This is a genomic window from Streptomyces sp. NPDC002032 (genome assembly GCF_042890765.1).
Taxonomy (GTDB): Bacteria; Actinomycetota; Actinomycetes; order Streptomycetales; family Streptomycetaceae; genus Streptomyces.
This window is the reverse complement of record NZ_JBIASM010000008.1, coordinates 1-55266: the sequence shown is the minus strand read 5'-3', so window position 1 is coordinate 55266 and position 55266 is coordinate 1. Positions and strand designations below refer to the sequence as shown.

The 55266-nt window shown below is 72.2% G+C and carries 58 protein-coding genes (1 of these 58 only partly in view); 23 read left to right on the top strand and 35 right to left on the bottom strand.

Annotated features, from left to right (window positions below):
* The 3 genes from ACFYYT_RS19920 to ACFYYT_RS19910 all read right to left on the bottom strand — a co-directional run.
* On the bottom strand, nt 1-226 hold the 5' end (the start) of the coding sequence (locus ACFYYT_RS19920) for a GNAT family N-acetyltransferase (RefSeq protein WP_351818010.1). It extends 299 nt beyond the left edge of the window; the window shows 226 of its 525 coding nt (coding positions 1-226); the start codon lies at nt 224-226; its stop codon lies beyond the left edge, outside the window.
* Between the two features lie 106 nt (nt 227-332).
* On the bottom strand, nt 333-1496 hold the full coding sequence (mqnE, locus tag ACFYYT_RS19915; protein ID WP_351818013.1) for an aminofutalosine synthase MqnE: 1164 nt from the start codon (nt 1494-1496) through the stop codon (nt 333-335).
* A gap of 55 nt (nt 1497-1551) precedes the next feature.
* Nucleotides 1552-2007: an Lrp/AsnC family transcriptional regulator gene (locus ACFYYT_RS19910; RefSeq protein ID WP_351818016.1), complete on the bottom strand. Its 456-nt coding sequence runs from the start codon at nt 2005-2007 to the stop codon at nt 1552-1554.
* 121 nt (nt 2008-2128) lie between these two features.
* On the opposite strand from ACFYYT_RS19910, the gene ACFYYT_RS19905 reads away from it, so the two are divergent.
* A complete protein-coding gene (locus tag ACFYYT_RS19905) occupies nt 2129-2263 on the top strand; it encodes a hypothetical protein (RefSeq protein WP_351818019.1) in 135 nt (44 codons plus the stop codon).
* Here the strand turns inward: ACFYYT_RS19905 and ACFYYT_RS19900 are convergent.
* The 4 genes from ACFYYT_RS19900 to ACFYYT_RS19885 form a co-directional block, all read right to left on the bottom strand.
* Nucleotides 2260-2943 (bottom strand): UbiX family flavin prenyltransferase, encoded by a 684-nt coding sequence (locus ACFYYT_RS19900; protein ID WP_351818022.1) that lies wholly within the window; start codon nt 2941-2943, stop codon nt 2260-2262. The genes ACFYYT_RS19905 and ACFYYT_RS19900 overlap by 4 nt on opposite strands.
* 79 nt (nt 2944-3022) lie before the next feature.
* On the bottom strand, nt 3023-3946 hold the full coding sequence (gene mqnP / locus ACFYYT_RS19895; RefSeq protein WP_351818025.1) for a menaquinone biosynthesis prenyltransferase MqnP: 924 nt from the start codon (nt 3944-3946) through the stop codon (nt 3023-3025).
* On the bottom strand, nt 3943-4428 hold the full coding sequence (locus ACFYYT_RS19890; RefSeq protein ID WP_351818028.1) for a hypothetical protein: 486 nt from the start codon (nt 4426-4428) through the stop codon (nt 3943-3945). The genes mqnP and ACFYYT_RS19890 overlap by 4 nt, the downstream gene beginning before the upstream one ends.
* Nucleotides 4425-5882, bottom strand: a complete 1458-nt coding sequence (locus ACFYYT_RS19885; RefSeq protein ID WP_351818031.1) for a menaquinone biosynthesis decarboxylase — start codon at nt 5880-5882, stop codon at nt 4425-4427. Before ACFYYT_RS19885 ends, ACFYYT_RS19890 begins: the two co-directional genes overlap by 4 nt.
* A gap of 90 nt (nt 5883-5972) precedes the next feature.
* On the opposite strand from ACFYYT_RS19885, the gene ACFYYT_RS19880 reads away from it, so the two are divergent.
* The gene (locus ACFYYT_RS19880; RefSeq protein ID WP_351818034.1) at nt 5973-6299 is read left to right on the top strand and encodes a PLD nuclease N-terminal domain-containing protein; all 327 of its coding nucleotides are present in this window, start codon (nt 5973-5975) and stop codon (nt 6297-6299) included.
* 79 nt (nt 6300-6378) lie between these two features.
* Nucleotides 6379-6936 (top strand): hypothetical protein, encoded by a 558-nt coding sequence (locus ACFYYT_RS19875; protein ID WP_351818037.1) that lies wholly within the window; start codon nt 6379-6381, stop codon nt 6934-6936.
* Nucleotides 6937-7015: 79 nt separating this feature from the next.
* Here the strand turns inward: ACFYYT_RS19875 and ccsB are convergent, their stop codons facing one another.
* The 7 genes from ccsB to hemL form a co-directional block, all read right to left on the bottom strand.
* Complete coding sequence (gene ccsB / locus ACFYYT_RS19870) at nt 7016-8098, bottom strand: c-type cytochrome biogenesis protein CcsB (protein WP_351818040.1); 1083 nt, start codon at nt 8096-8098, stop codon at nt 7016-7018.
* Complete coding sequence (locus ACFYYT_RS19865; protein WP_351818043.1) at nt 8095-9810, bottom strand: cytochrome c biogenesis protein ResB; 1716 nt, start codon at nt 9808-9810, stop codon at nt 8095-8097. The genes ccsB and ACFYYT_RS19865 overlap by 4 nt, the downstream gene beginning before the upstream one ends.
* A gap of 14 nt (nt 9811-9824) precedes the next feature.
* Nucleotides 9825-10523, bottom strand: a complete 699-nt coding sequence (locus ACFYYT_RS19860; RefSeq protein ID WP_351818175.1) for a cytochrome c biogenesis protein CcdA — start codon at nt 10521-10523, stop codon at nt 9825-9827.
* Between the two features lie 82 nt (nt 10524-10605).
* Nucleotides 10606-11238 carry a TlpA disulfide reductase family protein gene (locus ACFYYT_RS19855; protein ID WP_351818046.1) on the bottom strand — a complete coding sequence of 211 codons (633 nt, stop codon included), beginning with the start codon at nt 11236-11238 and terminating at the stop codon, nt 10606-10608.
* Between the two features lie 86 nt (nt 11239-11324).
* Nucleotides 11325-12545 (bottom strand): hypothetical protein, encoded by a 1221-nt coding sequence (locus tag ACFYYT_RS19850; RefSeq protein ID WP_351818178.1) that lies wholly within the window; start codon nt 12543-12545, stop codon nt 11325-11327.
* Between the two features lie 189 nt (nt 12546-12734).
* The gene (locus ACFYYT_RS19845; protein ID WP_351818049.1) at nt 12735-13409 is read right to left on the bottom strand and encodes a histidine phosphatase family protein; all 675 of its coding nucleotides are present in this window, start codon (nt 13407-13409) and stop codon (nt 12735-12737) included.
* Nucleotides 13406-14728: a glutamate-1-semialdehyde 2,1-aminomutase gene (hemL, locus tag ACFYYT_RS19840; protein ID WP_351818052.1), complete on the bottom strand. Its 1323-nt coding sequence runs from the start codon at nt 14726-14728 to the stop codon at nt 13406-13408. Before hemL ends, ACFYYT_RS19845 begins: the two co-directional genes overlap by 4 nt.
* A gap of 316 nt (nt 14729-15044) precedes the next feature.
* Between hemL and ACFYYT_RS19835 the strand changes: the two genes are divergently transcribed.
* From ACFYYT_RS19835 to ACFYYT_RS19820, 4 genes are all read left to right on the top strand, one after another.
* The gene (locus tag ACFYYT_RS19835; protein WP_030232110.1) at nt 15045-15482 is read left to right on the top strand and encodes a hypothetical protein; all 438 of its coding nucleotides are present in this window, start codon (nt 15045-15047) and stop codon (nt 15480-15482) included.
* The gene (locus ACFYYT_RS19830; RefSeq protein WP_351818058.1) at nt 15479-15982 is read left to right on the top strand and encodes a GNAT family N-acetyltransferase; all 504 of its coding nucleotides are present in this window, start codon (nt 15479-15481) and stop codon (nt 15980-15982) included. The genes ACFYYT_RS19835 and ACFYYT_RS19830 overlap by 4 nt, the downstream gene beginning before the upstream one ends.
* 109 nt (nt 15983-16091) lie before the next feature.
* A complete protein-coding gene (locus ACFYYT_RS19825) occupies nt 16092-16829 on the top strand; it encodes a Mut7-C RNAse domain-containing protein (protein WP_351818061.1) in 738 nt (245 codons plus the stop codon).
* A 39-nt stretch (nt 16830-16868) separates the two neighbouring features.
* The gene (locus ACFYYT_RS19820; protein WP_351818064.1) at nt 16869-18467 is read left to right on the top strand and encodes an FAD-dependent monooxygenase; all 1599 of its coding nucleotides are present in this window, start codon (nt 16869-16871) and stop codon (nt 18465-18467) included.
* Here the strand turns inward: ACFYYT_RS19820 and ACFYYT_RS19815 are convergent.
* Nucleotides 18455-18928 carry a hypothetical protein gene (locus ACFYYT_RS19815; RefSeq protein ID WP_351818067.1) on the bottom strand — a complete coding sequence of 158 codons (474 nt, stop codon included), beginning with the start codon at nt 18926-18928 and terminating at the stop codon, nt 18455-18457. The two genes, ACFYYT_RS19820 and ACFYYT_RS19815, sit on opposite strands and share 13 nt — an antisense overlap.
* A 108-nt stretch (nt 18929-19036) precedes the next feature.
* On the opposite strand from ACFYYT_RS19815, the gene ACFYYT_RS19810 reads away from it, so the two are divergent.
* Both ACFYYT_RS19810 and ACFYYT_RS19805 read left to right on the top strand, forming a co-directional pair.
* On the top strand, nt 19037-19369 hold the full coding sequence (locus ACFYYT_RS19810) for a YnfA family protein (protein WP_351818070.1): 333 nt from the start codon (nt 19037-19039) through the stop codon (nt 19367-19369).
* Between the two features lie 71 nt (nt 19370-19440).
* Nucleotides 19441-20208: an SDR family oxidoreductase gene (locus tag ACFYYT_RS19805; protein ID WP_351818073.1), complete on the top strand. Its 768-nt coding sequence runs from the start codon at nt 19441-19443 to the stop codon at nt 20206-20208.
* Between the two features lie 57 nt (nt 20209-20265).
* On the opposite strand, the gene ACFYYT_RS19800 is transcribed toward ACFYYT_RS19805, so the two are convergent.
* Both ACFYYT_RS19800 and ACFYYT_RS19795 read right to left on the bottom strand, forming a co-directional pair.
* Entirely contained in the window at nt 20266-20925 is a 660-nt protein-coding gene (locus tag ACFYYT_RS19800; RefSeq protein ID WP_351818076.1) for a polysaccharide deacetylase family protein, read from the bottom strand.
* A 121-nt stretch (nt 20926-21046) separates the two neighbouring features.
* Nucleotides 21047-21685, bottom strand: a complete 639-nt coding sequence (locus tag ACFYYT_RS19795; RefSeq protein WP_388608665.1) for a TetR/AcrR family transcriptional regulator — start codon at nt 21683-21685, stop codon at nt 21047-21049.
* Between the two features lie 112 nt (nt 21686-21797).
* Here ACFYYT_RS19795 and ACFYYT_RS19790 point away from each other — a divergent pair, with 112 nt between their 5' ends.
* Complete coding sequence (locus ACFYYT_RS19790; RefSeq protein ID WP_351818082.1) at nt 21798-22742, top strand: chlorophyllase; 945 nt, start codon at nt 21798-21800, stop codon at nt 22740-22742.
* A 75-nt stretch (nt 22743-22817) separates the two neighbouring features.
* Here the strand turns inward: ACFYYT_RS19790 and ACFYYT_RS19785 are convergent, their stop codons facing one another.
* The gene (locus ACFYYT_RS19785; protein ID WP_351818085.1) at nt 22818-24011 is read right to left on the bottom strand and encodes an RtcB family protein; all 1194 of its coding nucleotides are present in this window, start codon (nt 24009-24011) and stop codon (nt 22818-22820) included.
* Nucleotides 24012-24197: 186 nt separating this feature from the next.
* Between ACFYYT_RS19785 and ACFYYT_RS19780 the strand changes: the two genes are divergently transcribed.
* The 3 genes from ACFYYT_RS19780 (at nt 24198) to ACFYYT_RS19770 (ending at nt 27538) form a co-directional block, all read left to right on the top strand.
* On the top strand, nt 24198-25121 hold the full coding sequence (locus ACFYYT_RS19780; RefSeq protein WP_351818088.1) for a DUF3558 domain-containing protein: 924 nt from the start codon (nt 24198-24200) through the stop codon (nt 25119-25121).
* A 123-nt stretch (nt 25122-25244) separates the two neighbouring features.
* Nucleotides 25245-26060, top strand: a complete 816-nt coding sequence (locus ACFYYT_RS19775; protein WP_351818091.1) for a DUF3558 family protein — start codon at nt 25245-25247, stop codon at nt 26058-26060.
* A 92-nt stretch (nt 26061-26152) separates the two neighbouring features.
* Nucleotides 26153-27538 carry a DUF2637 domain-containing protein gene (locus ACFYYT_RS19770; RefSeq protein ID WP_351818094.1) on the top strand — a complete coding sequence of 462 codons (1386 nt, stop codon included), beginning with the start codon at nt 26153-26155 and terminating at the stop codon, nt 27536-27538.
* 103 nt (nt 27539-27641) lie between these two features.
* Here ACFYYT_RS19770 and lysS read toward each other — a convergent pair whose 3' ends face one another.
* Nucleotides 27642-29378: a lysine--tRNA ligase gene (lysS, locus tag ACFYYT_RS19765; protein WP_351818097.1), complete on the bottom strand. Its 1737-nt coding sequence runs from the start codon at nt 29376-29378 to the stop codon at nt 27642-27644.
* Nucleotides 29379-29465: 87 nt separating this feature from the next.
* Entirely contained in the window at nt 29466-30320 is an 855-nt protein-coding gene (locus ACFYYT_RS19760) for a hypothetical protein (protein WP_351818100.1), read from the bottom strand.
* Between the two features lie 199 nt (nt 30321-30519).
* On the opposite strand from ACFYYT_RS19760, the gene argS reads away from it, so the two are divergent.
* From argS to ACFYYT_RS19725, 7 genes are all read left to right on the top strand, one after another.
* Entirely contained in the window at nt 30520-32277 is a 1758-nt protein-coding gene (gene argS / locus ACFYYT_RS19755) for an arginine--tRNA ligase (RefSeq protein WP_351818103.1), read from the top strand.
* 150 nt (nt 32278-32427) lie between these two features.
* On the top strand, nt 32428-33975 hold the full coding sequence (locus ACFYYT_RS19750; protein ID WP_351818106.1) for an alkaline phosphatase: 1548 nt from the start codon (nt 32428-32430) through the stop codon (nt 33973-33975).
* Nucleotides 33976-34066: 91 nt separating this feature from the next.
* Nucleotides 34067-34609 (top strand): hypothetical protein, encoded by a 543-nt coding sequence (locus ACFYYT_RS19745; protein ID WP_351818109.1) that lies wholly within the window; start codon nt 34067-34069, stop codon nt 34607-34609.
* 198 nt (nt 34610-34807) lie between these two features.
* Complete coding sequence (locus ACFYYT_RS19740; protein WP_351818181.1) at nt 34808-35602, top strand: VOC family protein; 795 nt, start codon at nt 34808-34810, stop codon at nt 35600-35602.
* Nucleotides 35603-35712: 110 nt separating this feature from the next.
* Nucleotides 35713-36171, top strand: a complete 459-nt coding sequence (locus ACFYYT_RS19735) for a DUF3995 domain-containing protein (protein ID WP_351818112.1) — start codon at nt 35713-35715, stop codon at nt 36169-36171.
* The gene (locus ACFYYT_RS19730) at nt 36168-36680 is read left to right on the top strand and encodes an RNA polymerase sigma factor (protein ID WP_351818115.1); all 513 of its coding nucleotides are present in this window, start codon (nt 36168-36170) and stop codon (nt 36678-36680) included. The genes ACFYYT_RS19735 and ACFYYT_RS19730 overlap by 4 nt, the downstream gene beginning before the upstream one ends.
* Nucleotides 36677-37171: a hypothetical protein gene (locus tag ACFYYT_RS19725; protein WP_351818118.1), complete on the top strand. Its 495-nt coding sequence runs from the start codon at nt 36677-36679 to the stop codon at nt 37169-37171. Before ACFYYT_RS19730 ends, ACFYYT_RS19725 begins: the two co-directional genes overlap by 4 nt.
* 125 nt (nt 37172-37296) lie before the next feature.
* On the opposite strand, the gene ACFYYT_RS19720 is transcribed toward ACFYYT_RS19725, so the two are convergent.
* The 7 genes from ACFYYT_RS19720 to ACFYYT_RS19690 all read right to left on the bottom strand — a co-directional run bounded on the left by ACFYYT_RS19720 (nt 37297) and on the right by ACFYYT_RS19690 (nt 44569).
* The gene (locus tag ACFYYT_RS19720) at nt 37297-37569 is read right to left on the bottom strand and encodes a DUF1876 domain-containing protein (RefSeq protein WP_351818120.1); all 273 of its coding nucleotides are present in this window, start codon (nt 37567-37569) and stop codon (nt 37297-37299) included.
* Nucleotides 37570-37638: 69 nt separating this feature from the next.
* Nucleotides 37639-38640 carry a porphobilinogen synthase gene (hemB, locus tag ACFYYT_RS19715; RefSeq protein WP_351818123.1) on the bottom strand — a complete coding sequence of 334 codons (1002 nt, stop codon included), beginning with the start codon at nt 38638-38640 and terminating at the stop codon, nt 37639-37641.
* A 133-nt stretch (nt 38641-38773) separates the two neighbouring features.
* Nucleotides 38774-40441, bottom strand: a complete 1668-nt coding sequence (locus ACFYYT_RS19710) for a uroporphyrinogen-III synthase (RefSeq protein ID WP_351818126.1) — start codon at nt 40439-40441, stop codon at nt 38774-38776.
* The gene (gene hemC, locus ACFYYT_RS19705; RefSeq protein WP_351818129.1) at nt 40438-41406 is read right to left on the bottom strand and encodes a hydroxymethylbilane synthase; all 969 of its coding nucleotides are present in this window, start codon (nt 41404-41406) and stop codon (nt 40438-40440) included. The genes ACFYYT_RS19710 and hemC overlap by 4 nt, the downstream gene beginning before the upstream one ends.
* Nucleotides 41403-43172, bottom strand: coding sequence for a glutamyl-tRNA reductase (locus ACFYYT_RS19700; protein WP_351818132.1), 1770 nt, complete (start codon nt 43170-43172; stop codon nt 41403-41405). The genes hemC and ACFYYT_RS19700 overlap by 4 nt, the downstream gene beginning before the upstream one ends.
* A complete protein-coding gene (locus tag ACFYYT_RS19695) occupies nt 43169-44017 on the bottom strand; it encodes a redox-sensing transcriptional repressor Rex (RefSeq protein WP_351818134.1) in 849 nt (282 codons plus the stop codon). Before ACFYYT_RS19695 ends, ACFYYT_RS19700 begins: the two co-directional genes overlap by 4 nt.
* Before the next feature lie 273 nt (nt 44018-44290).
* Nucleotides 44291-44569: a glutaredoxin family protein gene (locus ACFYYT_RS19690; protein ID WP_351818137.1), complete on the bottom strand. Its 279-nt coding sequence runs from the start codon at nt 44567-44569 to the stop codon at nt 44291-44293.
* A gap of 99 nt (nt 44570-44668) precedes the next feature.
* On the opposite strand from ACFYYT_RS19690, the gene ACFYYT_RS19685 reads away from it, so the two are divergent.
* The 3 genes from ACFYYT_RS19685 (at nt 44669) to ACFYYT_RS19675 (ending at nt 48316) form a co-directional block, all read left to right on the top strand.
* Complete coding sequence (locus tag ACFYYT_RS19685) at nt 44669-45688, top strand: HAD-IB family hydrolase (RefSeq protein ID WP_351818140.1); 1020 nt, start codon at nt 44669-44671, stop codon at nt 45686-45688.
* 340 nt (nt 45689-46028) lie between these two features.
* The gene (locus ACFYYT_RS19680; RefSeq protein ID WP_351818143.1) at nt 46029-46841 is read left to right on the top strand and encodes an ECF subfamily RNA polymerase sigma factor, BldN family; all 813 of its coding nucleotides are present in this window, start codon (nt 46029-46031) and stop codon (nt 46839-46841) included.
* Between the two features lie 257 nt (nt 46842-47098).
* Nucleotides 47099-48316, top strand: a complete 1218-nt coding sequence (locus ACFYYT_RS19675) for a DUF5667 domain-containing protein (RefSeq protein ID WP_351818146.1) — start codon at nt 47099-47101, stop codon at nt 48314-48316.
* A gap of 50 nt (nt 48317-48366) precedes the next feature.
* Here the strand turns inward: ACFYYT_RS19675 and ACFYYT_RS19670 are convergent, their stop codons facing one another.
* The 8 genes from ACFYYT_RS19670 to ACFYYT_RS19635 form a co-directional block, all read right to left on the bottom strand.
* On the bottom strand, nt 48367-49362 hold the full coding sequence (locus tag ACFYYT_RS19670) for a lysophospholipid acyltransferase family protein (protein ID WP_351818149.1): 996 nt from the start codon (nt 49360-49362) through the stop codon (nt 48367-48369).
* Entirely contained in the window at nt 49362-50459 is a 1098-nt protein-coding gene (locus ACFYYT_RS19665) for an NAD-dependent epimerase/dehydratase family protein (RefSeq protein WP_351818152.1), read from the bottom strand. The genes ACFYYT_RS19670 and ACFYYT_RS19665 overlap by 1 nt, the downstream gene beginning before the upstream one ends.
* 95 nt (nt 50460-50554) lie before the next feature.
* Nucleotides 50555-50653 carry a 30S ribosomal protein bS22 gene (locus ACFYYT_RS19660; RefSeq protein ID WP_003948845.1) on the bottom strand — a complete coding sequence of 33 codons (99 nt, stop codon included), beginning with the start codon at nt 50651-50653 and terminating at the stop codon, nt 50555-50557.
* A 120-nt stretch (nt 50654-50773) separates the two neighbouring features.
* Nucleotides 50774-50983 (bottom strand): helix-turn-helix domain-containing protein, encoded by a 210-nt coding sequence (locus tag ACFYYT_RS19655; RefSeq protein ID WP_008738568.1) that lies wholly within the window; start codon nt 50981-50983, stop codon nt 50774-50776.
* 115 nt (nt 50984-51098) lie between these two features.
* On the bottom strand, nt 51099-51929 hold the full coding sequence (locus ACFYYT_RS19650) for a phosphatase (RefSeq protein WP_351818155.1): 831 nt from the start codon (nt 51927-51929) through the stop codon (nt 51099-51101).
* 78 nt (nt 51930-52007) lie between these two features.
* On the bottom strand, nt 52008-53156 hold the full coding sequence (locus tag ACFYYT_RS19645; protein ID WP_351818184.1) for an acetoin utilization protein AcuC: 1149 nt from the start codon (nt 53154-53156) through the stop codon (nt 52008-52010).
* The gene (locus tag ACFYYT_RS19640; protein ID WP_351818158.1) at nt 53128-54354 is read right to left on the bottom strand and encodes an MFS transporter; all 1227 of its coding nucleotides are present in this window, start codon (nt 54352-54354) and stop codon (nt 53128-53130) included. Before ACFYYT_RS19640 ends, ACFYYT_RS19645 begins: the two co-directional genes overlap by 29 nt.
* 43 nt (nt 54355-54397) lie before the next feature.
* Nucleotides 54398-55051, bottom strand: coding sequence for an HAD family hydrolase (locus ACFYYT_RS19635; protein WP_351818161.1), 654 nt, complete (start codon nt 55049-55051; stop codon nt 54398-54400).
* Nucleotides 55052-55266: the final 215 nt, after the last annotated feature.

Here is a 55266-nt window from a genome sequence, read left to right as displayed (position 1 = left end):
CGACGGCGGCGACCCGGCCGCGCCCGTCGTGGCCGACCAGCAGCCGGTTGCGCCCCTCGGCCAGGGCGGCCAGGTGCTTGACCAGCTCGGGCCGGATGTCGTCGCGGGTGACGGGCGGCACGAAGCCGACCGCGCCACCCGCGTTGGAGACCTCGGTCCACAGGTCCGCGATGCCGTCGCGCAGGGCGGGGCCGATCACCGGATCGAAGGTAAACGTAAGGGTCATTACGGCAGCTTATCTATTACAACTGGCCGATGACAACCGCCGGGCAACGAAAAACCCCGGTCCGCGAGGGACCGGGGTTCCGTCACGCCCGCCGCACGGGCCGGCGTCAGACGCGCATCGCCTGCGGCGACTCGCGCAGGCCCGCCTCGGGGCCGGGGTACTCGCGGATGATCTCGTAGCGCGTGTTCCGCTCGACCGGGCGGAAGCCCGCCTCGCGGATCAGCTCCAGCAGGTCGTCACGGCCCAGCTTGTTCGGCGTGCCGTAGTTGTCCGCGTCGTGCGTGATCTTGTACTCGACGACCGAGCCGTCCATGTCGTCCGCGCCATGCTGGAGCGCGAGCTGGGCGGTCTGCACGCCGTGCATCACCCAGAAGACCTTGACGTGCGGGACGTTGTCGAAGAGCAGGCGCGAGACCGCGAAGGTCTTCAGGGCCTCCGCGCCGGTCGCCATCGTCGTGCGCGCCTGGAGCTTGTTGCGGACCTTGCCGTCCTGCATGTCCACGAAGTCGTGCTGGTAGCGCAGCGGGATGAAGACCTGGAAGCCGCCGGTCTCGTCCTGGAGCTCGCGCAGCCGCAGGACGTGGTCCACGCGGTGGCGCGGCTCCTCGATGTGCCCGTAGAGCATCGTCGAGGGGGTCTTGAGGCCCTTCTCGTGCGCCAGGCGGTGGATGCGCGACCAGTCCTCCCAGTGCGTGCGGTGGTCCACGATGTGCTGGCGGACCTCCCAGTCGAAGATCTCCGCGCCGCCGCCGGTGAGGGACTCCAGGCCGGCGTCGATCAGCTCGTCGAGGATCTCGGAGGCCGAGAGGCCGGAGATCGTCTCGAAGTGGTGGATCTCGGTGGCCGTGAACGCCTTCAGCGAGACGTTCGGCAGCGCCTCCTTGAGGGCGGACAGGGAGCGCGGGTAGTACCGCCACGGCAGGGTGGGGTGCAGGCCGTTGACGATGTGCAGCTCGGTGAGGTTCTCGTTCTCCATGGCCTTGGCCAGGCGGACGGCTTCCTCGATGCGCATCGTGTACGCGTCCTTCTCGCCCGGCTTGCGCTGGAACGAGCAGTACGCACAGGAGGCGGTGCACACGTTCGTCATGTTGAGGTGGCGGTTGACGTTGAAGTGGACGACGTCGCCGTTCTTGCGCGTGCGCACCTCGTGGGCGAGTCCGCCCAGCCAGGCCAGGTCGTCCGACTCGTAGAGGGCGATGCCGTCCTCACGCGTCAGCCGCTCGCCGGAGCGGACCTTCTCCTCCAGCTCGCGCTTGAGCCCAGCGTCCATGCCGGTGTCTCCTCTATGTGTCCCGTCCTGCGTGCAACCGCCACCCACCGTACTCTCAGCCCTCCTCGGGCAGCTCCCCGACCCGGTTCTCCCACTTCGTGGAGAGCACGATCGTGGTGCGGGTGCGCGAGACGCCCTTGGTGCCGGACAGCCTGCGGATGATCTTCTCCAGGCCGTCGACGTCGCTGGCGCGGACCTTCAGCATGAAGGAGTCGTCACCGGCGATGAACCAGCAGTCCTCGATCTCGGCCAGGTCGCGCAGCCGGCGCGCCACGTCCTCGTGGTCCGCGGCGTCGGAGAGGGAGATGCCGATCAGCGCGGTGACGCCGAGGCCGAGCGAGGCCGAGTCCACGGTCGCGCGGTAGCCGGTGATCACGCCCGCCGTCTCCAGGCGGTTGATCCGGTCGGTGACGCTGGGGCCGGAGAGGCCCACGAGACGGCCCAGCTCCGCGTACGAGGCACGACCGTTCTCGCGAAGTGCCTGGATGAGCTGCCTGTCCACCGTGTCCATTACGTGGAGCCTTCCATTATTCGGCGATCCTGCAAGTCTAGGTATAGAATCTAAGGCACACAGGGTCAACACCCTGTGAATCTTTCAACAGATCAATGACGATCTTCAGGAGTGGTTCACCGTGTACACGATCGAGATGGCCTACGCGCACATGCGACAGCTCCAGGAGCTGGCCAACCGATCCCGCACCGACCAGCCGTCCGCCGCGCACCGGGTCGACAAGACCCGCAAGCCGAGCGGCGCCAAGAAGCGCTAGTCACCGGACTGGCCACGGGGGCGGGCGCTGCCAAGCTCCCCCTCCCACCGGCGGTACAGCCGATGCGGCACCCCTGCCGCGTCGAGCACCCGCCCCGCGACGAAATCAACCAGGTCCTGGATGTGCGTCGCACCCGCGTAGAACGCCGGGGAGGCGGGCAGCACGATCGCGCCCGCCTCGTCCAGCGCCACCAGATGCCTGAGCGTCTGCCCGTTCAGCGGGGTCTCCCGCACCGCGACCACCAGCCGGCGCCGCTCCTTGAGCGTCACGCTCGCGACGCGCTGGAGCAGGTCCTTCGACAGCCCCAGCGCCACGCCGGCCACGCACGCCGTCGAAGCCGGGACGATCAGCATCCCCTTCACGGGGTACGAGCCCGAGCTCGGACCGGCCGCCAGGTCCCCCGCTCCCCAGTACCGGACGTCGTCCAGAACCGGTGCCCCGAAGGTGCCCGGCTTCCCGTCGGCCCCCCGGCCCAGCCACTCGGCGAGGTCCTCCCGCCAGTGCGCGTCCCGGAAGGCGATCCCCGTCTCGTCCAGCAGGGTCAGCCGCGAGGCGCGGCTGACCACCAGGTCCACGTCCTCGCCCGCCGCCAGCAGCCCGCGGATCACCGCCGCCGCGTACGGCGTCCCGGAGGCCCCGGAAACCCCGACCACCCACGGGGTGCGCTTGCGCTCAGTCATACCTCCGAGACTATCCGGCCACACAGCGTCGGCACTCGGTTAGGTGACCGCCCGTCCCAGGGGGTGGGACGGAGCGGTGTCAGCCCCTGAGGCCCCGCGTCACCAGGTCCGCCAGCGCGCACACGAACAGCGCGATGCCGATGAAGCCGTTCACCGTGAAGAAGGCCCGGTTCAGCCGGGACAGGTCGTGCGGCTTGACGATGGTGTGCTCGTAGAGGAACGCCCCCACGACGACCAGCAGTCCGCACCAGAACAGCGGACCCGCGTCCGTGGCGACGGCGTACCAGGCCAGGAGCGCGGTGGTCACCACGTGCGCCCCGCGCGCGCCCCACAGGGCGGCCGGGATCCCGAAGCGCGCGGGGACCGAGCGCACGCCCTCCGCGCGGTCCGCCGCCACGTCCTGGCAGCCGAAGATCAGGTCGAAGCCGCCGATCCACACGCCGACGGCCAGGCCCAGGATGACCGCGTCCCAGGACCACTCACCGGTGACGGCCAGCCAGGCGCCGATCGGGCCCATCGCCTGGGCCAGGCCCAGGATGGCGTGCGGGAAGTCCGTGAACCGCTTGCCGTACGGGTACACGACCATCGGCACGACGGCGATCGGCGCCAGCATCAGGCAGAGCGGGTTCAGCAGCGCCGCCGAGCCGAGGAACACCACGAGCGCGACCCCGGCCCCCGTCCACGCCGTCCGCACGGACACCGCGCCGGTGACCAGTTCGCGCCCGGCGGTGCGGGGGTTGCGGGAGTCGATCTCCCGGTCGATGATCCGGTTCGCGGCCATGGCGAAGGTCCGCAGGCCCACCATGCACACCGTGACGAGCAGCAGCGTGCCCCAGTGGACCGTCCCGTCCAGCCGGAACATGGCGGTGAGCGCAGCGATGTAGGCGAAGGGCAGCGCGAAGACCGAGTGCTCGATCATCACGAGCCGCAGGAACGCCTTCACCTTGCCGCCGGCCTGCGGGGCCGGTCCGGATCCGAGGACTCCCTCGGCGGCCGACGTCATCCGAGGGACCTCCGGAACTGTTCGAGTTCGGCGCGCAGGTCGGCGACGGACTGCGGGCCGATCTCCACCTCCAGCGGGGGCGTTCCCTCGGAGGGCGGCGGGACGACGCCGGCCAGGAAGGCGAAGCCCTCGCCGGCCGGGCGGCCGTCCAGCCGCAGCACGTCGTGCGCGGCCACGGTCAGCACGAGGGAGAACTCGGCCTCCGGGTCGGCGATCGCGGCGAGCATCCGGTCGGCGAAATCGGCGGCGTCGGCGGTGGAGAGGTCGTTCAGGGCGATCTCGCGGCCCTCTCCGTCGGTGCGGTCGGCGATCAGCTGCCACAGGTCCGACGGTCCGGCGAACTCCTCGGGGGTGACTCCGGCGCGCTCGGCTGCCTCGCGGACCGCCGGCTGGGCCGGGTCGATCTCGGGGCGCACCAGCGCGACGCACGGGGTGTCGCTGCCGATGAAGAGGGCGGGACCGCCCACGGCGATGGGGCTCACAGGCCGTACTCCTTCCAGCGGCGGTCCACGAGGGCCGCCGTCGCGGGATCGGACTCCACCATGTCGGGCCAGCCGCCGTCGCGCGTGTAACCCTCCTCCGGCAGTTTCTTCGTGGCGTCGATGCCCGCCTTGCCGCCCCAGAACTGCTGGTACGAGGCGTGGTCGAGGTGGTCCACCGGCCCCTCGACGACCGTCAGGTCGCGGGAGTAGTCGGTGTTGCCCAGGGCCCGCCAGGACACCTCGTGCAGGTCGTGGACGTCGCAGTCCTTGTCCACCACGATGATCAGCTTGGTCAGCGACATCATGTGGGCGCCCCAGATGGCGTGCATGACCTTCTGCGCGTGCTTGGGGTACTTCTTGTCGATCGAGACGATCGCGCAGTTGTGGAAGCCGCCCGACTCGGGCAGGTGGTAGTCCACGATGTCCGGCACGATGATCTTGAGCAGGGGCAGGAAGAAGCGTTCCGTCGCGCGGCCCAGCGGCCCGTCCTCGGTCGGCGGACGGCCGACGACGATGGACTGGAGCAGCGGGCGCTTGCGCATCGTCACGCAGTCGATCTTCAGCGCGGGGAAGGGTTCCTGCGGGGTGTAGAAGCCGGTGTGGTCGCCGAAGGGTCCCTCGGGGAGCATCTCGCCGGGCTCCAGCCAGCCCTCGATGACGACCTCGGCGTTGGCCGGCACCTGGAGCGGGACCGTCTTGCAGTCGACCATCTCGATGCGCTTGCCCGCGACGAACCCGGCGAAGAGGTACTCGTCGATGTCGCCCGGCAGCGGCGCCGTGGAGGCGTAGGTCACGGCGGGCGGGCAGCCGAAGGCGATCGCGACCGGCAGCCGCTCGCCGCGCGCGGCGGCGACGGCGTAGTGGTTGCGGCTGTCCTTGTGGATCTGCCAGTGCATGCCGATGGTGCGCTTGTCGTGGCGCTGGAGGCGGTAGAGGCCGAGGTTGCGCACGCCCGTCTCGGGGTGCTTGGTGTGCGTGAGGCCCAGGTTGAAGAAGTCGCCGCCGTCCTTGGGCCAGGTGAAGAGGGCCGGCAGCTGGTCCAGGTCCACGTCGTCGCCGGTGAGGACGACCTCCTGGACGGGCGCGGACTCGCCCTTCACCTTCTTCGGCGGTACGTGCACCATCGAGCCGAGCTTGCCGAAGGCCTCGCGGACGCCGATGAAGCCCTGGGGCAGCTCCGGCTTCAGCAGGCCGCCGATCTTCTCGCTGATCTCGGCGTAGGACTTCAGGCCGAGGGCCTTCAGGAGGCGGCGGTCGGTCCCGAAGACGTTCATGGCCAGCGGCATCGCCGCGCCCCTGACGTTCTCGAAGAGCAGGGCCGGACCGCCGGCCTTGTTCACTCTGTCGACGATCTCCCCGATCTCCAGGTACGGGTCGACTTCGGCCTTGATGCGCTTGAGGTCGCCCTCCCGCTCCAGAGCCCGGAGCAGCGAGCGGAGATCGTCGTAAGCCATGGGGCCCAGTATCCGTCACCAACTACCCTGGGGACGTCACCGGGGCCCCGCGCGGGCCCGCCGCCACTGCCTGGGAGTCGGTCCCACACCGTGCTGCGCTATCTGCCGTTCCTGCTGATCCTCGCGCTGACCATCTACACCTTCATCGACTGTCTGAACACCCCCGAGGAGGAGGTCAAGCACCTCCCGAAGGTGGTGTGGGTGATCATCATCCTGCTGTTCTCGATCGTCGGGCCGGTGGTGTGGCTGTTCGCGGGCAAGAAGCGCACCGGCGTGGGCGGCGGTCGCGCCGGGCGCACCCAGTGGGTGGCCCCGGACGACAACCCGGAGTTCTTGAACTCGCTGCGCGAGGAGCGCGAGAGGAACGACGAGAAGAAGGGCGAGAAGAAGGACGAGAGGGACAAGGACAAGGACTGAGGGCGCCGCGCCCGCGGCGCGGCAAAATGTGACGCAAAAGCTGATTGAACGCGTTCAAGTCGGCTGCCAGAATGAGCCCATGCGACTGTCACGGGCACCGTCACGGACCCCCGCGCGGAGCGGGCCGCGGATCGTCGACACGATCCTGCGCAACCTCCTCGCCTACGGAGTGCTCGCCTGCGCCCTGCTCGCCATGACCGGGGGCAGCCCGCGGCACTACGCCGCTCCCCCCGTGCCCGCCGTCTACGACGCCGACCTCAACGAGATCGTCGGCACCTGGCACTGCGTCGACGGCACCGCGATCGTCTTCCGCGCCGACGGCAGCGCCTCCGTCACCCTCCTCGACGGCCAGGAGGGCGACTACGCCGCCGGCTGGCGGCTCAGCGGCCCCGCCCGCTGGCGGCTGACCGACGCCCGCGACGCGGGCCGCAACTTCGGCCAGCACCTGCGCCTGGTCCTGCCCGCCGCGACCGGCACCGCCACCCGCGCCGGGACCGTCACCAAGGCGCCCGGCCGCTACTCCTGGACCTTCGAACTGCGCCGCGACGCCCGCAAGTCGCTGGAGCTGTACTTCTTCCTCGACAACGGGACCGGCCCCGGCCGGCGCGCCGCCTACGTCCTGGAGAAGGACGCGTAGGCCGCGCGCCGGCCGGGGCCGGTCCGGGGTCGTCCGCCGCTCGGGCCGGTCCCCCGCCGGGGCCGGTCCGCCGCCGGGACTAGACGCCCGCGTACGAGTGCTTGCCGCTGAGCAGGATGTTCACGCCGTAGTAGTTCCAGATCCAGCAGGCGAACGCGAACAGCGCCAGGTACGCCGCCTTGCGCCCCTTCCAGCCCGCCGTGGCCCGTGCGTGCAGGTAGCAGGCGTACGCCACCCACGTCACGAACGACCAGACCTCCTTGGGGTCCCAGCCCCAGTAGCGGCCCCAGGCGTCGCCCGCCCAGATCGCGCCCGCGACGATGGTGAACGTCCACAGCGGGAACACCGCCGCGTTGATGCGGTACGAGAACTTGTCGAGCGAGGCCGCCGAGGGCAGCCGCTCCATCACCGAGGAACGGAAGCGGCCCACGGTGCGGCCGGCCTCCAGGTGGCTCTCGTAGCTGTCGCGGAAGAGGTAGAGCACCGCGCCCGCCGCGCCGATGTAGAAGACCGCGCCACAGAAGATGGCGGTCGAGACGTGGATCCACAGCCAGTACGAGTGCAGGGCCGGGACCAGCTGGTCACTGGCGGTGTAGAGCCAGGTCGTGGCGATGCCGAGGTCCAGCAGGACCGTCGTGATCAGGATCAGGCCGAGCCAGCGGACGTTCTTCTTCAGCGCCAGCAGGGCCAGGTACGCGCCGACGGCCACCGTGGAGAAGGTCACCGAGAACTCGTACATGTTGCCCCAGGGGGCCCGCTGCACCGACATGGCGCGGGAGACCACGCCCGCCGCCTCGATGAGGAAGCCGAGCACCGTCAGCGAGACCGCGATGCGCCCGTACAGGTCGCCCTTCTCGGTGCCGCCCGCGGCCCCCGGACCGTCCGGGACGTCCCGGGTGCCCGCGGCGGAGCGGGTGACGACCTGCGGCTTGTCCAGGACGGCCGTGCCGCCGCCCTTGGTCCGCACCTGCACGGCGGGCGCCGCGCCGGCCCGGCCGGCCGTCAGCGCGGCGGCCGTACGGCCCACCTTGCTGCGGCTGCCGAAGACCCATTCGGTGATGTGGGCGAAGAAGGCGAGCGTGTAGACCGCCATCGACGCGTACACCAGCTTGTTGCTGAGATCAGCCAGGCTCTCGTTGGTCGCGGCCGCGAGCAGCGTCATGCGCGCTCTCCTTCGTGGGCTTCATCTTCGGATTCGGGTACGGCGGCGGGCGCGGAGGGCGCCCGCTCGAACAGGGCGGCCGAAAGCGCCGACAGCTCCTCCGGCAGCTTCGCGGACTCGCTGCGGCCCAGGCCCGCCATCTCGACGACGGTCACGCCGTCCGCGCCGCGCACCGCGCGGACCCAGACCCGGCGGCGCTGGATGAACAGGGACGCGGCCAGACCGCCGATGGCGGCCACCGCTCCCGCCAGGGCCAGCCCGCTGGCGGGCTGCCGGGTGACCGAGAAGGTCGCCCAGCGCTCGATGCCCTCGAACTTGACGGTCCCCTCGCCGCCGGGCAGCTCCATGGCCTCACCGGGCAGCAGCCGCTTCTTGAACAGCTTCCCGTCGGCGTCCTTGAACTCCTGGAGCTTGCTGGTGTTCAGCTGGTACACGTTCTGCGGCAGGCCCGAGTCCACGCCCAGACTGCCGTGGTAGGCGCTCAGCGCGAGGACGGGGAAGTCCAGCGCCGGGAACTGCGAGAGCATCGTGCCCTTGCCCTCGCCCGCGAAGGTCGGCACGAACATGGCGTTGAAGCCGAGCTGTTCCTTGTCGCCGTTCTTGTTGCGGTAGCCGTCCGGGACCTTGACCGCGCCGGAGGAGCTGAGGTTCGCGTCGAAGGGCAGCATCGGCACGGCGTCCTTGAAGATCACCTTGCCGGCCGGGTCGGTCACCGAGATGACCGGCGCGTAGCCGTGGCCGAGCAGGAAGATCTTCGAGCCGTCGATCTCCAGCGGCTTGTTGACCTCGATCTCCGACTTCCGCGGCGCGCCGTGGGCGCCCTCGCTGTAGGTCACGTACGCCTTGAAGTCGCGCGCGGTGCCCTTCTGCGGGCCGTTCTTCTCGTACGTCGCGTCGAACTTGTCCAGCGTGAACGAGAACGGCGGCAGATCGTCCGGGGAGAAGAGGCTGCCGTACTTGAAGTCGTCGTACTGGGTGAGCGTGTTGGAGAAGCCCTTGCCGCGCAGGACGAGCTTGCCGCCCTCGGACTTGAAGAGCTGCCCGGCCGCGAAGGCCACCAGCATCACGATCAGGGCGATGTGGAAGGCCAGGTTCCCGGCCTCGCGCAGGTAGCCCTTCTCGGCCGCCACCGCGTTCCCGGACGCCTCCGTACGGAAGCGGCGCCCGCGCAGCAGCGTCCTCGCCGAGGCGAGCACCGCGTCGGGGTCCTCCCCCGTACGCCACGTCGCGTACGCCGGCAGCCGGTCCAGGCGCCGGGGCGCACCCGGCGGGCGGCCGGTGAGCTGGCCGACGAACTGCCAGGTGCGCGGGACGATGCAGCCGATCAGCGACACGAAGAGCAGGATGTAGATCGCGGAGAACCACACCGAGCTGTAGACGTCGAAGAGCTGGAGCTTCTCGGCGGCGGGGACCCAGAACTCGTGGGTCTTCTTCCACTCCGCGACCTTCATCGCGTCGACCTGGGTCTGCGGGATGAGGGAGCCGGGGATGGAGCCCAGGGAGAGCAGGAAGAGGAGGATCAGCGCCACCCGCATGGAGGTGAGCTGCCGCCAGAACCAGCGCGCCCAGCCGAGCACGCCGATGCCGACGGGGGCGGTGGGCGAGTCCTCCAGGGGGGCCGTGGACAGCTGCGCGCCGGCCGCGGCGTCGGCCGCGTCGGCGGGATCGGGCTCGTGCGGCGCCTCGGTGGACGCCTTGTCGGTCGTACTCATGTGCCTGTAGTCCCTCAGATCCCCACCGTGAAGCCGTCGGTCCAGCTCTGCATGCCGGTGACGATGCTGGCCCACATTCCTGTGACGAGCAGCAGGCCGGTCACGATCAGCATGCCGCCGCCGATGCGCATCACCCACGCATAGTGCTTCTTCACCCAGCCGAAAGCGCCGAGCGCCTTGCGGAACGCGATCGCGGCGAGGATGAACGGTACGCCGAGACCGAGGCAGTAGACGACGGTCAGCAGCGCGCCCCGGCCGGCGCTGGCCTGGTTGATGGACAGCGTCTGGACGGCGGCCAGCGTCGGACCCATGCAGGGCGTCCAGCCGACGCCGAACAGCGCGCCGAGCAGGGGCGCGCCGACCAGGCCCGCCGCGGGCTTCCGGTGGAAGCGCAGCTCGCGCATCGTCAGGCCCGGGATCAGTCCCATGAAGAAGAAGCCCATGACGATCACGAGGCCGCCGAGGACGCGGGAGATGATCTCCCTGTTGTCCTGGAGCGAGGAGCCGAAGTAGCCGAACAGCGCGCCGGTGGAGACGAAGACGGCGGTGAAGCCGAGGATGAACAGGCCCGCGCCCGCCACCATCCGGCCGCGCCGGGCCTCGGCGAGGTCGGCCCCGCCGACTCCGGTCACGTAGGACAGGTAGCCGGGGACCAGCGGGAGCACACAGGGCGAGAAGAACGAGACCAGACCGGCGAGCAGGGCGATCGGCATGGCCAGCAGGAGTCCGCCGCTCAGGACGGTGCTGTTGACGCCGGTCACTTCGGCGGCCAGGAGGTACGGGGCGACCACGAGGTCACTTCTCCGCGAGGAGCGGGTCGATCATCGAGCGCAGCTGCTCCTCGTTGACCGCGACGAGGGTGCGGGCGGCGATCTTGCCCTCCTTGTCGAGGACGATCGTGGAGGGGATGGACTGCGGGTTGAGCGTGCCCTTGGGGAAGCGGAGCATCAGCTTCCCGTCCGGGTCGAAGAGGCTCGGGTAGGTGATCCCGAAGTTCTCCTCGAAGCCGGCGGCGTTCTGCTTGCTGGTGTCGCGGGTGTTGAGACCGACGAAGGCGACGTCCTTGCCGCCGTCGGCCAGCTCCTTGGAGACCTTCGCGAAGTACGGCGCCTCGGCCCGGCAGGGCGGGCACCAGGAGCCCCACACGTTGAGGACGACGACCTTGCCCTTGAGGGTGGTGGTGTCGAGGGTCTTGCCGTCGACGGTCTCGCCGTCCAGCTTGGGGGCGTCCGTGCGGTCGCCCTTGGCCACGGTGGAGATGCCGTTGGGGCCGGTCACGTAGCCGCCGGCGGACCCGGAGGCTTTGCTGCCGCTGTCCCCGTCGCCGCACGCCGAGAGGGTCAGGGCGCTCGCGAGGGTCGCCGCGGTCAGCAGGATGGCGCGGCCGCTGGTCGAGCGGCGGCGTCGGGGGGCGCGGCTAAGGCTCATGTGAAAAGTTTCGCATGAGCGATTTGCGGATCTTCCGCACCCCCCGGAGGGGTGTTAAGGCGCTGGTCAGTACCGGTCGGCTCGGCTCAGACGGCCGAGAGGTACGCGGCCCAGCCGCCGGCCGGGGCCTGACCGGGGGCCAGGGACCGCAGCCTGGCCAGCAGTTTCTGGTCCTGGACGTCCAGCCAGTCGGTGAACTGCCGGAACGATACGAGACGTACATCCTTTTTGTCCGCCATGCCCTTGAGGGCCTCCTCGACGGCGTCCATGTAGATGCCGCCGTTCCATTCCTCGAAGTGGTTGCCGATGAACAGGGGCGCCCGGTTGGTCTCGTAGGCCCGGCGGAAGCCGCCGAGGTAGGTGGCCGTGGCCTGCGAGCGCCAGGACGGGTAGTTGGCGGGCACGCCCCGGGTGGTGTTCTGCGACTGGTTGGCGAGGATGTTGTAGTCCATGCTCAGCACCTCGAACGCGTGCCCCGGGAACGGCAGCGACTGGAGCGGCAGGTCCCAGACGCCCTCCTTCTTCACCGGCCACTGCTGCAGGCCGCCGGGCGAGCTGGAGTCGTAGCGCCAGCCGAGGCGGGCGGCGGTCGGCAGCAGGTTCTCCTGGCCGAGCAGACAGGGGGTGCGGGCGCCGGTCAGTTCCTTGCGGTAGTCGAAGGGGAGCGGTTCGAGGTCGGTGAAGCCGGTGTTGGTGCGCCACTCGGTGACGAAGGACACGGCCTGGTCGATCTCGGACTGCCAGTCGGCCGCGCTCCAGTGGGCGACGGAACCGGAGCCGCCGCAGAAGTGGCCGTTGAAGTGGGTGCCCACCTCGTGGCCGTCGAGCCAGGCCTGACGGACGAAGTGGAGCGTGTTGCGGACGTTCTCGTCCTTCAGGTACCCGATGTCGGAGGCGCCGACGGGATTGTTGGGCGGGTGGTAGAGGTCCCGCTTCGACTCCGGGAGGAGGTACAGCCCGGAGAGGAAGAAGGTCATCGCCGCGCCGTGGTCCTTGGCGAGCTTGAGGAAGCGGGGGAAGAGGCCGTTGCCGATCTCCCCGGCGCCGTCCCAGCTGAAGACGACGAACTGCGGCGGGGTCTGCCCGGGCTCCAGGGGCACGGGCCGGGGCGGCTGGTGCGGCTGGGGTCCGGTGTCGGAGGTGGAGCCGTCACCGATCACCCGGGCGGGGGACGGCGCGGCGGTGCCGGTGGTCATCGGGCCGTGCTTGCCCGGCCCGGAATCGCCTCCACCGGTACCGCAGCCCGCGATCCCCATCGCGGCGGCGGCACCGAGGGCGAGCACTCCCCTTCGGCTGAAGTCGCGCACATCGCTCATGAAGCGTCATATAAACGGACAATCAGGTGGGATTGAACCGTCGACACGGCTTGCAGCGCACAACTTGTATGAAAAAAAGCCAATCCATGACCGGCCTTTGCCCCGCGGGCCCGGCCCCCGGCGGGGGTCGGGCCCCGGCGGGGGTAGGGCCCGTGCACTCCCGGCGGGGGCCGCCGGGCCCTACGCCCCGAAGGCCTTCGACTTGCCCTTCACCGGCTTGGCCCCGGCCAGCAGGTGCGCCGGGACCAGGTCCCGGGCCGGCTCGCTGTAGCCCACCGACACCAGCTTGTCGCCCTGGTACGTGAACGACGTCAGCGAGGCCAGCGTGCACTGCCGGCGCCGCGGGTCGTGCCACAGCCGGCGCTTCTCCGCGAAGCTCCGCACGATCCAGATCGGCAGCTGGTGGCTGACCGCCACCGCCTCGTGCCCGCGCGCCGCGTCCCGCGCCGTCTCGATCGCGCTCATCATCCGTACGACCTGCTCGACGTACGGCTCGCCCCACGACGGCTTGAACGGGTTCGTCAGGTGCTTCCAGTTCGCGGGCTTGCGCAGGGCGCCGTCGCCGACGCCGAAGGTCTTGCCCTCGAAGACGTTGCCCGCCTCGATCAGCCGGCCGTCCGTCGCCAGCTCCAGGCCGTGCACCTTCGCGATCGGCGCGGCCGTCTCCTGCGCCCGCTCCAGCGGGGAGGCCACCACGTGCGTGACGTCGCGGTCCTGGAGGTGCTCGGCGACCCGGTCGGCCATCTGCCGGCCCAGCTCCGAGAGGTGGTACCCGGCCCGGCGCCCGTAGAGCACCCCGTCCGGGTTGTGCACCTCTCCGTGGCGCATCAGGTGGACGACGGTGATGTCGCTCATGCGGTCGCCTCCGCGGCGGCTCGGGCGGCGGCGGGCAGCGCGGCCGCGACGCGCTCGACGGCGCGCTCGTCGTGGGCGGTGGACACGAACCAGGACTCGAACGCCGACGGCGGCAGGTAGACGCCCTGCGCCAGCATCGAGTGGAAGAAGCCGTTGAAGCGGAATGCTTCCTGCTTCTTCGCGTCGTCGTAATCGCGGACCTCGTCCTCGGTGAAGAACACCGAGAACATGTTGGAGGCCGTCTGCAGCCGGTGCGCCACGCCCTCCTTGCTCAGCGCCGCCGTCACCAGGCCCTGGATCTCCCGCGAGACCGCGTCGACCTTCTCGTACGCCGCGTCGTCCAGCAGCCGCAGCTGCGCGAGACCGGCCGCGGTGGCGATCGGGTTTCCGGAGAGCGTGCCCGCCTGGTAGACCGGGCCGGCCGGGGCCAGGTGGCCCATGACGTCAGCGCGGCCGCCGAACGCCGCCGCCGGGAAGCCGCCGCCCATGACCTTGCCGAAGGTCATCAGGTCGGGCCTGACCCCGTCCACGCCGTACCAGCCCGCGCGGGAGGTACGGAATCCGGTCATCACCTCGTCGGAGATGTAGAGCGCGCCGTTCTCCCGGCACAGGTCGGCCAGCCCCTGGTTGAAGCCCTCGCCCGGGGTGACCACGCCCATGTTGCCGGGGGCCGCCTCGGTGATGACGCAGGCGATCTCGCCGGGGTGCGCGGCGAACGCCGCCCGCACCGCGCCGAGGTCGTTGTAGGGGAGCACGATGGTGTCGCCGGCCTGCGCGCCGGTCACCCCGGGAGTGTCCGGCAGGGCGAAGGTCGCCAGGCCGGAACCGGCGGCGGCCAGCAGCGCGTCGACGTGACCGTGGTAGCAGCCGGCGAACTTGACGATCTTGGCGCGGCCGGTGAAGCCACGGGCCAGCCGGATCGCCGACATGGTCGCCTCGGTGCCCGAGGACACCAGACGCACCTGCTCGACCGGCGCGACGCGGGCCACGATCTCCTCGGCGAGCGCGACCTCGCCCTCGCCGGGCGTGCCGAAGGAGGTGCCGCGGGCGACCGCGGCCTGGACGGCCTCGATCACCTCGGGGTGGGAGTGGCCGAGAATCATCGGCCCCCACGAGCAGACGAGGTCGACGTACTCGCGCCCGTCGGCATCGGTCAGATAGGGACCGGTACCGGACACCATGAACCGGGGCGTACCGCCCACGGCACGGAAGGCGCGCACGGGAGAGTTCACGCCGCCGGGGGTCACGAGGGACGCGCGCTCGAAGAGCGTCTGCGAAACTGGGGCTTCATACGGGTACGGGTAGCTCACACCAGCCATGGTCTCAGAGGCCGCGACAGACTTGCGGACGGGCGTTTCACCGCGCCGCCGCGGGGGAGGTCACTGCCATGATGATCAGGCTGCGTGGCGGGGGCCGCGGGGCCGGGGCAGGCAATACCAGTCGGGTGGAGATATGCAACGCGGTGGTGGACCGGGCGAGGGCACGGACGGCCTGGACCCGCAGCGCGCCCGTGACGCCCGAGCCCGCCGCGGCAAGCACCGCCGCCGCGGAGCCGAGGCCGCCGATCCCGTACCGGCCCCCACCCGGGCGCCCGACGGCAAGGACGGTGAGGACGGCCTCCCCAAGGGCCGCGGCATGGGAGTGACGTACAAGTACTTCGGCGCCCCCGACGGCGCCACGGCCGCCCGGGTACCGCAGACCATGCGGCCGGAGGAGCTGGGCGGCGACGAGCTCGGCATGGGCGGCATGTTCACCAAGATCAAGCCGGAGACGGTCGCCGCGATGGTGCTGACCGGCATCGAGGGCATACCCCTGCACAAGGTGCCCCCGCTGGAACTGGTCGTCCTGCATCCCGACTACGCGGTGGTCAAGCTGCCGATGACGGTGGTCGACCCGCTGCGCGGCGTCGGCGAGGAGTCCGTCGGCGCGGCCGCGTTCATCTGGTCGACGGTCCCCGACCGCGGCGGTCCCCGCGACGCCTTCAACGTCTACCAGCTCCTGCACGAATGGCAGGACTTCTCCCATCGCCTCCACGAGGCCGGCCACCAGCCGTACTGCCTGGTCTGGCCGTGACCGGCGTACGCCTGGAACCCTGGTCCGCGGACGATTTCCCGCTGCTGCGGCGGTGCAACGCGCCGGAGATGACCACGCACCTCGGCGGCCCGGAGTCCGAGGAGAAGCTCACCGACCGGCAGCGGCGGTACGAGGCCCTGAGCGCGCGGGAGCCCGCCGCCGGCCGGATGTTCCGGGTCGACCTGGGCCCGGAGACGGTCGGGTCGATCGGGTTCTGGGAACGGGAGTGGCGCGGCGAGCCGGTGTACGAGGCTGGCTGGGCGGTGCTCCCGGAGTTCCAGGGCCGGGGCCTGGCGGTGGCCGCGCTGGCGGAACTCGTCGGCCATGTCCGCGCCCACGGATCCCGCCGGTCCCTGCACGCCTTCCCCGGCACCGGCCACCCGGCCTCCAACGCCGTCTGCCGCCGGGCCGGCTTCACCTGCCTGGGCCCGGTCGACTTCGAATACCCCCCGGGCACCCCCCACCCCAGCAACGACTGGCACCTCCCCCTGACGCCCTGACCGGCCTCGGCAGCCTCCTCTCCCCCGTGCAGCACGCCTACGGCCGGCCCACCGCCCCGACCGTCTTATTCAGCCGCGCCACCCGCCCCCGCGATGGCATGCTGGGGCCGTGAACGGTCCCGGCATTCAGCTCACCCTCGCCCCCGAACTGCGCCTCTTCGCCCCGCCCAGCCGGCGCGCGGACCGCGTACCGACCGCCACCGACGGCGCGTCCAGCATCGGCCACGTCGTCGAAGCGGCCGGCGTCCCGCTCACCGAGGTCGGGCGCCTCCTCGTCGACGGCCACGAGGTGCCCGTCTCCTACGTGCCCCGGGCCGGCCAGTCCGTCGAGGTGTTCGGCGTGGACCGCCCCCAGCGCGTCCCCGAAGCGCCGCTGCGCTTCCTCCTCGACGTCCACCTCGGCACCCTCGCCCGCCGCCTGCGCCTCCTCGGCGTCGACGCCGCCTACGAGAACGAGGACATCGGCGACCCCGCCCTCGCCACCCGCTCCGCCGCCGAACGCCGCGTCCTGCTCTCCCGCGACCGCGGCCTGCTGCGGCGCCGCGAGCTCTTCGCCGGCGCGTACGTCTACAGCGACAACCCCGACGAGCAACTCCGCGACATCCTGAGCCGGTTCGCCCCCGCCCTCGCACCCTGGACCCGCTGCACCGCCTGCAACGGCTCCCTGCGCGCCGCCGACAAGGACAGCGTCGGCGACCGCCTCCAGCACGGCACGCAGCGCGCCTACGACGTCTTCGCCCAGTGCGCCGACTGCGAGCGCGTCTACTGGCGGGGCGCCCACCACGCCCGCCTGGAGCGGATCGTGAACGAGGCCGTGGCCGAATTCGGTGGCGGCGCAGCCGCGTAACCCGCCCCCGGCGGGCCCCGGCTGGCAGACTCTGCCGACATGACCGCCGCCGACGACGACACCAGGCCCGCACCCACGGCAGCAACGGCAGCAAGGGCGACCACGGCAGACCGGGACGGCCGCGGCCGCCAGGACATCGTCGACGTCGCGGTCGTCGGCGCGGGACCCACCGGGCTCCTGCTCGCCGGCGACCTCGCCGCCGCCGGACTCTCCGTCACCCTCATCGAACGACGCCCGCGGACGGCCGCCAACCTCACCCGCGCCTTCGCCGTACACGCCCGCACCCTCGAACTGCTCGACGCGCGCGGCCTCGCCGACGAACTCGTCACCACCGGCCGCCGACTCGACCGCCTACGCCCCTTCGGTTCCACTGCCCTCACCCTCCAACGCCTGCGCTCGCGCTATCCGTTCGTGCTCATCACCCCCCAATATGAGACAGAGAAACTCCTGGAGCGCCGCGCGCTGTCCACAGGGGTGCACATCCAGTACGACTGTCAGGTAACCGGCCTGCTCCAGGACCAGGACACCGTCACCCTCGACGTCCACCCCGCCACGCCGGACGCCACCGAAGCCACCCGCCCCACCCGCCGCATCCACGCCCGCCACGTCGTCGGCGCCGACGGCGTCCGCTCCACCGTCCGCCAGACCCTCGGCCTGCCCTTTCCCGGCCAGGCCGTCGTCCGCTCCATGGTCCTCGCCGACGTCCGCCTCACCGACCCGCCCGAAGACCTCCTCGCCGTCAACGGCAGCGCCGACGCCTTCGGCTTCCTCGTCCCCTTCGGCGACGGCTGGTACCGCGCCATCGGCTGGCGCCGCGACGGCCGCGCCGCCGACACCGACCCCGTCGCCCTCGACGAGCTGCGCGCCATCCTCCGCGACGCCCTCGGCACCGACCACGGCATGCACGACGCCCGCTGGATGTCCCGCTTCCACAGCGACGAGCGCCAGGTCCCCCACTACCGCGCGGGCCGCGTCTTCCTCGCGGGCGACGCCGCGCACGTCCACTCCCCCGCCGGCGGCCTCGGCATGAACACCGGCATCCAGGACGCCGCCAACCTCTCCTGGAAGCTCGCCGCCGTCCTGCACGGCCGCACCCCCGACCCCGAGGCCCTCCTCGACAGCTACCACCGCGAACGCCACCCCGTCGGCCGCACCGTCCTGCGCGTCAGCGGCGCCCTCGTCCGCGCCGTCATGGCCGACGGCCCCGCCCGCCGCGCCGCCCGCGGACTCGGCGCGAGCCTGCTGGCCCGCGTCGGCCCCGCTCAGGACCGCGCCCTCGGCATCGTCTCCGGCATCGGCATCGCCTACCCGCCGCCGCCCGGCACCCACCGCCCGAGCCCCGCGGGCCGCCGCGCCCCCGACCTCGCCCTCGCCGGCGGGGAGCGGCTCTACGAGGCCCTGCGCACCGGCGGCTTCGTCCTCGTCACCCCGCCCGGCGCGGCCGCCCCGCCCGGAGCCCCCCTCGCCCACCGCCACTGGGCCACGGACACCCGTACCGCCTGTATCCTCGTACGCCCCGACGGCCACATCGCCTGGAGCGCCCCGCGGGCCACCGACTCCGAACTCGCCTCGGCCGTCTACGGCTGGCTGCTGCCCGCACCCGCCCGCGTCCCGGGGGCGCCACCTCAGAAGGCGTAACCGTCACCCGTGTCCAGGGCCAGCACCACGTGCTCGTTGTTGCCGCGGTCGCGGTCGGTCGCGCCGCCGTTCCACCACGTGTCGATGCGCACCACCACCTCGGCCGGCCGCTCCCGCAGCGCCAGCGCCAGCCCGATGTGCCGGCCCCTGCCGTGCTCCGGCAGCGGGCCCGTCTCGCACACCACCTCGCGCTGCCCCGCCCGCGCGCAGCCCGCCGGCAGCTCCTGACGGTCCGCGAGGTCCACCGACAGGCGCACCCGCACCGTCGCGTTCGCCAGCGCGGACGGGCCCTCGTTCTCCGGCACCATCCACACCCTCAGCTGCCCGTACCCCAAGGACACCCGCCCGTGGTAGGCGACGTCCGCCTCCGGACCGGCCCACGCCCCCGCCGGCCCGGCCCCGGCCCCGGCCAGCACCAACAAGCCCGCCACCACCACACTGCGTACGGCACCACGGCGCACCGCCACCACCTCCTCGCGCGGACGCTAGGCCCCCCTCCCACCCCCCGGTCGGACCATCACACGAAAGAGGGCGAGCCCGCCTCCATTCGCCTGCGTACGCTTTCAGCCATGCTCATCGCCCGCTCCGCCGCCCTCTTCCTGCTCGCCGCCGTCCTGGAGATCGGCGGCGCCTGGCTGGTCTGGCAGGGCGTGCGCGAACACCGGGGCTGGGCCTGGGTCGGCGGCGGCGTCATCGCCCTCGGCCTCTACGGGTTCGTCGCCACCCTCCAGCCGCAGGGCGATTTCGCCCGCGTGCTGGCGGCCTACGGCGGCGTCTTCGTCGCCGGTTCCCTCGTCTGGGGCGCCGTCGCCGACGGCTACCGGCCCGACCGCTGGGACGTCACCGGCGCCCTCGTCTGCCTCGCCGGGATGGCCGTGATCATGTACGCGCCGCGCCGCTGACCCCACCTATGCTGGCGAGCAATCGCCCGTACGAACGAACGAGCCCCACGACCGAACGAGGAGCCCCGCCCATGAGCACGCGCACGGCCACCCCCACCGCCGTAGTCACCGGCGCGAGCAGCGGAATCGGCGCGGCCACCGCCCGGCAGCTCGCCGCGGCCGGCTACCACGTCGTCCTCACCGCCCGCCGCAAGGACCGCATCGAGGCCCTCGCCGGCGATCTGACCGAAGCCGGTTACGAGGCCACCGCCCACGCCCTCGACGTCACCGACCGCGCCGCCGTGGACGCCTTCGCCGCGTCCCTGGGGGACTGCGACGTCCTGGTCAACAACGCCGGCGGGGCCATCGGCGCCGAGCCCGTCGCCACCGGCGACCCGGCCGACTGGCGCACGATGTACGAGGTCAACGTCATCGGCACCCTCAACGTCACCCAGGCCCTCCTGCCCGCCCTCACCGCGAGCGGCGACGGCACGGTGGTCGTGCTGTCCTCCACCGCCGGGCACTCCACCTACGAGGGCGGTGCCGGGTACGTCGCCGCCAAGAACGGCGCCCGCGTCCTCGCCGAGACCCTCCGCCTGGAGATCGTCGGCCGGCCCGTCCGCGTCATCGAGATCGCGCCCGGCATGGTCAAGACCGAGGAGTTCGCGAAGACCCGCTTCCGCGGCGACGCCGCGAAGGCCGAGAAGGTCTACGAGGGCGTGGCCGAGCCCCTCTCCGCCGACGACGTGGCCGACACCATCACCTGGGCGATCACCCGCCCCAGCCACGTCAACATCGACCTCCTCGTCGTCCGCCCCCGCGCCCAGGCCTCGAACACCAAGATCCACCGCGAGCTCTAGGGAGTGGTCCGGCGGATCACGGCCGGACCACCGCGGGCCCCTACGGGACCAGCCCCTCTACGGGACCAGCCCCGCCGCCTTCAGCTGCGGCATGAGGGCCGCCGGCTTCAGCCCGGCGGCCCTCGCCGCGTCCAGGGCCCGCTGGAGGTCCGCCGCCAGCGTCGGCGTGAAGTGCAGCAGCACGATGTCGCCGGCCTTCAGCTGCGGCGTCGGCGGGGTCTGGCTCCAGGTGGTGAAGTCGTACGTCCACGTCACCAGCGCCTTGACCCCGCAGGCCTTGGCCGCCGCCCGCACGCCGTCGTCGACGGCCCCGTACGGCGGCCGCAGCAGCTTCGGCTCCTTGCCGAAGACCGCCGCGAGCTGCTCCCCGGCCCCGCACACCTCGGCGTCCTTCCCGGCGGCGTCGAGGGTGGTCAGGTCCGGATGGCTGACGGTGTGGTTCTCCACCGTCGCCCGGCCCTGGCCGGTCAGCGCGGTGAAGTACTGGGCGTCGTACGAGGTCGCCCCCGGCAGCAGGAACAGCGACACCGGCACCCGCTTGTCCAGCAGGATCCGGGCGGCCTCGGGGTCGTGGTTCCAGCCGTCGTCGATGGTGATGAAGACGACCTGGTCCTGGGTCGGCACGTGCGACACGACGGGCGGCAGTCCCACCCGGGCCTGGGCCGGCCCGGCGACCCCGAGGGCGAGCGACAACGACGCGAGCGCGGCGAGAACCACGCGAGATCTCCTCATGCCGCCACCCTGGTCTAGACCAACTCGGCCGTCAACCCCCGTACGGCAAAGCCCGGTTGACCCGTCCGGCCACGTCGCCCGCGCATGCGGCAGGCCGCGCCTGACGTCAGCTCGCGCCGCCCCGGTCCGGCCGGGCCAGTCCGGCGACGAGGAGGGCGACCGCCCGGCGCGCGTCGTAGCGGGGGTCGTTCTCGGCGCCGATGCAGAGGTTCCCGACGCCGCGCATGAGCTGGTAGGCGTCGATGTCCGCGCGGATCTCGCCCGCGGCGGTGGCGGCGTCGAGGAGCGCGGCGCACACCGGCAGGAGACGGTCCAGGAAGTAGGCGTGCAGCGCCTCGAAGCCGGCGCCGTCGGTCCGCATCGCCCCCGCCAGGCCGTGCTTGGTGACCAGGAAGCCGACGAAGAGGTCCACCCACCGCCCGAGGGCGGCGTGGGCCGACGGACTGCTCGCCAGCAACGCAGGACCGGCCTCGGCGCAGGCGTCGACCTGATGCCGGTAGACCGCGATGATCAGGTCCGCCCGGGTGGGGAAGTGCCGGTAGACCGTGGCGACCCCGACGCCCGCCTCGGCCGCGATGTCGCGCACCGGCGCCTCCACCCCCGAGGCGACGAAGACCGCCGCGGCCGCGTCCAGCAGGTTCTGCTGATTGCGCCGGACGTCCTTGCGCCTGGGCCCGGCCGCGCTCGCCGCGCCCGCGCCCGCGCCCCGCTCGTCGCCATCCACCACGGCACTCCTTCCACGCATCACCGGCCGTCCGGCCGGCCGGCCTTGCAAAACGGAACACCGTTCCGTATCGTCAACGGAACAAGGTTCCGTTTCACCCGCCCATGATGGCACAACCACGGAAGGCACCTCCATGCCCGACTCCTCCGCCGCGACCGCGCGCACCGCCACCACGGGCGCGCCCGCCACGGTGATCTCCGCGAAGCCCGTCGTACTGCCCGCCCCGGACCGCGGCGAGGACCTCCAGGTCCGCGTGTCCGCCCCCGCCACCGGCGACGCCCTGCCCGTCATCGTCTTCTCGCACGGCTTCGGCTGGTCGATGGACGGCTACGCTCCGCTCGCCGACCACTGGGCCGCCCACGGCTTCGTGGTCCTCCAGCCCACCCACCTCGACTCGCGGACGCTCGGCATCCCGCCCGAGGACCCCCGCACCCCGCGGATCTGGCGCATCCGCGTCGAGGACCTCACCCGCGTCCTGGACGGCCTCGATGTCCTGGAAGCCGCCGTGCCGGGCCTCGCCGGCCGCGTCGACCACGGCCGCATCGGCGCGGCCGGCCACTCCTGGGGGTCCCAGACCGTCAGCACGCTGCTCGGCGCGCGCGTCCTGGACGCCGACGGCGTACCCGGCGAGGACCTGTCCGACCCCCGCGTGAAGGCGGGCGTGCTGCTCGCCCCGGCCGGTCTGGGGGACGACCTCACCCCCTTCGCCGCCGAGCACCTCCCCTTCCTGAGACCGTCCTTCGCCACCATGACCGCGCCCGCCCTGATCGTCGCCGGGGGCAACGACCGCTCCCACCTGTCCACCCGAGGTCCGGACTGGTCCGCCGACCCCTACCTCCACAGCCCGGCGCCCAAGAGCCTGCTCACGCTGACCGGTGCGGAGCACTCGCTCGGCGGCATCCCCGGCTACGAGGTCGCCGAGACGACCGACGAGAGCCCCGCCCGCGTCGCCCTCGTCCAGCGGCTCACCACCGCCTTCCTGCGCAGCGCCCTCTCCCCCGGCGACCCCACCTGGAAGGCCGAGGCCGCCGCCCTGGAGGCCGGCCCCGACCCGCTGGGGACGCTGCTGAGCAAGTGAGGACGCGAAGGGGCCCGGACCGCGGTCGAAACGCGGTCCGGGCCCCTTCCGCCGGGCTCAGCCGGGCAGCCGGGCTCAGCCCTTGACGCAGATGACCTGCTTCAGCTTCGCCACGACCTTGACGAGGTCGGTCTGCTGGTCGATGACCTGCTCGATCGACTTGTAGGCGGCCGGGATCTCGTCCACGACACCGGCGTCCTTGCGGCACTCGACGCCCTGCGTCTGCTCCGCCAGATCGCGCGCCGAGAAACGCTTCTTCGCCGCCGTACGGCTCATCTTGCGGCCCGCGCCGTGCGAGGCGGAGTTGAAGGACTTCTCGTTGCCGAGGCCCTTGACGATGTACGACCCCGTCCCCATCGATCCCGGGATGATCCCGTAGTCACCGCTGCCGGCGCGGATCGCGCCCTTCCTGGTGACCAGCAGGTCCATCCCGTCGTACCGCTCCTGCGCCACGTAGTTGTGGTGGCAGCTGATCTCCCGCTCGAAGGAGACCTTCGCCTTGCGGAACTCCTTGCGGACGACCTCCTTGAAGAGGCTCATCATCGCCGCGCGGTTGTACTTCGCGTACTCCTGCGCCCAGAACAGGTCGTTGCGGTACGCGTCCATCTCCGGCGTCGCGGCGAGAAACACCGCCAGGTCCCGGTCGACCAGGCCCTCGTTGTGCGCCAGCCCCCGGGCCACGCCGATGTGGTGCGCGGCGAGCTCGTTGCCGATGTTCCGGGAGCCGGAGTGCAGCATCAGCCAGACCGAGCCCGCCTCGTCGAGACAGAACTCGATGAAGTGGTTCCCCGAACCGAGCGTTCCGATCTGCTGCGCGGCCCGCTCCCGCCGGAACTTGACCGCGTCCGCGAGGTGGTCGAAGCGCTTCCAGAGGTCCTCGTACCCCGGCACCGAGAACCCGTACAGCCGTGCCGGATCCACCGCCTCCCGGTGCAGGCCCGCTCCCACCGGGATGGCCTGCTCGATGCGGGAGCGGAGCTTCGAGAGGTCGCCCGGGAGGTCGTTCGCCGTCAGGGAGGTCTTCACCGCCGACATGCCGCAGCCGATGTCGACCCCGACCGCCGCCGGGCAGACGGCGTCCTTCATCGCGATCACCGAGCCGACCGTGGCGCCCTTGCCGTAGTGGACGTCCGGCATGACCGCCAGGCCCTTGATCCACGGCAGGGACGCGGTGTTCTGCAGCTGCCGCATCGCGCTGTCCTCGACCGACGCCGGATCGGTCCACATCCGGATCGGGACCTTGGTCCCGGGTACCTCTACATACGACATATGGCGTCAATCCCCCGGAAACCAAAGAAAGTCAGAGAAAACTCGGAATACGCAAAAAGCCTCGCTCATCGCCCCAAAACAGTCAGGGAACCGGCGCCGGCACCAGCGTGTGCGATAGACATTGTGTCCATCCCTGCCCAAGTCGCGGCAACGGATTTTCCCAAGGGACCAAGGGAGCCAGTGGACGTGGAGCGCAAGGCGGTACGCCGACGGGTCCTGCCCGGCATCGCGATGGTCACCGCCCTCGTGGCCGCGGTGACCGGTCTCGCCGGGTGCACCGACGGCGGCGCCGCCGGGACCAGCGACCAGAAGGGCGGCGGGAGCAGCCCCGCCCCCGCCCAGCCGGGCAAGTACCGCAGCCTGCCCCAGGCCTGCAAGGCCGCCGACCCCAAGCGGCTCAAGGCCATGCTCCCGGCGGCCGATTCCCTCACCACCGAACAGCGCGAGCAGCTCTACGCCGGGACCGCCGACCCCTCCTTCGACGGCGACCGGCACGTCGGCTGTCACTGGAGCGCGCAGGCGCCCGAGGGGACCCTGCTGCTGTCGGTCGTCTTCGAACGCGTGGTCTCGTACGACCGGGGCGCCGCGAGCGACGACGACAAGGCGCACAAGGTGTTCGTGCGCCGCCTGACGGACGCCCACCTGCCCTTCCCCGGCCCGACGAGCACCCCGAGCGGCTCCCCGGCCGGATCCCCCAGCGGCGCCCCGGCGAACCCGGCCGCCCCGGCGAACCCGGCCGCGAGCCCGGCCGCGACCCCGTCGACGGGGCCCGGCGCCGAAAGCCCCGCGGCGCCGTCCGCATCCGCCTCCGCTCCCCCCTCTTCCCCCTCCTCCTCTTCCTCCCCCTCCCCCAGCGCCCCGCCCGAACTCGGCTCGCGCGTGCTGGAGGGGCTCGGCAACGAGGCGTACCTCGACGACAAGCTGAGCGCGGCCGGGGCGAGCGCCGCCCAGTCACGCACGGTGCGGATCGTTTTCCGCACCTCGAACGTCCTCGTCACAGTCGAGTACAGCGTGCAGCCCTCCGCGCCCGGAACGGTCCCCCCAAGTGCGCAAACGCAGGAGCGGGCGAACCAGTTGGCGGAGGCCCTGGCCGAGCGCTTCAACGAGTGACGGCCCTGTCGCGCGGGGGCCCGAGGGCCCTCCGTGACGGCGCGCACAGCAGCCGGGCGCCCGGTCGGGCTACCGTTGCCCGGGTCCCGCGCCCGCAAGAAGACCCCTACGTCTGAAGGAACCATGCACCGATCAGCCTCGCGTCTCACCCGTGTCCTCGCCTGCGCAGCCGTCGTCCCGGTGGTCCTCGCCGCCGCCGGCTGCTCGTCCGACTCGGAGAAGTCCTCGGGCTCGGCCTCCGGCAAGAAGCCCTCGGCGTCCTCCTCGGCCAAGACGAACCAGAAGGCCCCGGCCGAGCTGGAGAAGGTGGCGTTCGCGAAGCTGCCCGACCCCTGCAAGGCGATCGCGGCGAAGAGCATAGAGAGCTTCGTCCCCGAGGCGAAGGAGAAGAACGGCACCGCCGCGAAGTCCAACGACCTCGCCAACCGCGCCAGCTGCTCCTGGAACGGCCTCCAGACGGACGGCACCAAGGGCTCGCAGTACCGCTGGCTGTCCGTCTCCCTGGTGCGCTACGACTCGCACGCCACGCTCGGCAGCGGCGACAAGCGCGCGGAGGAGCAGTACACCAAGCAGATCGAGCTGGCGAAGTCCGCCGAGGGTGCGCACGACGTCAAGGTGGAGCAGGCCGGCGGGGTCGGCGACCAGGGCTCCTCGGTCGTCTACGGCGTGAAGAAGGACGTGGACTTCTTCAACACCACCGTGGTGGTCCGCACCCACAACGTGGTCATCACGCTCGACTACAACGGCGCTGCGTACGAGGGTGCCGGCGCCCCGGACCAGGCCAAGCTGCTCCAGGACGCCGTCGCGGCGGCCCGGGAGACCGTCGGCTCGGTCGACGCCGCCAACAAGGGGGACGCCGCTCCCGAGCAGGCCCCCTCGGGTTCCGCTTCGCCTTCCGCTTCGGCCTCGCCGTCGGGTTCCGCTTCCCCGCAGCAGTAGGCGACGGTCGGTAAGGGGCCCTACGGAACGGGTGACGCGCTGTCACCCGTACTCTGTGCCTGCCGTAGCTCGACAAGGGGAGGGGATCACCAGTGGCCGCGATGCAGCTGACTCGTACGCACCGGATACTCATCGGTGTCGTGGTCGCCGGTGCCGTGGTCATCGCGGGCATCGGCTTCGCGGGATCGTACGCCGCCGTGCGCGCGCTGGCGCTGCAGAAGGGCTTCGGCAGCTTCTCGCTGGTGTTCCCGATCGGCATCGACGCGGGCATCTGCGTACTGCTGGCGCTCGACCTGCTGCTGACCTGGATCCGGATCCCGTTCCCCTTGCTGCGCCAGACGGCCTGGCTGCTGACGGCGGCCACGATCGCGTTCAACGGCGCGGCCGCCTGGCCGGACCCGCTGGGCGTGGGCATGCACGCCGTGATCCCGATCCTGTTCGTGGTCACGGTCGAGGCGGCCCGGCACGCGGTCGGCCGGATCGCGGACATCACCGCGGACCGGCACATGGAGGGCGTGCGCATCACGCGCTGGCTGCTCTCGCCCGTACCCACCTTCAAGCTGTGGCGCCGGATGAAGCTGTGGGAGCTGCGCTCGTACGAGCAGGCGGTCGGCATGGAGCAGGACCGGCTGATCTACCAGGCCCGGCTCCAGGCCCGCTTCGGGCGGGCGTGGCGGCGCAAGGCCCCGGTGGAGGCGCTGATGCCGCTGCGGCTGGCGCGGATCGGCGTCCCGCTGTCCCAGACGGCCCCCGAGGGGCTGGCGGCGGCGGGCATCGACCCGATGCTGCTGCCCCCGGCGCCCGTGACGGCCCCGGCCCTGGAGGCGGCGCTCCCGCAGGCCGCGGTGCCCGCGCCCGGGGACCCCGCGGGCCAGGCCGCCGGGCCGGCCCCGGCCGCGGCGGCCGCGGGGACCACGGCCACGGCCCCCGGCCCGGTCCCGGCTCCGGCTCCTGTGACGCACGCTCCGCCGCCCTTCGCGGTGGATCCGACGGCGATGCCCGCCGCGCACGACAGCGCCTGGTTCGCGGCGCCGCTGGCCCCGCAGGCGGCGTACGAGGGCGGCTACAACCCGCAGTACGTGGAGGGCCTGGAGCCGACCCCGGTCATGGCCCCGGCCGGCCCCGAGCAGGACCCGCAGCCGCAGCCCCAGCCGCAGCCGGGCCCGCAGCCCGGCCCGCAGCCGGTGCAGGAGCAGCTTCCGGCCCCCCGCTCCGAGACGGACGCCCAGCCCCGGCCCGAGGCCGGCGGCGGCGGTGTGTCCGACCTCGACGAGGCGAAGTTCACGGAGGCGGCGTACGAGGTCTTCCGGACCTACATCGAGGAGAACGGCAAGGTGCCGAGCCCCGAGCAGGTCGACATATACCTCTCGGACCGGCACGGGATCACGCACCCGCTCGCCTTCCGGACGATCAGCCGGCTGATGCCCGGGCTGAAGCAGCGATACCAGCGCGACCTGGAGAACGAGCACATCTCGTAAGCCGTCATCGGCCCCGCACGGCGGAAGGGCCCGCACCCCTCGGGGGTGCGGGCCCTTCGGCGTCCACGCGAGCCGGTCAAGCGGCTCAGGCGACTCGGACGGCTCAGACGGCGAGCAGCTTGCGCACCCGGTCCGCGCCCACGGCGAGGAGCAGGGTGGGCAGGCGCGGTCCGGTCTCCCGGGTCACGAGCAGGCGGTAGAGCAGGGCGAAGAACTCGCGCTGGGCGACCTTGAGCTCCGGCGTCGGCTTGGCGTCCGGCTCCAGGCCCGCCATCACCTTGGGCACGCCGTAGACGAGGGTGGTCAGCCCGTCGAGGGACCAGTGCGAGTCGAGGCCCTCCAGGAGCAGCCGCAGCGACTCGCGGCCGGACTCGTCGAGGGAGGACAGCAGCTCGGTGTCGGCGTCCTCGCGCACGAGGGTGCGCTGGTCGGCCGGGACCTGGCTGGTGATCCAGTTCTCGGCGCGGTCCAGACGCGGGCGGACCTCGTCGAGGGAGGTCAGCGGCTGCGTCGGGTCCAGGTCGGCCAGGATCCGCAGGGTCTGCTCGTCGTGCCCGGCGGTGATGTCGACGACCGACGCGAGCGTGCGGTAGGGCAGCGGACGCGGGGTGCGCGGCAGCTCGTGCGAGGCGACGCGGACGGCGCGGGCGTGCGCGGCGGCGTCGGCCGGCAGCACGGAGCCGTCGGCGACCTTGCCCTCCAGCTTGTCCCACTCGTCGTACAGCCGCTGGATCTCCTGGTCGAAGGCGATCTTGAAGGACTGGTTGGGGCGGCGGCGGGCGTAGAGCCAGCGCAGCAGCTGCGGTTCCATGATCTTCAGCGCGTCGGAGGGGGTGGGCACCCCGCCCTTGCTGGAGGACATCTTGGCCATGCCGCTGATGCCGACGAACGCGTACATCGGGCCGATCGGCTGCTCGCCGCCGAAGATGTGCACGATCTGGCCGCCGACCTGGAACGACGAGCCGGGCGAGGAGTGGTCGACGCCGGAGGGCTCGAAGATCACGCCCTCGAAGGCCCAGCGCATCGGCCAGTCGACCTTCCAGACCAGCTTGCCGCGGTTGAACTCGGAGAGCTTGACCGTCTCGGTGAACTCGTCCTCGGTGCAGACGTAGGTCAGCTCGGTGGTCTCGTCGTTGTACGCGGTGACCTTGGTGAAGTCCTTGCCGCACCGGCCGCAGTACGGCTTGTACGGGAAGTAGCCGCCCTCGGCGCTGCTGCCGTCGTCCTCGGCGGCCGCGCCGGAGCCCTCGGCGGCCTCCAGCTCGGCCTCGTCGACCTGCTTCTGCTGGGGCTTCTTGCCGCCCGGCTTCTGCTTGGTGCGGTACTGGTCCAGGACGGCGTCGATGTCACCGCGGTGCTTCATCGCGTGCAGGACCTGCTCGCGGTAGACGCCGGAGGTGTACTGCTCGGTCTGGCTGATGGGGTCGTAGTCGACGCCCATCTCGGCCAGCGCCTCGACCATGGCGGCCTTGAAGTGCTCGGCCCAGTTCGGGTACGCGGATCCGGCCGGGGCGGGCACGGAGGTCAGCGGCTTGCCGATGTGCTGGGCCCAGGACTCGTCGATGCCGGGGACGCCGGCCGGGACCTTGCGGTAGCGGTCGTAGTCGTCCCAGGAGATGAGGTGACGGACCTCGATGCCCCGGCGGCGGATCTCGTCCGCGACCAGGTGCGGGGTCATGACCTCGCGGAGGTTGCCGAGGTGGATGGGGCCGGAGGGGGAGAGTCCGGACGCGACGACGACGGCTTTGCCCGGGGCTCGGCGCTCCGCCTCGGCGATGACCTCGTCCGCGAAACGGGAGACCCAGTCGGTCTCTGTGCTGCTCTGGGCGCTCTGAGCCACGACACGTCCTTCTATCTCGAATGCTGGCTTGGGCCATTCTCCCAGACGGAAGGAGGCCCTCCGAGGTTGCCCGCGCGCCCGTGCCCGTCAGCTGTTCTGGTAGTTCTCGAAGTGCGCGTGGGTCAGCCGGTACTCGCTGCCCTCGCGGGTCATGCCGATGGTCCACTGACGGCCCTCGGCGTCCAGCACCCGGCAGTTCTGTCCGTAGACCGCCGTGCGCGCCGCGTACATGTCGATCGCCGCGTCGCAGGCGGCCTGGAGGGTCCGGAGGTATTCCAGCGGGGTGTAGCGGCGGACGTTCGCGAAGAAGACCGCCGTCTGTTCCTTGCGGGAGCGCTGGTACTCGAAGAAGTGCCGCACGGCGCTGTCGCCCTGGTCGCTGAAGTAGCAGGTCCGCCCGCGCGGCGTCGAGAACCGCAGCCCCCGCCCCATGCGCGCGGCGACCTCGTCCGCCGTCGGGCCGTCCGGGGCGGCCGCGCGCTGCGGCGCCTGCGCGGGGGCGGCGCTCTGCCGCACGGTCTGCGCCGGTACGCGGACGGGCTCGTCCTCCTCGGAATCCTCCCAGCGGCTGGTCGCCGGCGGCTCCATGTCGGCGTCCTCCACCGACGAGGAGGTGGAGGTGGCGGGGGGCACGGCCGGGCGGGCGGCCGCGGCGACGGCGTGCACGGCCTGGGCGATCTCCGCCACGGCGCGCAGCACGGGCAGGCCGTGCACGTGGTCGGCGAGGACCATCCGGCCGCGCCGCCGCAGACCGTACAGCCGGCTCGCGTCGATGTACTCCAGGCCGCCGGACCCCACCGACACGGCCAGCGGGACGTGCAGCGTGGGGTCCACCCCGTGGATGACGGTGTCCAGCATCTGACCGGTGGGCGTCTCGTAGTACGTCCGCAGCCCTTCCCCCGCCAGGTTCACGTAGGCGCCGTCCGCCGACATTTCCGCCATGTCCCCCACCCTTCGACCGGCCGTCACATCGCCGCGGAGCCTATCGGCCGGGCACCGGCCGCGCCGGGCGAACCGGGAATCCGGCGAGCGCTTCCGGTTCCGGCGGTGACGGGCCGCCACCGCCGGAAATCCCGGAATGCGGACAGGCCCTCCGTGGGATACTCGACGGGCATCAACCGACTCACAGGAACGGCAGCTCATGGCCTCGGTCCCTTCCCTCGCTTCCTCCGTCGAACAGCGCGTCTCGGACGCCCTCGCCTCCGCCCTGCCGGAGGCCGGTGCGACCGACCCGCTGCTGCGACGAAGCGACCGGGCCGACTTCCAGGCCAACGGCATCCTGGCGCTCGCGAAGAAGGCGAAGGCGAACCCGCGCGAGCTGGCGACGACCGTGGTCGAGGGCATCCCGACCGGTGACCTGATCCAGGAGATCGAGGTCTCCGGACCGGGCTTCCTCAACATCACGATCACCGACCGGGCGATCATCGAGACCCTGGCCGCCCGCGCCGAGGACGACCGCCTCGGCGTCGCGCTGTCGCCGTCGGCCGGCACCACGGTGATCGACTACGCGCAGCCGAACGTCGCCAAGGAGATGCACGTCGGCCACCTGCGGTCCGCCGTCATCGGCGCGGCGATGGTGGAGATCCTGGAGTTCACGGGCGAGAAGGTGGTCCGTCGCCACCACATCGGCGACTGGGGCACCCAGTTCGGCATGCTGATCCAGTACCTGCTGGAGCACCCGCACGAGCTGGACCACAAGGGCGACGACGTCTCCGGCGAGGAGGCCATGTCGAACCTGAACCGGCTCTACAAGGCCTCGCGCGCGCTCTTCGACTCGGACGAGGAGTTCAAGACGCGGGCGCGGGCCCGGGTGGTGGACCTCCAGGCGGGCGAGCCGGAGACCCTCGCGCTGTGGCAGCGGTTCGTGGACGAGTCGAAGATCTACTTCTACTCCGTCTTCAACAAGCTGGACATGGACATCCAGGACGCGGACGTGGTCGGCGAGTCCGGCTACAACGACATGCTGACGGAGACCTGCAAGCTGCTGGAGGACTCGGGCGTCGCGGTCCGCTCCAACGGCGCGCTGTGCGTGTTCTTCGACGAGTACAAGGGCCCGGACGGCAACCCGACCCCCCTGATCGTGCAGAAGTCGGACGGCGGCTTCGGCTACGCGGCCACCGACCTGTCCGCGATCCGCGACCGCGTCGGCAACCTGAAGGCCGACACCCTCATCTACGTGGTGGACGCGCGGCAGGCGCTGCACTTCAAGATGGTGTTCGAGACGGCCCGCCGGGCCGGCTGGCTGGGCGAGGACGTCAAGGCCGTCCAGCTGGCCTTCGGCACGGTCCTCGGCAAGGACGGCAAGCCGTTCAAGACCCGCGAGGGCGAGACGGTGCGGCTGGTGGACCTGCTGGACGAGGCCATCGACCGTGCGGCGGCCGTCGTACGGGAGAAGGCCCAGGACCTGTCCGAGGCCGAGATCGGCGAGCGGGCGGTGCAGGTGGGCATCGGCGCGGTGAAGTACGCCGACCTGTCCACCTCGGCCGCGCGCGACTACAAGTTCGACCTGGACCAGATGGTGTCGCTGACCGGCGACACGTCCGTGTACCTCCAGTACGCGTACGCCCGGATCCAGTCGATCCTGCGCAAGGCCGGTGCCGCGAAGCCCGTCGCCCACCCGGAACTGGCCCTCGCCCCGTCCGAGCGCGCCCTGGGTCTGCACCTGGACCACTTCGGCGAACTCGTCGCGGAGGCGGCGGCGGAGTACGCGCCGCACAAGCTGGCCGCGTACCTCTACCAGGTGGCCTCGCTGTACACGACCTTCTACTCGGAGTGCCCGGTCCTCAAGGCCGAGACCCCCGCCCAGGTCGAGAACCGTCTGTTCCTGTGCGAGCTCACCGCCCGCACCCTCTCCAAGGGCATGTCCCTCCTCGGGATCCGCACCCCCGAGAAGCTCTGACGCACGCCCCCGACGGCCCCCGGCGCAACCACCCCGCGCCGGGGGCCGCGCGTTTGTTCGGCCGGGCAATACCCGGCGGTAGCGCCCCGTTCATGCGGCCCTCCTACCGTCGGCGCGATCGTGCCGAACACCCGAGGGGATCTCCCGCACATGCGCCGCAGACCGTTGAAGACGCTCACCGTCCTGGCCCTGGCCAGCGCCGTGGCCGCGGGCACCGCCGTCACCGCGAACTCCGCGCCCCAGCAGAGCGACTCGCACCAGGACATCCGGAACGTCATCTACCTGCTCGGTGACGGAATGGGCCGCACCCACGTGACGGCCGCGCGCGACCGCTACGCGGGCGCCTCCGGCAAGCTCACCATGGAGACCCTCCCGAACACGGGCGCGGTCGCCACCTACGCCGTCGAGAAGAACAGCGCGAAGCCGGCCCTGGTCACCGACTCGGCCAGCTCCGCGACCGCCTGGGCCTCCGGCGTGAAGACCTACAACGCGGCCATCGGCGTGGACGCGTACGAGAAGAAGGTCGCCACGCTGATGGAGCAGGCCCACGCGGCCGGCTTCGCCACCGGCAACGTCTCCACCGCCGAGATCACCGACGCCACCCCGGCCGCCCAGTTCAGCCACGCGCTGCTGCGCGGCTGCCAGGGCCCCGTCTACTCCGACGCCGCCTGCCTCCCGAAGAAGGACGACGGCAGCTACGAGCAGGCTCCGTCGGACAAGACGCTGATCACGCCGATCGCCGAGCAGATCGCCCGCAACGGCACCGCCGACGTCATCCTCGGCGGCGGTCTCGCCCGCTTCGAGCCGGACGACCAGAAGGCCCTCCAGGCCCAGGGCTACCAGGTGCTCGGCAGCTTCGGCGACCCGGCGCTGCCCGCGCAGACGGCCGCCAGCCAGAAGGTCGCCACCAAGTCCGACCTGGACAAGGCGGGCGGCAAGAAGGTCATCGGCCTGTTCAACCGCGGCAACCTGACGGTGGAGCAGAACAAGGCCGCCCTGCCGGCCGACGCCCCGCAGAAGCAGGAGCCCTCGCTCGCGGACATGACCCGCAAGTCGATCCAGCTCCTGAACGACCGCAAGCAGGGCGGCTCGTACGACCGCAACAAGTCGAAGAAGGGCTTCTACCTCCAGGTCGAGGGCGCCCAGATCGACAAGCGTTCGCACGCCAACGACGCCGCGCAGACCCTCGCCGAGGTCAAGGCCTTCGACGACGCGGTGAAGGCCGCCTACGAGTTCGCGAAGAAGGACGGTCACACTCTCGTGGTCGTCACGGCGGACCACGAGTGCGCCGGCTTCAACATCATCGAGAAGGGCACCTACACCAACGCCGAGGCCGTCGCGCCCCCGGCCAACACGGACGCCGGCAACCCGGCCAACAACAGCGTCCCCTCGCGTGCCGCCTCGGGCGCCAAGGACCCGGTCCGCTCCAGCGGCATCGTCAACGGCGCGGGCTCCGGTGACGCGAAGAACTTCGGTCCGGCCACCTTCCGTACGCCCGACGACCCGGCGGACGTGAAGGACGGCAGCCCCGAGGCGAGCCTGTGGCTGACCTACCTGTCGGGCAACCACACCGGCGCCGACGTGCCGATCTTCGCCTACGGCCCGAACGGCAACGCCTTCGCCACGAGCCAGGTCAACACCGAGCTGTACGGCAAGCTGTACCGCTCGCTGTTCGGCCGCTCCCCGCAGCACCACTGATCCCCGCGCGGCCGGGGCCGGGGGCGCACTCCCCCGGCCCCGGCCGCCGTCGTTCCCGGCCCCTTTCCCGGCCTCCCCAGGAGCACTTCCGATGACGCTGACGTACCTCCCCCGCGCCGCTGCCGCCGCCACGGCCGTCGCCGCCCTGTTCGCGCTGGTCACGGGTTGCTCGGGGGCCGAAGCGCCCGCCGCCGCCGAGGCCCCGGCCACCGCCGCGTCCCCGGTGGCCCTGCCCGCCCCCCGCAGCGCGCCCTCTCCGGCCGCGGTCCTCACCCCGGTGCCCGCGGCGGGCGAGGTCCGCGTCCAGCAGGGCCCGTTCACGGACCGCGTGAAGCTGACCGGTCTGCGCCTGACGGCTTCGCCGTCCTCCGTCACCGGCCACATCGCCATCAGCTCGGACGTCAGCGACACCCTGGCCCTGGAGATCACCGCCGCGTACTACGACGCGGAGGGCCGCCTGCTGGGCACCGGCACCTTCCACCACGAGGAGGAGGGCGAGGAGGCGCACGCCGGACAGCCCCACACCGGCCCGCACGCGGCCGGTGACGGCATCGACTTCACCGTCCCCGCCGACCACCTCACCGGCACCCCGGCCGGCGCGGTCCTCTCGATCCCGGTCCTGGTCAACGAGTGAGGGCCGGGCCGCCGGTTCTGTCGAGGACGCGCCGCGCCGGCTGACCGGTGACACGGGCGATCGTCTCGAAGCCGGCGAGTGAGCGTGCGCCACCGGACGGGCCCGTTCACCCGTACGGGCGGATTCCGGGGCCGGGAGCCGGGTAGGGGACGGCCCGTCCTTCCCCCAGCCCCACCGACGGAGGCATCCGTGCCCGACATGAACGGCCCCTACAAGCCCGGCACCCCCTGCTGGATCGACCTGATGGTTCCCGACCAGCAGGCCGCCCTCGACTTCTACCGCGACCTCTTCGGCTGGCAGGGCGAGGTCGGGCCCGCCGAGCAGGGCGGGTACGCCGTCTGCACCCTCAAGGGCAAGCCGGTCGCCGGGATCATGAAGGCGATGAACCCGGACGGCAGCGTCCCCGACCCGCTGCCGCCGACGGTGTGGACCACCTACCTGTCCACCGACAACATCGACGGCACCCTCAAGTCCGTCACCGACGCCGGCGGCACGGTCATGATGGGCCCCGTGGACGTCATGGACCTCGGCCGGATGGCCGTCATCGCCGACCCGACGGGGGCCGTCGTCGGCCTCTGGCAGGCCGGCACCTTCGACGGCGCGGGCATCGTCAACGAGCACGGCGCGCTGATCTGGAACGAGCTGACCACCGCCGACCTCCCGGCCGCCGCCGCGTTCTACTCCTCCGTGCTGCCCGTCACCACGGCCCGCTCCGAGATGCCCGGCGCCGAGGGGTACGTCGAGTTCAAGGTCGACGGCCGCGCGGTGGGCGGAATGATGGACCTGACCAAGCTCCCGCCCGGCGTCCCCCCGCACTGGCAGCCGTACTTCCACGCGGACGACGTCGACGAGGTCCAGGCCGCGGCCGTCCGGGCCGGCGGCAGCGTCCTCGCCCCGGCCTTCGACATGGCGGCCGGCCGGATGGCCGTCCTCGCCGACCCGCAGGGCGGCGCCTTCTCGGTGATCACCGCGTCCGCCCCCGAGACCCCCTAGTCCCTGCCGCCGCACGGCCCGGTGTGACGCGTCCCACAGGGAACGTTCCCGGCCCGCGGCCCCTCCTCGGGGTGCCGGTTCCTTCGCCACCACACCCCGGGGAGCACCCCATGGCCGTCCTCACCACCCGCCGCGCCGGGCGGGCCCTCGCCGCCGTCCTCGCCGCCGACGCCCTCGCGCACCTGTACTGGGCCACGGGCGCCACCTGGCCCGCCCCCGACGCCCGGGCCCTGTCCCTGGGCCTGCTCGGCGCGGAAGTGCCCTTCACCCCGCCCGTCGTCCTGCCCCTGGCGGCCGCCCTGTCGGTGGCGTCGCTGGCCGTCGCGGCCCGCGCGGAGGGCCGGGGCGGGCGGGAGGCCGCGCTGGTCACCGGGGCCGTCGCCGCGGGACTGGGCGTACGGGCCCTGGCCGGGGCCGGCTGGGCCCTCGGCCTGGACGCGGGCGTCGAAGCGGCGGGCCCGGCCTTCCACCGGCTGAACCTGCTCCTCTACACACCGCTGTGCCTGGCCTCCGGCTGGGCGGCCCTGCGCGTCCTGGCGGGGACCCGGCCCAGCAGGATCACCCCGTGAGCACCGAACGCCGGGACCGGGGCGTGGCCCTGGCGCGGGCGGCCCGCGCCGGGAACACCCTCGCGCTGGACGAGCTGCTCGACCACCTGACTCCCTACGTGGCCCGGATCTGCGAGCCGATCGCGCTGGCCGACGGCCCCGACGCCACGCAGGAGGCCCTCGTCGCCGTCTTCACCTCCCTGCGCTCCCTCAAGGACCCCCAGGCGCTGTACGGGTGGGTACGGGCGATCGCCGCGCGCGAGGCCGTCCGCATCGCCCGCCGGGCGGCCCGGGCGCGGCCCGCCGCCGAGCTGGACGACGTACCGCAGCGCGGGGACCCGCAGTTGGCGGCCGACATCGCCGATGTCCTGGCGCGGCTCTCGCCCGACCACCGGGCCGTCCTGGTGCTGCGCGATGTGGAGGGCCTGGACGAGGAGTCCGCCGCGGCCCTCCTCGCCATCGCGCCCGGCACCGCCAAATCCCGGCTCAGCCGGGCCCGTTCGAGTTTCCGGAAGGCGTGGTCGGCATGACGTACGCAGAGGACGCGGTGGGTGCCGTGGATGCGGTGGATGCGGTGGGTGCCCTCGACCCGGTCGCCCGGCTGCGCATCATGGCCGCCGCCGTCCCGGGCGCCCGCGTGGTCGAGCGGGTCCTGGCCGCCCCCGTGGAGGCCGTCTGGGCGGTGATGGGCGATCTGGAGGGCGGCTTCGGGGACTTCCAGCCGGACATGCGCCGGGTGCGGGTGCTGCGGGTGTCGGGCGACCGGGTGGAGGCCCTGGCACGCAGCCGCCACGGTTTCCGCGCCCGGCTGCGCGGTCACGTCCGGCCCGGCTGGTGCTGGCTCCAGAGCCGGTTCCTGATCATCGGCATGGCGGCCTCGCCGGAGCCGGGCGGCGGCACCCGGGTGGCCCTGACGGGCGGCGTACGGGTCCCCGCCCGCGCGGCGATCGTCCCGCTGGGCGCCCGCCGGGAACTGGAACGCGCGGCGACCCGCCTGGAGGCCCTGGTCACGGGCCCGTGAGAGCCCCGGGCCCGTGCCGTACGGAGGACGGCACGGGCCCGGCAGCCCCTCAACCCCGGCAGCCCCTCCACCCCGGCAGCCGGTCAGCCGGGGCAGACGGTCAACCGAGTCCGCCGGTCAGCGCCTCAGCCGATCAGCGGGTACGAATTCCTCCCGGTGGCCTCGTCGATCTCCCCGTGGGCCTTCTGCAACAGCTGGCTCGCGAGGTCCATCAGGGCGCGCGCCCCGGCGATCTCCTCACCGACCCTGAGCTGCTCCGGGTCCGACGGGTGCCGCATCGCGTAGCCGCGCGCCCTGACCTCGGAACCGTCGGCGAGCCTGAGCAGCGCCGCCGCGGTCGTCCGGTGGCCGTCTTCGGTGAACTCCATCTCGACGTGCCAGCCTGCGAGTGTGGGCATGGCGGATCACCTCCACAGTGCCGTGTCGCCACTCCCTACAGCCTGCTCCCCCCACCCCACCGGGGCCAGTCAGCGGGCCTCGCGCAGCCAGCCCGCGACCTCGGTCGCCCAGTAGGTGAGGATCGTGTCGGCGCCCGCCCGCTTGATGCCGAGCAGGGTCTCCAGGATCGCCCGGTCGCGCTCGATCCAGCCCTTCTCCGCCGCCGCCTCGATCATCGCGAACTCACCGCTGATCTGGTACGCGGCCACCGGCACGTCCACCGCCTGCGCGACCCGGTAGAGGATGTCCAGGTACGGACCGGCGGGCTTGACCATGACCATGTCCGCGCCCTCCTCCAGATCCAGCGCCAGCTCGCGCAGCGACTCCCGCGCGTTCGCCGGGTCCTGCTGGTAGGTCTTGCGGTCGCCCTGGAGGCTCGACGCGACGGCCTCGCGGAACGGTCCGTAGAAGGCGGAGGTGTACTTGGCGGTGTACGCGAGGATCGAGACGTCCTCGTGGCCCGTCTCGTCGAGCGCGTCGCGGATCACCCCGACCTGACCGTCCATCATCCCGCTCGGCCCCACCACGTGGACGCCCGCGTCGGCCTGGACCTGCGCCATCTCGGCGTACCGCTCCAGCGTCGCGTCGTTGTCGACGCGGCCGTGCTCGTCGAGCACCCCGCAGTGCCCGTGGTCGGTGTATTCGTCCAGGCACAGGTCGGACATGATGACGAGCTCGTCGCCGACCTCGGCCTTCACGTCGCGGATCGCGACCTGGAGGATGCCGTCCGGCTCGGTGCCCGCCGTGCCCAGGGCGTCCTTGTTCTCGTCGGCCGGGACGCCGAAGAGCATGATCCCCGCGACGCCCGCCCCGACGGCCTCCACGGCGGCCTTGCGCAGCGTGTCCCGGGTGTGCTGGACCACGCCCGGCATCGCCGAGATCGGCAGCGGCTCGGAGATCCCCTCCCGGACGAAGGCGGGGAGGATCAGGTCCGAGGGGTGCAGCCGGTTCTCCGCGACCATCCGCCGCATCGCCGGGGTGGTGCGCAGCCGGCGGGGCCGCGAGCCGGGGAAGGATCCGTACGCGCTCATACTCAGTCGCCTCTTCGAGCTTCGACAGCAATCGCCTCCAGCCTAGGGGGTGTCCCGCCCCTCTCACGGCCCCGAAGATGCCACGGGGCCCGGGCGCGCTGCGCACCCGGGCCCCGTTCGGTACCGCTCTACGTCACGTCGTGCGGCGGCGCCGGGCGCCCGGGCGGCGTTCGCTCGGGCGGGAGACCGTCTCGCCGGCCTCCTTCGCGGCCTCGCGGCGGGCCTCGCCGTACGCGGCGAGGGCCTCCGCCAGCTTGCCGACGCTCGGCTCCGGCGACAGGACGTCGACCCGCAGGCCGTGCTCCTCCGCCGTCTTCGCCGTCGCCGGACCGATGCAGGCGATGACCGTCACGTTGTGCGGCTTGCCCGCGATGCCGACCAGGTTGCGCACCGTGCTCGACGACGTGAACAGCACGGCGTCGAAGCCACCGCCCTTGATCGCCTCACGGGTGTCGGCCGGCGGCGGCGACGCGCGCACGGTCCGGTAGGCCGTGACGTCGTCGACCTCCCAGCCCAGCTCGATCAGGCCGGCCACCAGCGTCTCGGTGGCGATGTCGGCGCGCGGCAGGAAGACGCGGTCGATCGGGTCGAAGACCGGGTCGTAGGGCGGCCAGTCCTCCAGCAGCCCGGCGGCCGACTGCTCGCCGCTCGGCACCAGGTCCGGCTTCACGCCGAACTCGACCAGCGCGGCCGCGGTCTGCTCGCCGACCGCGGCGACCTTGATGCCCGCGAAGGCGCGCGCGTCGAGCCCGTACTCCTCGAACTTCTCCCGCACCGCCTTGACCGCGTTGACCGAGGTGAAGGCGATCCACTCGTAGCGGCCCGTCACCAGGCCCTTGACCGCCCGCTCCATCTGCTGCGGGGTACGCGGCGGCTCCACCGCGATCGTCGGCACCTCGTGCGGCACCGCGCCGTACGAACGCAGCTGGTCGGAGAGCGAGGCGGCCTGCTCCTTCGTACGCGGTACGAGGACCCGCCAGCCGAACAGCGGCTTCGACTCGAACCAGGCCATCTCCTCGCGCCGCGCGGCGGCGCCCTGCTCACCGACCACGGCTATGACGGGCCGCGCGCCCTCGGGCGAGGGGAGCACCTTGCCCTGCTTGAACACCTGGGCGATGGTGCCCAGGGTCGCGGTCCAGGTGCGCTGCCGGGTCGTCGTACCGCCGACGGTCACCGACAGCGGGGTCTCCGGCTTGCGGCCCGCGGACACCAGCTCGGCGGCCGCGGCCGCGACGGTCTCCAGGGTCGCGGAGACGACGACGCTGCCGTCGCTGGCACCGACCTCGCTCCAGCACCGCTGCGAGGCGTGCCGGGCGTCCACGAAGCGGACGTCCGCGCCCTGCTCGCCGCGCAGCGGCACACCGGCGTACGCGGGCACGCCGACGGCGGTCGCGACACCGGGGACCACCTCGAAGGGGATCCCCTCGCGGGCGCAGGCCAGCATCTCGGCGGCCGCGTTCCCGTCGAGCCCCGGGTCCCCGGTGACGGCACGCACGACCCGCCTGCCGGTGCGCGCGGCCTCCATGACAAGATTGGCGGCGTCGCGGATCACCGGGACCCCGGCGGCGGCTGACAGTTCGTCAGCTACCGTCAGCTGCGGCGTGTCGACGCCCGCGCGCGCATGGGTCCGTACGACGTCGAGCACTTCCGGCTCGGCGATCAGTACGTCCGCGCCGGCGAGCGCCTCCACGGCGCGCAGCGTCAGCAGACCCGGATCGCCGGGGCCGGCACCGAGGAAGGTGACGAGCCCGTGGGCGGCGACGACCGGAAAAGCGGAGGTGGTGGGGCTTGAGGGGTTCACAGGGATCGCTCCCCCATCAGACCGGCCGCGCCCTTGGCCAGCATCTCGTCCGCGAGTTCGCGGCCGAGCGCCATGGCCTCGTCGTACGACTGGGGCACGGGACCGGTGGTGGACAGCTGTACCAGCGTGGTTCCGTCGAGGGTTCCGACGACACCGCGCAGGCGCATGACATTGACAATCTGCCCGTCGGCCAGCAGGTCGGCGAGCGCGCCCACGGGCGCACTGCAGCCGGCCTCCAGGGCGGCGAGCAGGGCTCGTTCCGCCGTCACGGCGGAGCGGGTGTACGGGTCGTCGAGCTCACCGAGTGCGGCGGCGAGTTCCACGTTCGAGGCGAGGCACTCCACGGCAAGGGCTCCCTGGCCGGGCGCGGGCAGCACGTTGTCGACCGACAGCAGGTCGGTCGCCTCGTCGCCGCGGCCGATCCGGTTCAGCCCGGCGGCGGCCAGCACGACCGCGTCCAGCTCCCCGGCGCGCACGAAGCCGATGCGGGTGTCGACGTTGCCGCGGATCGCGACGGTCTCGATCCGCTTGCCCAGGCCGCGGGCGTAGGCGTGCAGCTGCGCCGTGCGGCGCGGCGAACCGGTGCCGACGCGGGCGCCGTCGGGGAGCTGCTCGAAGGTCAGCCCGTCGCGGGCGACCAGCGCGTCGCGCGGGTCCTCCCGCTTCGGCATGGCCGCGATGACCAGCTCCTCGGGCTGCGCGGTCGGCAGGTCCTTCAGCGAGTGCACGGCGAAGTCGACCTCGCCGCGCGCCAGCGCGTCGCGCAGCGCGGTGACGAACACCCCGGTGCCGCCGATCTGCGCGAGGTTCTCGCGGGAGACGTCACCGTAGGTCGTGATCTCCACGAGCTCCACCGGCCGGCCGGTGATCGCCCGTACGGCCTCGGCGACGTGCCCGGACTGGGACATGGCCAGCTTGCTGCGCCGCGTGCCGAGCCTGAGGGGCTGGTCGGGACGTGTGTTCATGATGCCCGTCCTGGGTCGTCATCGTTCTTCGGATCGGCCGCGTCCGCCCGGCTGACGGATGCCACCGTCTGAGGGTCGAGGTCGAAGAGTTCGCGCAGCGCCTCCGCGTACCCGGCGCCGCCGGGCTCGCTCGCGAGCTGCTTGACGCGCACGGTCGGCGCGTGGAGGAGCTTGTCGACGACGCGGCGCACGGTCTGGGTGACCTCTGCCCGCTGCCGGTCGTCGAGGTCGGGTACCCGCCCGTCGAGCCGTGCCACCTCCATGGCGACGACCTCGGCGGCCATCGCCCGCAGGGCGACGACGGTGGGGGTGATGTGCGCGGCCCGCTGCGCGGCGCCGAAGGCGGCCACCTCGTCGGCGACGATGCCGCGCACGGCGTCGACGTCGGCGGCCATCGGGGCGTCCGCGGAGGCTTCCGCGAGGCTCTCGATGTCGACGAGCCGCACCCCGGGGATGCGGTGCACGGCGCCGTCGACGTCCCGGGGCATGGCCAGGTCGAGCAGGGCCAGGCGCACCGCGGCGGCGTCGACGCTGCTGCGGACCGCCCGCCGCGGCTGCCGCTGCGCGGCGGCCTCGCCCTGGTCGGCCCAGGTCCCGTGCAGTTCGAGCGAACCGGCGTCCACCCCGGCCAGCGCGGAGCGGCCGTCCCCGGTCGGCGCGTCCAGCCCGAGCGGGCAGCCGTCCGGCTCGGCGAGGGCCCGCGCGGTCGCGGCCTCGGCGGGCGCGATGGTCCGCACGGCCCCGGCGTCGGCCAGCCGCCGCCCGCCCTCGGCCGCGGCCACCAGCCGCGCCACGACCTCGGCGTCGGCCGTGGACACCCGCGCCCAGCCCGTGACGGCGGGGCCCGGTCCGGCCGGGCCGGCCGGCGCGTGCGGCGAGGACCCGGGGGCGGGCGCGGGCGGGGCGGAGGCGGGCCCGGCGGGGCCCCCGTCCGACAGCGCCGCGGCGACGTCGTCGCCGGTCAGCACCAGCCCGGTCGCCCCCGTACAGGAGACGACCACGTCAACACGTGTCAGTTCGGCGGCGACGGCCGACATGCCGACGGCCCGCGCCACCACACCGGTGCCCGAGGCAACCAGAATCCCGGCAAGACGCTCCGCCCGCTCCGCGGTCCGGTTCGCGACCACGATCTCCGCGACGCCCACCCGTGCCAGCGTCGCCGCGGCGAGCGAGGACATCGATCCGGCCCCGATCACCAGCGCCCGCTTGCCCGCGGCCCAGTCCGCGACCGGCGTCCCGTGCCCGGCGAGCTGCTCCAGCCCGAAGGTCACCAGCGACTGCCCGGCCCGGTCGATCCCGGTCTCGGAGTGCGCCCGCTTGCCGACCCGCAGCGCCTGCTGGAAGAGGTCGTTGATCAGCCGCCCGGCGGTGTGGAGCTCCTGCCCCAGCGCGAGCGCGTCCTTGATCTGCCCGAGGATCTGGCCCTCGCCGACGACCATGGAGTCCAGCCCGCACGCCACGGAGAACAGGTGGTGCACCGCCCGGTCCTCGTAGTGCACGTACAGGTACGGGGTGAGCTCCTCCAGCGCGACCCCGCTGTGCTGGGCCAGCAGCGTGGACAGCTCGGCGACACCGGCGTGGAACTTGTCCACGTCGGCGTACAGCTCGATCCGGTTGCAGGTGGCGAGCACGGCCGCCTCGGCCGCCGGCTCGGCGGCGAGCGTGTCGTGCAGCAGCTTGGCCTTGGCGTCGGCGGACAGCGAGGCCCGCTCCAGCACGCTGACCGGCGCGCTGCGGTGACTGAGGCCAACGACGAGCAGACTCATGCCGGCATCACCGCCGGGACCTCTCCCTCGGGCCCGCCCTTGCGCGCGGCGGCGGCCGCCGCGGCGGACCGCCCGGCCGGCTGCGGGCTGGCGGCAACGGGCTCCGCGCCCGTTCCCCCACCGGCGGCCGGCTCCGGCACGACCCCCACGCCGCCCGCGGCCACACCGGCGGCGGCGGCTTCCTCGCCCGCCTTGCGCTGCTCGTGGAAGGCCAGGATCTGGAGCTCGATGGACAGGTCGACCTTGCGCACGTCGACGCCGTCCGGCACCTGCAGCACGGTCGGCGCGAAGTTCAGGATGGAGGTGACACCGGCGGCGATGAGCCGCTCGCTCACCTGCTGCGCGGCGCCGGCCGGGGTCGCGATGACCCCGATCGAGACGCCGTTCTCCTCGATGATCTTCTCCAGGTCATCGGTGTGCCGCACCGGCATCCCGGCGACGGGCCTGCCGGCCATCGCGGGGTCGGCGTCGATCAGCGCGGCCACCCGGAACCCGCGGGAGGCGAAGCCGCCGTAGTTGGCGAGCGCGGCGCCGAGGTTGCCGATGCCGACGATGACGACCGGCCAGTCCTGGGTGAGGCCGAGCTCGCGGGAGATCTGGTAGACGAGGTACTCGACGTCGTAGCCGACGCCGCGGGTCCCGTAGGAGCCGAGGTACGAGAAGTCCTTGCGCAGCTTCGCCGAGTTGACCCCGGCGGCGGTCGCGAGCTCCTCGGAGGACACCGTGGGCACCGATCGCTCGGAGAGCGCGGTGAGGGCGCGCAGGTACAGCGGAAGCCGGGCGACAGTGGCCTCGGGAATACCTCGGCTGCGGGTCGCCGGTCGGTGAGTTCGGCCAGTTGCCACGATGCTCCTGCGGGATGAGCGGGGCTGCAGGCGGCCACTTGTCCCAGGACCGCCCCGTCGAATGCAGGCTATGTCTTTGTGAACGCGTGCACAAAGATTGTGTCCGCTTTGTCCGAGCAAAGTGACCGGGGTCACGCGGGGCGGGCAGGCAGGGCCCGGGCCGGGAACGGGCCGAACCCGTTCAAATCCCGAGGGGGGCAAAGCGGTACACACTCCTCATCGATACGCCCCCGAGTCCCCACAAATCGCCCACGATGGTAACGGGCGAATCGGTCAGGCCCCCAATGCCCGTCGCAACCGGTCGGGGTTCACCCTCCAGAAGGTGTGCTGTTCACCATCGACGAGCACCACCGGAATCTGCTCCCAGTGCAGCCGGTAGAGCTCCTCGTCCTGCGAGATGTCCTTCTTCTCCCACTGTGCCCCCGTCTGCGCGCAGACCGTCTCGATGACCGCCTGCGCGTCGTCGCACAGATGGCACCCCGGCTTCCCGATGAGCGTGACCATCCGCTCTCCCGGACTCTTCTTTTCCTTACGGCGCAGCAAAGGACTCATGCCCTCATTGTCCCGCCCCGGGCGGGCGCGCCCGAAGAGTTAACCGCTCCGTCTCCCGGCGGTTCGGGAACTCCCGAACACAATGGCTATGCTCGCGTCATGGCCGCTCTGGGATGGCTCACCCCCCGTAGGCGCTCCGCCACCGCGCGGAGCGTGCTGGCAGGCGAGGCCTCGGCCGAGGCCGCCCGCAAGAGCGCGCGGGCCGGAGCCCCACCTCACACCGCCCCGACGCAGGACGAGACCGCGCTCGCGACGGCGTCCCTGGACCTCGCGACCGCCACCGGCGGCGCCGAGCGGCCCGCGGAGCCCGAGCCGGAGCACCCCGAGCCGGAGTTCCCCGTTCCCGGGGACGACCTCGCCGCCGCCTTCTTCGACCTCGACAACACCGTCATGCAGGGCGCCGCGATCTTCCACTTCGGCCGCGGCCTCTACAAGCGCGAGTTCTTCCGGCGCCGCGAACTGGCCCGCTTCGCCTGGCAGCAGGCCTGGTTCCGGCTCGCCGGCGTCGAGGACCCCGATCACATGCAGGACGCCCGCGACAGCGCCCTGTCCATCGTCAAGGGCCACAAGGTCTCCGAGCTGATGTCCATCGGCGAGGAGATCTACGACGAGTACATGGCCGAGCGCATCTGGCCGGGCACCCGCGCCCTGGCCCAGGCCCACCTCGACGCCGGCCAGAAGGTGTGGCTGGTCACCGCCGCCCCCGTCGAGACGGCCACGATCATCGCCCGCCGCCTCGGCCTCACCGGCGCCCTGGGCACCGTCGCCGAGTCCGTGGACGGGATCTACACCGGCCGCCTGGTCGGCGAACCCCTGCACGGCCCCGCCAAGGCGGAAGCGGTGCGCGCGCTGGCCGCCGCCGAGCACCTCGACCTCGAACACTGCGCCGCGTACAGCGATTCGCACAACGACATCCCGATGCTGTCCCTGGTCGGGCATCCGTACGCGATCAATCCCGATACGAAACTGCGCAAGCATGCGCGGGCCAACGACTGGCGCCTGCGCGACTATCGGACCGGCCGCAAGGCCGTGAAGGTCGGCGTCCCGGCCGCCGCCGGAGTCGGCGCCCTGGCGGGCGGCGCGGCCGCCGCCATCGCCCTGCACCGGCGCCGCAAGTAGAAACGCCGGGCCACGGCCCCGCGACGGGCTCCCCGGCGCACATTCCCCCACCCCTACCCGCGCCGTCGGCGCGGCATTCCGGCCTGCCCGACTCGGTCGCGAGCCACCGTGGAAGCTTCCATTCCGCGCACCCATGTGATCAAGAACTGATCACCAACCCGACCTGAATATGCCCTCGACACGCAACAGAAGTGTCGGAACCGGTGATTTCAGCAACTGGGTGTAGCGCTGCCTGTACGAAGCGTTATTCTCCTCAAACGCATGCCACCGCCCATCTGTCGCCACGACGGGTGAACGGTCCCGCACTGCACGTGATGGAAGCTCTGCCTCTGGGAGTCCCGTGTACCCACCTGTCGGGGTTGACGCCTCGGGCCTGGCTACGCTGCGCGCAACGGTCCTCGACCTCCTGCGCGGCTTCGTCCCCACCGCGTACGCCGTCCCCGCCCTCGCCGCCGCGGTCCCCGCCGGACTCGGCCCGGCCGGTCCTTGCTATGCCCTGACCGACGGCGGAGCGACGGTGGGCAGACGCGGTCGATCGGGCGCGAGCCCGGCCGCCACCGCCGGCACCACCACGCCCGCGGCCCGCCGCCCCACCGCGGACAGCGACCAGGCCCGCATGATGGACCTGGTCGAACGGGCCCAGGCGGGCGAGGCCGAGGCCTTCGGCCGCCTCTACGACCAGTACAGCGACACGGTGTACCGCTACATCTACTACCGCGTCGGCGGCAAGGCGACCGCGGAGGACCTCACCAGTGAGACCTTCCTGCGCGCGCTGCGCCGCATCTCCACCTTCACCTGGCAGGGCCGCGACTTCGGCGCCTGGCTGGTGACCATCGCGCGGAACCTGGTGGCGGACCACTTCAAGTCCAGCCGCTTCCGCCTGGAGGTCACCACCGGCGAGATGCTCGACGCCAACGAGGTGGAACGCAGCCCCGAGGACTCCGTCCTGGAGTCCCTCTCCAACGCGGCCCTGCTCGAAGCCGTGCGCAAACTGAACCCGCAGCAGCAGGAGTGCGTCACCCTGCGCTTCCTCCAGGGCCTGTCGGTCGCCGAGACCGCCCGTGTCATGGGGAAGAACGAGGGGGCCATCAAAACGCTCCAGTACCGGGCCGTCCGCACCCTGGCCCGCCTGCTGCCGGACGACGCCCGCTGACCGGCTCCACCGGGCAGCCCGGCCCCCACCCGACAACACGACCCCACACCCACGACCGGTGACCCCTCGATGACGCTGTGGTCCGATCATCCTTCGTCCGTAACCCAAGTGCCGCGCCGCTCGTTGTGCGGGATGCAGGCTCCCTTTGGACACGCCCTGCCCGAAGCCGCTCACTCGAAAGTGTGGATGTGCTCAAGGAAGGCAACCTTCCGGACACCTAGGGGAGTCGATCGTCATGACGAGAGGAGGTGCCGCCAGTGATCGCGAACGTTACTCCGCACCGGCGGGCGAACGCCTTCGCCCAGGCCCTGGAGGATCGGACCCTGTCCGACCTTTCGGAACCGGACCCGGCGGCCGAGCAGTCCGAGGCACCTGCCGAACCTGCCGACCACGACCGGTTGTTGGCCCTGGCGAGCGTGCTCGGCGAAAGAATGCCGCGCCCGGTGCTGGACCCCGAGGTCAAAGTGGTGCAACGAGCCCAGCTCGTCGCAGCCATGGAGACCATGGTGAAGGAGGAGAGGGCCGGAGGCGGTGCCGCCGCCGACCCTCTGGTGCCCGAACAGCGGACCGGCCGCGGCGCCCACCGGGCGACCTCGCTCCGGAAATTGCGGCCCCGCTCCCGCTGGTCCAAGGGCATCGCAGCGGGGGGCCTCACCGTGGGTGTGGCCGCAGGGGCCTTCAGCGGAGTGGCCGCTGCCAGCACCGACGCCCTGCCAGGTGACTCCCTCTACCCCATCAAGCGGGGCATGGAGGATCTGAAGCTGGGCATGGCCGACGAGGACGCGGACCGGGGCGAGCTCTACCTCGACCAGGCCTCCAACCGGCTGTCGGAAGCGCGCAGGCTCATGGAGCGCGGCCGCACGGGCGTACTGGACCACGAATCCCTGGGCGCGATCCGCCGCGCCCTCGCGGGCATGAAGCACGACGCCGCGGAGGGCCACCGGCTGCTCCAGGCGGCGTACGAACGGGACGGATCGCTCGGCCCGATCCAGACGCTGTCCTCGTTCTCCCGCTCCCACCGCGACGCGTGGGGCCGTCTCCGGGAGAAGCTCCCGGCGCAGCTCACCGACGTCGGGGGCGAGGTCGAGTCGGTGTTCCAGGCCATAGACGATGACGTGGCGCCGCTCCAGGGCCTGCTGCCCAAACCCCCGGAGCAGACCCGCGGCCCGGGCGCCCCCGCCAAGCCCAGCACCCCGGCGACGGGCAAGCACCAGCCGTCGGCGCAGCCGGGCGCGCCCTCCCAGGCCGCACCGCCGGCCGCCCCCAGCCCCTCCGGCAGCCGCCCCACGGCTCCCGGTACGGGCGGCGGCCTCCTCGGCGGAGCCGGCGACCTGCTGCACCCCCCGGCCCCGGGCCAGTCCGCGCCGCCGTCCGCGACGACCCCGGACCTCCCGCAGCCGGACATCACCCTCCCGCCGCTCCTCCCGGGACTCCTCCCGGGCCTGGGCCTCAACGCGGAGGACGCTGGCCAGTAGCCGACGCACAGCGGGGGCCGCGCACGGCGCGGCCCCCGCTGACGTCTGCCCTAGAAGAAGACCGACCGCCGCTGCACCAGCAGCTTGTACAGGGTGTGCTGGATCTGCTCCCGGACCTGGTCCGTGAGGTTGAACATCAGCATCGGATCCTCCGCCGCCTCCGGCGCGTACCCGTCCGTCGGGATCGGCTCCCCGAACTGGATCGTCCACTTCGTCGGCAACGGCACCGCCCCCAGCGGACCCAGCCACGGGAACGTCGGCGTCACCGGGAAGTACGGCAGCCCCAGCAACCGCGCCAGGGTCTTCGCGTTCCCGATCATCGGGTAGATCTCCTCCGCGCCCACGATCGAGCACGGCACGATCGGAGTTCCCGCCCGCAGCGCCGTCGAGACGAAGCCGCCCCGCCCGAACCGCTGGAGCTTGTACCGCTCGCCGAACGGCTTCCCTATCCCCTTGAAGCCCTCCGGCATCACCCCGACGAGCTCGCCCGCCTCCAGGAGCCGCTGCGCGTCCTCCGCGCAGGCCAGGGTGTGCCCGGCCTTGCGGGCGATCTCGTTGACCACCGGCAGCATGAACACCAGGTCCGCCGCCAGCAGTCGCAGGTGCCGCTCCGCCGGGTGCCGGTCGTGGACGGCCACCTGGAGCATCAGCCCGTCCAGCGGGAGCGTCCCCGAGTGGTTCGCCACGATCAGCGCCCCGCCCTCCTTGGGGATGTTCTCGATCCCCTTGACCTCCACCCGGAAGTACTTGTCGTACACCGGCCGCAGCAAGGACATCAGGACCTGGTCCGTCAGCTCCTTGTCGTAGCCGAAGTCATCGACCTCGTACTCCCCGGTGATCCGCCGCCGCAGGAACGCCAGCCCACCCGCGATCCGCCGGTCCCAGCCGTCACCCGGCAGTCCCGGCTCCGAAGGGGGCACCGGCCCGGCCGCGGGCCCCGCCGGGTCCACGGCCGCCGCGGGCGCCGGCACCGCGCGCACCTTCCGGGGCGTGACCCGCCGGCGCGGCCGGTCCTCGTCGAACGGAATGACCTTGGCGTCCGCCACTATCGCTTCGCTCCCTCGTCCACACCGGCGCCCGCACCGGCGACCGGCCCGCTCACCTCCGGGTCCTCCACCCCCAGCACGGAGGCCACCCGCCGCACGGCCCGGTCGACCCGGTCCGCCGGCAGCAGCCCCTTCCCGCGGCTCCGCGCGAAATCGGCGAAGGTCTCCACGGTCGTGTACATCGGCCGGAACCCCAGGGTGTCCCGCATCTGCGTGGTCTCCACGACCCGCCCGTGCGTCAGCAGCCTGATCTGCTCCGGGGAGAAATCCGTCACCCCGACCGTGCGCAGCGCCGAGCCCACCCACGTCACCGCGGGCAGCAGCAGCGGCACCGTCGGCCGGCCCAGCCTGCGCGAGCACTGCGACAGCAGCAGCACCCCGTCCCCCGCGATGTTGAACGTCCCGCTGTTCAGCGTCCCCCGCCGGGGCTCCCCGGCCGCCAGCCGGAGCACCTCCACCACATCGTCCTCGTGCACGAACTGCAACCGCGGGTCGTACCCGAGCACCGTGGGCATCACCGGCATCGAGAAGTACTCCGCCAGCGCCGAATCCGCGTACGGCCCCAGGATGTTCGCGAAGCGCAGCACACACACCGCCACGTCCGGCCGCCTGCGCGCGAAGCCCCGTACGTAGCCCTCGACCTCCGCGGCGTCCTTGGCGAAGCCGACGGCGGGCAGCGACTTCGGCTGGGTCGTCTCCGTGAAGACGGCGGGGTCGCGCGAGGTGCCCCCGTACACACTGGTGCTCGACTTCACGACGACCCGGCGCACCGTCGGCGACTTCTGGCAGGCCCCGAGGAGCTGCATCGTCCCGATGACGTTCGTTTCCTTGACGGTGCTGCGCCCGCCCGGAGCCCCCGCCGCGCCGCCCGTGACGGCCAAATGGACCACCGTGTCCACGGCGTGCTCCGCGAGCACGCGCACGATGCCGGACTGTCTGATGTCCGCGCGGACGAACTCCGCCGAACCGAGCCGGTGCGGCGGGCTCACCGCGTCGACCGCGATCACCCGCTCCACGTCCGGGTCGCGCTGGATGCGGCGCACGAAGCGGCCTCCCAGCTGCCGGGCAGCCCCGGTGACGAGCACGACCTTCCCCACGAGCTCAGCGCCTCCCTCGAAGAAGTACCCCGGCTGCACCGCAGCCCCTCCACCAGGATGGTGGAGGGGCTGCGGAGAACACGTACAGCTGCCGTTTACTTCTTGTTACGGCGCTGGACGCGGGTGCGCTTGAGCAGCTTGCGGTGCTTCTTCTTAGCCATCCGCTTGCGCCGCTTCTTGATAACAGAGCCCACGACTACCCTCGCTCACTTCTCTTCATTCGGTGCGGGGCGTCGGGGCCCACACGACCTACGTCGGCCTAGCCTACCGTCCCGAGCTCTGAGCTTGTAATCCGAGGGCCCGCCGGGTCAGTCTCAGGCCGATTCCACCCCCACATACGACTCGCGGAGGTACTCGTGGACCGCGTTTTCGGGGACCCGGAAGGACCGGCCCACCCGGATCGCGGGCAGATGACCGTTGTGCACCAAGCGGTACACGGTCATCTTCGACACTCGCATCACCGAGGCGACCTCCGCCACGGTCAGGAACTGAACCTCGCTGAGAGGCCTCTCGCCAGCAGCCATGACACCCACCTTGACCTTCCGCGCGTGACGGGCACCGGCTTCCCCTCCGGTTACTCCTCGTCGTCGCACGCTCACTCCCAGAGTAGGGGCGTGTGATACGAGTGGGGAAGAGGAGCTACGGCCACTCCTGACGCCCCGGCAGCCGGGCCCGGTGCAACACGTACCGGATCAGCGGTCTGTAGTAATCCGAGCGCACCCCGTCATCAAGCGGAACCGTCACCGCGACCCGCCCCTCGGCCTCGCCGACGAACAGCGCGGGATCGTCCGTATCCGCCAGCCCGATGGCGTCCACACCCAGCTGACCTGCACCGCAGACCCACCCGTGGTCCCCCACCACCAGCTCCGGCAGCGGGCCGCCGGCCTCCGCCAGCGCCCCCAGCGCCATCCGAACCGGCAGGGGTGAATGGGAGTGTGCGCCGGGGGCACTCGCGGCCGACCGCGCGCCGTCCTCCCGCACCAGTGCGACTCCCCGTACGTAATCGATGCGGTGCGGCCGTACGCCGAACCGGGTCGCCATGTCGACACCGACCCCCTGCGCCGGAGTGAGGACAACACATCCCGCCGCCGACAGCGCCCCGGCCAAAGAGGCGTAGAACTCCAGGAGGCGGTGCGGATGCCCCGTGCCGAACAACACGGGCGACCGCGCCCCGGCAGCCGCCCCCAGCCGCTCCGCGAACGCCCCCAGGGCCGCCACCGTCCGCTCCGGGTCGATCACGTCCGGCCCGCTGACGTGCGCCGGATCCGCCGAAACCCCGCACTTGGACGCCATCAGCCCCAGCAGTTCACCCTCACCCCAGCCCCGCTCCGGGTCGAGCCCCAGCAGCACCCGCGGATCCCGCGCCGCGAACAGCCGGTAACTGCGCAGGCTCGACTCCCTCGACGTGGCGACGGGCCCGGCCAACCGGGCGGCCAGCAGATGCGCACGCAGCGCGCCGGTGGTCAACACCCTCCGATGCTGCCGCACCGGACCTGGCACGGCCTCACATCCGGGAAACCGCCGCACAGTTGGCGTAATGGTGCATCGTCACACCAGCATCCCCCGCAACGGGAACACCGCCCGCCGGGTCGCCAGAACGGCCTGATCCGTACGGTCCGCCGGATCGTACCCGGCCTCCCACTCCCGCCACCGCGCGTCCCGCCCGTCCGTCATCCGCGCCGGCCCCGGCTGCCGCGTCCGCGCGTACACCAGGTCGAGCCACTCCCTGGGCACCGCCGCCGCCGGATCCACCGGCCGGTGCGCCGCGATGCCCACCAGATGCGTCCAGGAGCGCGGCACGACGTCCACCACCGCGTACCCGCCGCCGCCCAGCGCCAGCCACCGCCCGTCCGCGTACTCGTGCGCCAGCCGGTGACAGGCCTCCTGCACCGCCCGCTGCGCGTCCAGCGACACCGCCAGGTGCGCCAGAGGGTCCTCGAAGTGCGTGTCCGCCCCGTGCTGGGTGACCAGCACCTGCGGCCGGAAGTCCGCCAGCAGCTCCGGCACCGTCGCGTGGAAGGCCCGCAGCCAGCCCTCGTCACCCGTCCCGGCCGGCAGCGCCACGTTCACCGCCGAACCCTCCGCCCCCGGCCCGCCCGTCTCCTGCGGCCAGCCCGTCTGCGGGAACAGCGTCCGCGGGTGCTCGTGCAGCGAGACCGTCAGGACGCGCGGATCGTCCCAGAACGCCGCCTGCACGCCGTCCCCGTGATGGACGTCCACGTCCACGTACGCGACCCGCTCGGCCCCCAGCTCCAGCAGCCGCGCGACCGCCAGCGCCGCGTCGTTGTACACGCAGAACCCGGCCGCGCCGCCCGGCATCGCGTGGTGCAGCCCGCCCGCGAAGTTCACCGCGTGCTCCGCCTCGCCGCGCCACACGGCCTCCGCCCCGGCCACCGACTGCCCCGCGATCAGCGCCGAGGCCTCGTGCATCCCGTGGAAGGCCGGATCGTCGACGGTCCCGAGCCCGTACGAGCCGTCGGCTGCCCCCGGGTCGGCCGACACCTCGCGCACGGCCGCCACGTAGTCCTCCCGGTGCACCAGCCGCAGCGTCGAATCGCCGGCCGCGCGGCCCGCCCGCACCTCCATCGCCCGGTCCAGCCCGAAGGCCCGCACCAGACCCATGGTCAGCGCCAGGCGCACCGGGTCCATCGGATGGCTCGGTCCGAAGTCATACCTCGTTACCGCTTCGTCCCACATCAACAGCCCGGTCACCGGCTCGACGCTCATGCCCGACACCGTATCGGGCCCGGTCCGCGCCGAACGAGCGGGCCTGCAAGAGCGTCACCAGCACGAGCACCATCGGCACGAGCATCGCGCCCCGGTAGCTCCAGGCGTCCCCGATGCCCCCGACGAGCGGCGAACCGATCAGGAAACCGACGTAGTTGAAGATGTTCAGCCGCGCCACCGCCGTGTCGGAGGCCCCGGGGAACAGCCTCCCCGCGGCGGCGAACGTCTGCGGCACGATCACACACAGCCCGATCCCCAGCAGCGTGAAGCCCAGCATCCCCGTCCACGCCCCCGGCGCGGACGCCACCACCGCGAACCCGCCGGCCGCCACCACCGTCCCGGCCCGCACCACGGCCACCGCACCGAACCGGCGCACCCCGAGGTCCCCCACGGCCCGCCCGATCAGGGTCGTCACCATGTACACGTTGTACGGGACGGTCGCCAGCTGCTCGGAACTGCCCAGCACGTCCTGGAGGTACTTGGCACTCCAGTTCGCCACCGTCGAGTCCCCGATGTACGCGCACGCCATCACCACGCACAGCGGCAGCAGCAGCTTCCCGCCCTTCGCCGGCCAGCCACCGGCCGCCTCACCGGCGCCGCCCGGAGCGGAGTCCGCGTAGAACCGGCTCCCCACCAGCGCCGACGGCAACAGCACCAGCACGGCGGGCAGGTAACCGGTGAACAGCGACAGGTGCCAGTGCGCCCCCGCCCAGGCCGCCGAGGCCCCCAGGATCCCGCCGAGGCTGTACGCGGCGTGGAAGCCGAGCATGATGCTCCGCCCGTACGCCCGCTGGAGGCTCACCCCCAGCATGTTCATCGAGGCGTCGAGCGCCCCCACCGCCAGCCCGAACACCCCGAGCGCCACCGCGACGTGCCACATCCGGGTCCCCGCCCCGACCCCGAGCAGGGCGAGCAGGACGACGGGCTGCGCCCACCGCAACACCGTGCTCGGCGCGATCCGCTTCACGAGGTGCTCGGTGGCGACGCTCGAAACCCCGGCGAGGACCGGCACGGCGGCGAGGAAGGCGGGCAGCAGCCCGTCGGATATCCCGTACTGGTCCTGGATCGCGGGGATCCGGGTCACCAGCAGGGCGAAGGCGACGCCCTGCGCGAAGAAGCTGAACCCGAGGGCACCACGCCCGCGCCGCAGCCGCACGTCAACTGTCATGGCGGCACAGCGTAGGCCCCCCTGCTACCGGTGGGTAGAGCGATCACACACCCAATCCGAGCAGCGGGAACAGCTCCTTCATCTCCCCGAAGTAGGCGCTGGCCCCGGGGAGCGCGTCGGCCGGGGACATGGAGGTGTACGCGAAGACGTCCATCCCCGCGGCCCGGGCCGCCTCCACCCCGAGCTTGCTGTCCTCGATGACGACGCACCGCGCGGGCGCGACGCCCATCATGTCCGCCGCGTGCAGGAACAGGTCCGGCGCCGGCTTGCCCCGCCCCACGTCCTCGGCGCTGAAGATCCACTCCTCCTCGAACCACTCCCCCAGCCCCGCGCTGCGGTGTCCGACCCGGATCCGCTCGTGCGTGCCGGAGGAGGCCAGGCAGTACGGCACCCCCTGCGCGGACAGCTCGGCCAGCACCTCGGTCACCCCGGGGACGGGCTTCAGCTCCCGGACGAAGGCGGCGGAGACCCGTTCCTGGAGGGTGTGGTCGAACTCCTCGGGCAGCCGCTGCCCGCTCCTCTCGAAGACCAGATCGTGCACCCGGTGCACCGCGGCCCCCATGTAGTCCCGCAGCGACTCCTCATAGGAGGTCGGATGCCCCAGCTCCGTCAGATACCCGGAGAGGATCGTGTTGGAGAGCGGCTCGCTGTCCACGAGGACGCCGTCGTTGTCGAAGATGACCAGCTCATAGCCCATCCACCCAGCGTACGAGCGACCGGCGCGGGTTCCCGGCAGGTTCGTACGGGTAAACGGTGGAACCCTGCCCGGCCCCGGTCCCGGTCCCGGCCCGGGCGTCGGCTGGCTGCCGCGCGAAAAGGCCCGTAAACGCAGAAAAGCCCCGCACCAGTTACCTGGTGCGGGGCTTTCCCACAATGATTGTTCGGCGGCGTCCTACTCTCCCACAGGGTCCC

Bases quoted from the DNA above. Each gene is read 5' to 3' on its own strand.
- ACFYYT_RS19700 (WP_351818132.1), bottom strand. From the start codon at position 43,172: ATGAGTCTGCTCGTCGTTGGCCTCAGTCACCGCAGCGCGCCGGTCAGC.
- hemB (WP_351818123.1), bottom strand. From the start codon at position 38,640: ATGAGCGCGTACGGATCCTTCCCCGGCTCGCGGCCCCGCCGGCTGCGC.
- ACFYYT_RS19685 (WP_351818140.1), top strand. From the start codon at position 44,669: ATGGCCGCTCTGGGATGGCTCACCCCCCGTAGGCGCTCCGCCACCGCG.
- hemC (WP_351818129.1), bottom strand. From the start codon at position 41,406: ATGAACACACGTCCCGACCAGCCCCTCAGGCTCGGCACGCGGCGCAGC.
- ACFYYT_RS19735 (WP_351818112.1), top strand. From the start codon at position 35,713: ATGGCCGTCCTCACCACCCGCCGCGCCGGGCGGGCCCTCGCCGCCGTC.
- ccsB (WP_351818040.1), bottom strand. From the start codon at position 8,098: ATGACGCTGCTCGCGGCCGCGACCAACGAGAGCCTGGCTGATCTCAGC.
- hemL (WP_351818052.1), bottom strand. From the start codon at position 14,728: ATGGCTGGTGTGAGCTACCCGTACCCGTATGAAGCCCCAGTTTCGCAG.
- ACFYYT_RS19855 (WP_351818046.1), bottom strand. From the start codon at position 11,238: ATGAGCCTTAGCCGCGCCCCCCGACGCCGCCGCTCGACCAGCGGCCGC.
- ACFYYT_RS19645 (WP_351818184.1), bottom strand. From the start codon at position 53,156: ATGTGGGACGAAGCGGTAACGAGGTATGACTTCGGACCGAGCCATCCG.
- ACFYYT_RS19655 (WP_008738568.1), bottom strand. From the start codon at position 50,983: ATGGCTGCTGGCGAGAGGCCTCTCAGCGAGGTTCAGTTCCTGACCGTG.
- ACFYYT_RS19865 (WP_351818043.1), bottom strand. From the start codon at position 9,810: ATGAGTACGACCGACAAGGCGTCCACCGAGGCGCCGCACGAGCCCGAT.
- ACFYYT_RS19835 (WP_030232110.1), top strand. From the start codon at position 15,045: ATGGGAGTGACGTACAAGTACTTCGGCGCCCCCGACGGCGCCACGGCC.
- ACFYYT_RS19810 (WP_351818070.1), top strand. From the start codon at position 19,037: ATGCTCATCGCCCGCTCCGCCGCCCTCTTCCTGCTCGCCGCCGTCCTG.
- mqnP (WP_351818025.1), bottom strand. From the start codon at position 3,946: ATGACGTCGGCCGCCGAGGGAGTCCTCGGATCCGGACCGGCCCCGCAG.
- ACFYYT_RS19795 (WP_388608665.1), bottom strand. From the start codon at position 21,685: ATGCGTGGAAGGAGTGCCGTGGTGGATGGCGACGAGCGGGGCGCGGGC.
- argS (WP_351818103.1), top strand. From the start codon at position 30,520: ATGGCCTCGGTCCCTTCCCTCGCTTCCTCCGTCGAACAGCGCGTCTCG.
- ACFYYT_RS19760 (WP_351818100.1), bottom strand. From the start codon at position 30,320: ATGGCGGAAATGTCGGCGGACGGCGCCTACGTGAACCTGGCGGGGGAA.
- ACFYYT_RS19900 (WP_351818022.1), bottom strand. From the start codon at position 2,943: ATGACTGAGCGCAAGCGCACCCCGTGGGTGGTCGGGGTTTCCGGGGCC.
- ACFYYT_RS19635 (WP_351818161.1), bottom strand. From the start codon at position 55,051: ATGGGCTATGAGCTGGTCATCTTCGACAACGACGGCGTCCTCGTGGAC.
- ACFYYT_RS19720 (WP_351818120.1), bottom strand. From the start codon at position 37,569: ATGCCCACACTCGCAGGCTGGCACGTCGAGATGGAGTTCACCGAAGAC.
- ACFYYT_RS19745 (WP_351818109.1), top strand. From the start codon at position 34,067: ATGACGCTGACGTACCTCCCCCGCGCCGCTGCCGCCGCCACGGCCGTC.
- ACFYYT_RS19750 (WP_351818106.1), top strand. From the start codon at position 32,428: ATGCGCCGCAGACCGTTGAAGACGCTCACCGTCCTGGCCCTGGCCAGC.
- ACFYYT_RS19860 (WP_351818175.1), bottom strand. From the start codon at position 10,523: ATGCCGATCGCCCTGCTCGCCGGTCTGGTCTCGTTCTTCTCGCCCTGT.
- ACFYYT_RS19845 (WP_351818049.1), bottom strand. From the start codon at position 13,409: ATGAGCGACATCACCGTCGTCCACCTGATGCGCCACGGAGAGGTGCAC.
- ACFYYT_RS19910 (WP_351818016.1), bottom strand. From the start codon at position 2,007: ATGGACACGGTGGACAGGCAGCTCATCCAGGCACTTCGCGAGAACGGT.
- ACFYYT_RS19690 (WP_351818137.1), bottom strand. From the start codon at position 44,569: ATGAGTCCTTTGCTGCGCCGTAAGGAAAAGAAGAGTCCGGGAGAGCGG.
- ACFYYT_RS19640 (WP_351818158.1), bottom strand. From the start codon at position 54,354: ATGACAGTTGACGTGCGGCTGCGGCGCGGGCGTGGTGCCCTCGGGTTC.
- ACFYYT_RS19820 (WP_351818064.1), top strand. From the start codon at position 16,869: ATGACCGCCGCCGACGACGACACCAGGCCCGCACCCACGGCAGCAACG.
- ACFYYT_RS19740 (WP_351818181.1), top strand. From the start codon at position 34,808: ATGAACGGCCCCTACAAGCCCGGCACCCCCTGCTGGATCGACCTGATG.
- ACFYYT_RS19785 (WP_351818085.1), bottom strand. From the start codon at position 24,011: ATGTCGTATGTAGAGGTACCCGGGACCAAGGTCCCGATCCGGATGTGG.
- ACFYYT_RS19805 (WP_351818073.1), top strand. From the start codon at position 19,441: ATGAGCACGCGCACGGCCACCCCCACCGCCGTAGTCACCGGCGCGAGC.
- ACFYYT_RS19775 (WP_351818091.1), top strand. From the start codon at position 25,245: ATGCACCGATCAGCCTCGCGTCTCACCCGTGTCCTCGCCTGCGCAGCC.
- ACFYYT_RS19875 (WP_351818037.1), top strand. From the start codon at position 6,379: ATGCGACTGTCACGGGCACCGTCACGGACCCCCGCGCGGAGCGGGCCG.
- ACFYYT_RS19885 (WP_351818031.1), bottom strand. From the start codon at position 5,882: ATGGCTTACGACGATCTCCGCTCGCTGCTCCGGGCTCTGGAGCGGGAG.
- ACFYYT_RS19725 (WP_351818118.1), top strand. From the start codon at position 36,677: ATGACGTACGCAGAGGACGCGGTGGGTGCCGTGGATGCGGTGGATGCG.
- mqnE (WP_351818013.1), bottom strand. From the start codon at position 1,496: ATGGACGCTGGGCTCAAGCGCGAGCTGGAGGAGAAGGTCCGCTCCGGC.
- ACFYYT_RS19790 (WP_351818082.1), top strand. From the start codon at position 21,798: ATGCCCGACTCCTCCGCCGCGACCGCGCGCACCGCCACCACGGGCGCG.